Consider the following 56,479-nt stretch of genomic DNA (forward strand, 5'->3'; position numbering starts at 1 on the left):
CAGGCGGCAGCGAACGCGGAYGCGTCCACGGATGCGTCTGCTGATGTGTCGTCGGCGGCGAACGCTGCCTCGAACGTGTCGGCTCAGGCTGCGGCGRATGCGGATAACTCGTCKRMYGCGCAGGCTKCGGCTTCGGCTGCGGCCACGGCTAATGCGAACGCTGCGGCCGCTATTGCAGCCAACGCCACGGCATCCGCTAATGCGTCCACAGACGCAAACGCGGCAGCGTCGGATCAGGCGTCGGCAGCATCGAATGGTTCGGCCAGTAACGCGAACGCCGAGGGTGCTACGGACGGAGCTAATGCGGCGACAGCGAGCAGTGGCACGGCCAACAGCGAAGGCAGCTCGACCGCACCGAACGACGGATCCCTGGCCCACACCGGCTCGGACCTCAGCGGATGGGCGTTTGGTGGAGCATTTGGTGTTCTCGCACTGGGGGCGCTCATGATGCTCCTGTTCGGACGGCGGAAGCGTCGCAGTGAAGATGAGGAGCACACTCAGCTGCACTAACCATCGTCGAAATACCCAAACAGCAGAGAACCGGTCCCCGCGCAGCAATGCACGGGGACCGGTTCCTGTCTGCGCCTCGCCACGACATCCGCCACTGGCGTGTGCATCCGCAGCCTGCAAGGAACTGTACTGAGTCCAATCTCGGCCTCCGTCCGCTTCGTTCCCGGCGCGGTGAGTTCGCGCATACCGAGGTTCGAGAGCCCCGGCGATGCGACCACACGACTTGCTGACGATGCCGCGACGTTGACCTGGTCGCCGTTGTCTTCGACGAATACGCGAACGCGATACCGGATGCGAGCGGGACCGAAGTCGGTCCCGGGAGCATCGTCGGTTCGTCTCCGGTGACCTCGAAGCAAGAACATCAGAGGTGCACGTGATCAGGGGGTCGTCCGACGGCGACCCTCACGTGCTGATCGCTATGGCGCATGGGGGGTCCTCCTGGACCAACCCGAGCGCGATGAGACGGAGCTGTCTAGGGCAGGCATAGCCGGCATTTGTGACGATCGATCCCGCGATGCGCGCAAAACGGGTAGGAAGACAAGCAATACTACGCATTCGCTCAAATTGCGCTTCTTCAAAGCTGAATGCATGCAAGATGTGGGCGGGAATGTCGCCGGACGGGTACCGGGCGCGGGCAGGCGTGATTCCCCCGGGGGACGAAAGGTGGTTCTCGGGGAACTCGCCGTTGCCAGCGATTCGGATCTGTTGCGGATGTTGCACGATGGGGATGATGCGGCGCTGGCGACCCTGTGGGAGCGGCACATCGGAGCGGCGCTGAGAGTCGCGAGAACAGCGAGCTCATCTTTCGAACCTGAGGATGTTGCTGCCGAGGCCTTCGCCAGGGCGCTGAGCGCGATTAGAAACGGTGGAGGTCCCCAGCATGCGTTCCGCGCATACCTCGTAACCACAGTACGGAGCGTCGTCGCCTCATGGGGGCGTCAGCGTGGGCATTTCCCCATGGCAGAACCTGAACATCTTGATCAATTTCAAGCTAGCGAACTTATGGATACTGTCGACAAGCTCACGGTTCGTAAGGCCTTCGCCACGCTGCCGGATCGCTGGCGCACCGTCCTCTGGTATAGCGAGGTTGAGGGAATGGGGGCGACGGAGATCGCCGGGAAGCTCGACATTACGCCCGCGGCGGCAGCGATGCTGACCTACCGTGCCAGGCAGGGGCTGCGGCGGGCTTGGCATGCCGCGGCGAGCGACTAGGTGTAGTTACGGAAGCGAGGGATCGGGGGCATGCCGAAGACGCCACGGAGTCACACCTTCTCTGTTTGGCGTTCAGGAGCTCGGATCGGTTGGGTGATGACGCAGGTTTCGCGAGTCTCGACAGGTTGGTCCGCGCGTGACGGAGCATTTGGAGGTTGAGCCGATTGAGCGCCGTCGCCGGAATTCGCAGCGTGCCGTGCGGTGTGCAATATCCACCCAGCCGCGAAGAGCGCCAGGGTCGCCGTCAGCAACACCTCCAACACGAGCACGTGGAGGGCTGCAACCACGGAATGGATCTCCTGCAAGGTGCGCTCCATTCTGCAAAAAGCATCGCTGGGATATGTGCCAAAAGGTACCGACACAGAAAGTCAGAATTGATCACGCGAACCCCTTAACGCTGGAAGACGACCAGCGTCTGACGCAGACGCTCGCCGGCCCAGAAGACGCCCGTGCATGTGGCAAGGCTCGAACTCCATCGACGAAAACACGGCATGAACGCGACCAGGGGAATGGCCGAAACATGGAGAAGGGCCAGGTGCCCCGGCGACTCGGCTCCTGAACCGGAACCACTCAAAAGGTTGCCTGGAAAGTCTTGTCCTCAAGACCCGAGGCAGTAGTAATCTGCGATTGCTCCGCGATATCGCTGGGCAAGCAATCTGGAGGCACGATGCTGGAACAAGCGCCGGCGCCGGGAGCCGGTGCGCTCCCGGCGGAAGTCACGAGCCTCATCGGCCGGAGGGGCGACGTAGCCGAATCGCGCAGACGACTTTCAAGCGGCGGTCTGCTCACTTTGGTCGGACCAGCAGGGGTGGGGAAGACCCGCATCGCCATCCGCCTCGCGCGCCGGGTAGAGCGCAGCTTCAGCGACGGTGTCGTATTCGTCGATCTGCTAGGAGCAAGAACGGGCAGACAGCTGTTGGACACGGTGACGAGCGCAGTCGGAGTGCACGTTGTCTCTGCGGACACCGATCAGGCGCTCCTGGAGTACCTCCGTGATCGAGAAATGCTCATCGTTCTTGACAATTGCGAACACCTTGTAGAGGTCGCAGCAGAACTCGCTACGTCCATACTCCACGCTTGCCCGACGATCTCGCTGCTGGCAACCAGCCGGGAGGCCCTTCGCGTTCCAGGCGAGTCGCTTCAGCTTGTCGAGCCGCTGCCCACCTTCCTCGACGATGTGGACACGACGGAGCCGTCGAGTGCGGTGCAGCTGTTCATCGAACGAGCTGCACCGTTCATTGAAACGCAGGTTGCGTCGACCCAGCTTGCAATAATCGCGCAAATCTGTGAGCGACTCGAAGGCCTGCCCCTCGCGATAGAGCTGACCGCAGCGCGAGCCTCAATCCTCGCTGTTGATCAGATCCTCGAGGAACTGTCGCACTCTCTTCAGGTCGTGACTCGAGGTGGCCGGACCACACATGCGCGTCACAATACGCTGCGGGCAGCGATCCAATGGAGTTACGACCTTTGCGATAGGAGAGAGCAACTCGCCTGGCGGGTGTTGAGCGTATTCGGGGCACCCTGGGACCTGGGCGCAGGAAAGGCAGTCCTCTCAAACCTCGGAGACGAGAGCAGAACGGCGCTCGATATGCTGCAAATTCTCTTCGAGAAGTCGATAATCAGACGTGTCCGGCGAGGCGACACGGTCTGGTACACGATGCTCGCCGCAGTTCGGGAGTTTGGGCAAGAGCGTCTTACTTCCGAAGAAGGGCACCGCGCCCAGCTAGCGCATCGCGACTGGTACCTCAGCCGCCTTCGAGCCGCTGAGTTCGACTGGCTGGGTCCTCGCCAGTCGCAGTGGCTGGCATACTTCCGACACGAGCTTCCGAACATCCGGGTTGCCGCCGAATTCGGACTCACCGATAGAGCGAATCCTGAAAAGATGTTCGATTTGCTCTGCGTCGGATGGCGGATCGCGTGGCAAGCGGATGGACGAATCGACGAGCTCCGCGATTGGTTGGAGCGCGCCTTGATGGTCAACAGCGATCGAACGCCGAGCCGAACTATGGCACGTATTCTCCACTCGACCATCGTCGGCTTACACGGCGATCGCACATATGCGCTCGGTGAGCTGCAACGCATTCGAAAGGACGCGGAGGCGCTGGGGGAGCCTCTCCTTGCATCCTACGTCGACACCGCATGCGCCCTACTGACAGCGGACGCTACCGAGTCGGTCACATTACTTCAACGCGCTCTCAAAGTGCAGGACGGCGACCCTGTCGCCGTAGCGCGCGTGGGTACTTCGGTCTGGCTGGTGCAGGCGCTCGAGCGCCTTGGCCGCACCGATGAAGCCGAGACTCTCCGGGACGAATTTCTCCAGGCAGCTGAACGCTCAGGTGAGCAGTACGAGTCAAACGCGCTTCTGCTGCACGGTGGCGCAGCCGCCTGCCGGCGTGCCGAACCCGACCTCGCGCGCGATCTACTGACAAGGGCCCTGAAGGGCCAGCGACACCTTCGAAGCTCAGTTGCAATAGCTCACGCCATCCAGTCGCTTGCAGGGGTGGAACTCCTAGTCGGGAACCCGGATCGATGCGCGTTTTTGATGGGTGCGGCTCAGCCAGCGTGGCGTTTTTCTGGGGCTAAGCCGACATGGTCTCCGACGTACTTCCACGATTCACAGACCTACGAACAAGGGGCCATCCAATCCCTTGGTCGTGTGGGCTATGAGATGCAGTTCGCTGCGGGGGCACGCTTGACGCTTGACGAGGCTCTGAACAATGCCCTCGGTGAAGCGCCTCCGTCACGCACCGCGAGTTCCGCGAGAACGTCGATACTGACCGCACGCGAATCGGAAATTGTGGAGCTCCTCGTCGAGGGCCTCAGCGATCGGGAAATAGCGAGATCCCTCTCGATCTCGATACGAACCGTCCAAGGGCACGTCCAGCGGATCCTCGTCAAGCTCAGCTTGCACTCACGGACACAGATCGCCACCTGGAAGCTCCTTGGAGAAGACCAGGTGAGCTGAGCGGGCGCAGCGTCCGTTTCGGATGCGATTGTCGCCGAACGCGCGGACCACCCCTACTCGGCTCCGTGGGGTCCCGTCACGTCGCGAGCGAGTCGCTGGCCGATGAAAGAAGGTGCCTGGCCGGGCACTGGAGTGACTACCCGAAGTCAACAGCCCGACCAGGCGAGGGGCGCCGCCAAACCCGAAGTCGACGCGTCCTCTAAAAGAAAGAGCCGGAGGAAGCGGAGTTGTAACGCGTCACCCCGTTCCTTTCCATAGATTCGGCAGGCGCACCAAATCCTTGACGTGCACAAAGAAGCAGCACAGCTGTTAGCCCACCGGGTTCGGACCACGCGACCCCGCCGCGCGTCCGATTTCGACAAGGCCGGGGTCGCTGAGCAGCCAGAGACCGCTCTGTTCGATGGATTGCGTCTGCGCGACGGAAGAGTGGATGGCCCTCGGGGCCCGGCTGAGAATGCGAGCTGTGCCCGCAGCGCCCGCGTCTATTTCCTGAGAACTTCGTTATCGACCTGTCCAGGCCGACTCTTTCTAATCGACGTGTCTCTGATCCGGGCGGCTCCCCGCCCGATCCCTAACGTATTGAAGGAAGCAGCCATGCACCATCGTTCCCGCTCCGCGCGAAGCGGTCGCCACAGCAAACCGTTCGCGTTTGCGACCGCCGCACTGATAGGCCTGGCGACCGCCGTCAGCGTATCCCCGGCCGCTCAGGCGGTAGGGGAAACCGTCGAAGCCGGCGCTATCGAGACGCCCGGAAGCCCGATCTACCGAGTGTCGCTCACCGACCGGGGCACGTTTCAGATCTACTCGACGGAGTTCGGTCAGACGTTCTGGGGCCTTGAGTCGGAACGTGGTGCTTACGCAACGCTCACCGCGACGAACCCAGCCGAGAGTGTCTTTCCTGACGTCGCGACCGGGACACAAACATTCGGCGGTTCGGGGTCGGCAGTGGATCCATTCTGGATTCAAACGGTCGATACGTCCGGAAGTATGCCATTGACAACTCGCCTCAGCTACGTCACCGGGTCGAACTATGTCCGTACCGATATTTCAACGACGAACGTCGGCGCCCAGGCGCGGACAGTTGAACTCGCTGGCTATGGCGACTGCTACCTCGCCGGAGACGATCTCGGATACAGCAACGTTGTCCCCGGAAGGGCCGTTGAGTGTCACACCCAGCAGGCGGGTGGCGATGTGATCACACTCCTTGCGGCGACCCCTGGCGCGGTTGCCGTTGCGGGACTCATCCAGCCGATCGCTGCGGCCGTCAGAGGCACAACATTCATCACAGACTCGGCAATGGCCAACACGTGCGTCCCAGGTGCGTGCATGACTGAGCGGGTTGACAACGGTGGCGCATTGGCGTGGAAGCGAGATGTCGCTCCCGGTGAGACGTTCTCTGTCAGCTATCTCAACGCTTACACGGACGCAGTGAATCCCCCGTTCTCGGATTTGGCAGTCGATGCGTCAGCCTCTACGACACAAGCAGCGCTTGGAGACCAGGTCAGCTACACCGTGAGTGTGCGTAACGACGGTCCTGCTGACACCAGCAACGTCGACCTTTCGTTCCCGATCCCCGCCGGGATGACCTTCCTCGATGCCGACCAGGCCGGATATGACGCAAGCACGGGCAGTTGGGCGGTTGGAGATCTCCCGTCGGGGAGCACCAAGACAATCGTTCTGCGCGCGCAGGCGGATCGAGTCGGCACTGTCACGGCGCAGGTTCTGTCCGCGACGTCCATCAACATCGACGCCACCCCGTGCGTCACTGGCTCGGCGGCCAATTGTGGCCCGGCACTGTCGTTGAACGTGGTTGCGGTTCCGGCGGCTGCGACGTCGACGATTGGTGTTTCGCCGTCGTCGATTCCGGCGGATGGTTCGACGGCGTCGACGGTGACGGTGACGGTTCGTGATCTGAATGGTGATCCGGTCGGTGTTGGTGGTGACACGGTCACGATGGGCACGAGCCTGGGTGAGTTGGGTGCGGTGACGGATAACGGYGACGGCACGTATAGTGCAYCGTTGTCGGGGGTTGCTGCGGGTGTTGCGACGGTGACGTTCACGGTGAATGGTGTTGCGGGAACGAACACGGCTGACGTGTCGTTGGTTGCGGTTCCGGCGGCTGCGACGTCGCCTGCGCCTGCGCCCGCGCCCGCGCCGGCGGAGGCCAGCCTCGCGACGACCGGACTCGACGTTGGAGCAACTCTTGGCGGCGTCGGAATGCTGCTTGGCGCGGGCGTCATTCTCGCGCTTGCCAAGCGGAAGCGCCGCCCAGCGGAGCGCTAAGGCATCCGAACTAGCCAAGTTCGCCTAGCTATGCCACTTCGGCACCCCGGCGGACAACTTCCGCCCCGGAGAGAAGTCTCTTCGGGGCGGAAGGGGAGTTCCGATGCCGTACGCCGAAATGCCTAACCCTGGCTCGGGCCGCGACTCCCGAATACTCCAACCAAAAAACGCCCCGGTCTCGCGCACGCGAGGTCGGGGCGATTTCGTCGTTGTGGGTGGCACGCGTTGCGTGGACACCCGCGTTCTGGCAGATCCCCTCCAACCTGCCGGATTCCCGGGTCAGCGAATTGCGGCGCTGGCCGGGTTCGTCTCTCGCGACGCGTACTCGGTGTCGCGGGGTCAGAAACACGAAACCCCTACATCCTTGTCAGGAGTAGGGGAGTGGTGTGGTGGCTCCGACCGGCATCGATCCGGTGACCTTTCGATTTTCAGTCGAACGCTCTACCAACTGAGCTACAGAGCCTCTCGAGGTGACATTCGCCGCCTCTAGACGGAAGCCCTTCCGATGTGGAAGGGCTTCTCGTCGTGGCGACCCTGACGGGACTTGAACCCGCGACCTCCGCCGTGACAGGGCGGCACGCTAACCAACTGCGCTACAGGGCCTCAAAGTGAAGCTATTCAATTATATAGGACGCCGTTACCTTCAACGGACAGTGACCCCAACGGGATTCGAACCCGTGCTGCCGCCGTGAAAGGGCGGTGTCCTAGGCCGCTAAACGATGGGGCCGGAATGTCTCGGATCGCTTTCACTTTCCGATGACCACCGACGAACAAGCATACGGAAACCCCGTGGCAAAAGCGAATCCTGGGTGCATCCCGGGCGGGTCCCACGATTCGGGATGCACGAGCACGGTTTTACGCCCGCGAAAACGACACAAATGCTCAACTCTCGACGGGCCAGCGAATGGTCACGATTTGCTCTCGATCGCGGGTTACATTCGCTGTCGACGGCCGCCCGGGCTGTCCGTGCAGTCGCGCGCCGCCCCCGTCGTCACCGCAGCTTCACTACCTCTCCGGCCCACCGACCCTGGGCTCCGAGCGGCCATGTTGCTAAAGTTGCACACGTTGACAACGGGACCCGTGTGACTCATGTGACTCAAGCGAGCACGAGCGAACGGGTTCGAGGAAACGATGAAGCGTACTGAACCGGTCTCCCCCACCTCCCGACGAGCCCCCGCCGCCGGGCGTGCAGGCGTGCTCAAGCTCAGGATGCGTGCACTCGTCGCCGTGGTCGGGGTCGCCACCGTCTTCGCGGTCGGAGCGGTCGCCGCTCCCGCGTACGCGGATCAGTATCCGAGCTGGCAGGACGTGCAGAACGCCAAGGCGAACGCCGGCGCCGCCGCGGCTCAGGTCGACAAGATCAACGGGCTCATCAGCCAGCTCAAGGGCGAGGTCGCTGCGACCCAGGCCGAGGCCGTCAAGCGCGGCGAGGAGCTGCAGGCAGCGGAGGCCGCGTTCGACAAGGCCAACATCGAAGCCGAGCTGATCCAGAAGCAGGCGGACGAGAGCCAGAAGAAGGCAGACGACGCCAGCGTGCAGGCGGGCAAGCTCGCTGCTCAGCTCTATCGCACGGGAGGGCGCAACCTCACGGCCAACCTCTTCCTGAGCGGCAATGGCGCATCCAGCACCAGCCCGGACAAGCTGCTCTCCGACCTCGGCAGCATGTCCAAGCTGGTCGAGCAGTCGAACCAGGTGTACACCGACGCCAAGACGGCTCAGAACACGGCCAAGGCGCTCGCAGCGCAGGCCGTGGTCGCGAAGGCCGAGCGCGAGAAGCTGCGGATCGCGGCGGAGGCGGCGCTCAAGGCGGCGGCCGAGGCGGCGAAGGCGGCGCAGGACAAGCTCGCAGAGCAGCAGAAGCAGATCGTCGTGATGCAGGCCCAGCTCGCTGCACTGCGCGACACGGTCACCAAGACGGTCAGCGGCTACGAGGCCGGTGTCGCCGCGGCGGCTGCGGCGGCGGCAGCCCAGGGCTCCGGCGGGCTGCCAGGCGGCTACGTCGGCCCGCAGGGCTGGGCTGTCCCCGCGGCGGGCCCGATCACTGACGGCTTCGGCTCGCGTCCGTCGCCGGGCGGCGTCGGCAGCACATATCACCAGGGCATCGACATCGGGGCGGGGTGCAACTCGCCGATCTACGCCGCATACCCTGGCGTCGTCGAGTACGCGGGCCCCAACGGCTCGTACGGGAACTTCGTCCTGATCAACCACGGAAGCGGTGTGCAGACCGGTTATGCGCACATCCGCAACGGAGGGATCCTCGTCGGCATCGGCCAGTCGGTCAGCGCCGGCCAGCCGATCGCGCGCGTCGGAACGACCGGCGCATCCACCGGATGCCACCTGCACTATGAGGTGCGCATCAACGGTGTGAAGATCGACGGGATCCCGTTCATGAGGGAAAGGCAGGCACCACTTGGCTAGCCAGAACGAAAGGCCACGGGTTCGCCCCGGCGTCATGATCGGCGCGGGCGTGATGGGTGTGGTGACAGCATCCATCGGCGTCATCACGCCCCCGGCGTTCGCCGACGACTACCCGTCGTGGAACGACGTGCAGCAGGCGAAGGCGAACGTCCAGAACCAGCAGGCGATGATCGACAACATCACCCAGCTGATCTCCGGCCTGCAGTCCACCGTGGATGCGGCCCGCGTCGCCTCGGAGAAGGCGGCGGAAGCGTACTTCCAGGCGAAGGACGCGCTGGACACCGCCACCAAGAAGGAAGCCGACCTGCAGAAGCAGGCGTCGGCGGCAGCGGAGAAGGCCAAGACGTCGCAGATGCGCGCGGGCCTCCTCGCCTCGCACCTTGCGAAGTCGGGAGGAGGCGGAGATCTCTCCGTCGACCTGATGCTGAAGGGCGGTGGCTCCGGCTCTGCGGCCGACAAGCTGCTGTACCAGCTCGGCACGATGAGCAAGCTCACCGCCCAGTCGAAGGACGTCTACGACCAGGCGACGAAGGACAAGAACAACGCCGAGTCGCTGACAGCGCAGGCGAAGGTCGCCAAGACCGAGCGCCAGTCGCTCGCGAGCAAGGCGGACGACGCCCTGAAGGCGGCTCAGGATGCGCAGAGCCAGGCCCAGGCCGCCCTCGCCACCCAGCAGAGCAAGTCCACCGAGCTGGTCGCCCAGCTCGCGACGCTGAAGAACACGTCGACCCAGACCGAGGCGGCGTACCTCCAGGGCGAGCAGGTCCGCGCGGCGCAGGCGGCAGCGGCTGCCGCTGCTGCCGCGGCCGAGGCCGAGCGTCGCCGCCAGGAGGAGGCCGCGCAGAACGCAGGCGGCAGCGGCAGCTCCGGTGGTGGCGGAGGCACGGCGCCGAGCGGTGGCGGAGGAGGCGGCGGCCCTGTCGCCCCGCCGAACGGCAACGTGGTCGACACCGCGATCGCGTACGCGCGCGCCCAGCTCGGCAAGCCGTACATCTTCGGCGGAGAGGGCCCCGTCGGCTACGACTGCTCCGGTCTGACCATGAAGGCCTACGGCTACGCCGGCGTCTACATCGGCAGCCACTCGGTCAACAACCAGTACTACACGGCGGCCAACCGCGGTCAGCTCGTCTCATACAACCAGAAGCAGGCGGGCGACCTCATCTTCTGGGGCGACGCTCCAGGCGACTTCTACCACGTCGGCATCTACATCGGCGGCGGCATGATGATCGCGGCACCCACCGAGGGCGACGTGGTCAAAGTCCAGTCCGTCTGGGGTTCCCCGTGGTACCAGGTGGCCCGCCCCAGCGCCTGACCCGTTCTTAAACAGTCGAGTCCGGACTTGTTCACGCGAATCGCCGAAGCGAAGCGTGAACAAGTCCGGACTCGATCGCGTGGAGGCTAGTGGCCCTCTTCGGCGAGTTTCTTGAAGCCGGCCTCGATGATCTCGTTGGCCTCTGCGGCGTCGCCCCAGGCCTCGACCTTGACCCACTTGCCGGGCTCCAGGTCCTTGTAGTGCTCGAAGAAGTGCTGGATCTCCTTGCGGGTGGCCTCCGGGATGTCGTTCACGTCCTGGATGTGCGCCCAGCGCGGGTCCTTGTGCGGCACCGCGATCACCTTGGCGTCGCTGCCGGCCTCGTCGCTCATGTTGAGCACGCCGACGGGACGAACCTTCACGCCGACCCCGGGGAACACCGGGTACTCGAGCAGCACCAGCACGTCGACGGGGTCGCCGTCGAGGCCGAGCGTGTTCTCGAAGAACCCGTAGTCGGTCGGGTAGACGAAGCCCGTGAACAGCACGCGGTCGAGGTACACCCGCCCGGTCTTGTGGTCCACCTCGTACTTGTTGCGGCTCCCCTTGGGGATCTCGATGACGGCATCGTATTCGGCCATAGTGTTCTCTCCTTGTGTCGAAAAGTCTGCAATAACGTTACTGGATGCACCTCAACGGTTCTCCAGACGCCGAACGCCGCCCCCGCCTCACCCCTCCGATCGCGGATGCGCGCCGTGCCGTGCGCACCGCCATCGCTGCGGCGGCCGCTCTGGAGGCCCCGGATGCGCACGACGACCACGGGCCGGCTCGACCGCATCCACTGGCACAGGATGCGCTGCTGCTCGTCGGCCTGAGCGGCGGAGCGGACTCGCTGGCGCTCGCAGCGGCGACCGCGTTCGAGGCTCCGCGCGCCGGCTTCCGTGCCGGAGCGGTGATCGTCGACCACGGGCTGCAGGATGGCTCGGCCGCCGTCGCCGCCCGCGCCGCCGGGCAGGCGACGGCGCTCGGCCTCGACCCGGTCATCGTCGAGAGGGTGACAGTGGATGCCGGGAGTTCCGGCCCGGAGGCCGCGGCCCGCCAGGCCCGCCACGCCGCCTTCGATCGCGTCCGTGCAGCGACGGGAGCCCAGCGCATCCTGCTGGCGCACACCCTGGACGACCAGGCGGAGACGGTCCTGCTCGGGCTGGCGAGGGGCTCGGGCCCGACCAGTCTGCAGGGCATGGCGGAGGACACCGGCACTCTGATGCGCCCGTTCCTCGGGCTGCGCAGGAAGACGACGCACGCCTTCTGCGCCGACAGCGGCATCACGCCGTGGGACGACCCGCACAACGACGACCCCGCATACGCGCGGGTGCGCGTGCGCACGGCCGTACTGCCGGTGCTGGAGCGCGAGCTCGGCCCCGGCATCGCGGAGGCGCTGGCCCGCACCGCAGAGCAGCTGCGCGAGGACGACGAGGCGCTCGACGGCCTCGCCCTCGACTGGGCGCTGGAACTCGTCACCCAGACAGACGACGGCGCCGTCGCGCTCGACGTCCGCGGACTCGCCGCCGACCCTGCCGCGCTTCGCCAGAGGATCATCCGCCTGGTCGTCTCCGCCGAGTTCGGGATGTCGCTCAGCCGCGCGCACACGCTGGCCGTCGCCGAGCTGATCACCGACTGGCACGGCCAGGGTCCGCTCAGCCTGCCAGGCGTTAGAGTTGTCAGGCAGAACGGGCTGCTCATGTTTTCCCCCAACTCTTAAGGACAGCACCTCCCTCATGGAACTCACGGACGTTCACGACGACCTGACCGAGATTCTCATCACCGAGGAGCAGATCCGCTCCCGCATCGCGGAGCTCTGCCGCGAGATCGAGCGCGACTACGCAGGCAAGGACGTCCTCCTGATCGGCGTGCTGAAGGGCGCGGTCATGGTCATGGCCGACCTGGCCCGCGAGCTGAAGATCCCGGTCACGATGGACTGGATGGCCGTGAGCTCGTACGGAAGCGGAACGGCGTCGAGCGGCGTCGTGCGCATCCTGAAAGACCTGGACACCGACCTGGACGGCAAGACCGTGCTGATCGTCGAGGACATCATCGACTCCGGCCTCACGCTGTCCTGGCTGCTGGCCAACCTGCGCTCGCGCGGCCCTGAGTCCATCGAGATCTGCACCCTGCTGCGCAAGCCGGAGGCCGCGCGGGTCGAGATCGACGTGAAGTACGTCGGTTTCGAGATCCCGAACCAGTTCGTCGTCGGCTACGGCCTCGACTACGCGGAGAAGTACCGCAATCTGCGGGGCGTCGGCATTCTCGCTCCCTCCGTCTACAGCTGATCCAGAACTTCGGATCACGGGCGTGATGAACGCCCGGCGCGCCCAGAGCGAACACGCAGGCGGCGCACAGTCCCGTGGCGGTACTCTGGCTGCACCATGAACGTCAAGAAGATCTTCCGCGGGCCGATTCTCTACATCGTGCTAGCCATCGTCGCAGTGTGGATCGGCTCGAGCCTGATCACCATGTCGGGATTCAAGGCCGTGTCGACGCAGAAGGGCCTCGAGCTCCTGCAAGACGACAAGGTCTCGAGCGCGAAGATCGTGGACGGTGAGAACCGCGTCGACCTGACGCTCACCACCGCCGACAAGACGCTCGGCAACCAGGTGCAGTTCTACTACGTCACCCCGCGCGGCCCGGATGTGGTCAAGGCGGTCGACGACGCCAACCTGCCCAAGGGATACGACGACGAGGTTCCGCAGCCCAACTGGCTGCTCTCCGCGCTCGGCTTCCTCATCCCCGTCCTGCTGATCGGCGTGTTCTTCTGGATCATGCTGTCCGGGATGCAGGGCGGCGGAAACAAGGTCATGCAGTTCGGCAAGTCGCGGGCCAAGCTGGTCACGAAGGAGAGCCCCAAGGTCACCTTCGACGACGTCGCAGGCTCCGACGAGGCCATCGAGGAGCTCGAGGAGATCAAGGACTTCCTCAAGGAGCCGGCCAAGTTCCAGGCGGTCGGCGCCCGCATCCCGAAGGGCGTGCTGCTGTATGGCCCTCCAGGAACGGGTAAGACGCTGCTGGCCCGCGCTGTCGCGGGTGAGGCGGGTGTCCCGTTCTACTCGATCTCCGGTTCCGACTTCGTCGAGATGTTCGTCGGCGTCGGCGCGAGCCGCGTCCGCGACCTGTTCCAGCAGGCCAAGGAGAACGCGCCCGCCATCATCTTCGTGGACGAGATCGACGCTGTCGGCCGTCACCGTGGCGCCGGCCTCGGCGGTGGGCACGACGAGCGCGAGCAGACTCTCAACCAGCTCCTGGTGGAGATGGACGGCTTCGACCCGAAGACCAACGTCATCCTGATCGCCGCGACGAACCGTCCGGACATCCTGGACCCCGCGCTGCTGCGCCCCGGCCGCTTCGACCGCCAGATCGGCGTGGATGCTCCCGACATGGTGGGACGCAAGAAGATCCTCGAGGTGCACGGCCGAGGCAAGCCCCTCGCCGCATCCGTCGACCTCGAAGTGCTGGCACGCAAGACGCCCGGCTTCACCGGCGCCGACCTGGCCAACGTCCTCAACGAGGCCGCGCTGCTCACCGCCCGCTCCAACGCGCAGCTCATCGACAACCGCGCACTGGATGAGGCCGTCGACCGCGTCATCGCCGGCCCGCAGAAGCGCACCCGCGTGATGAAGGACCAGGAGAAGCTGATCACGGCGTACCACGAGGGCGGCCACGCTCTCGCCGCCGCCGCGATGCGTCACACCGACCCCGTGACCAAGATCACGATCCTCCCGCGCGGCCGGGCCCTCGGTTACACGATGGTCATGCCGCTGGAGGACAAGTACTCCGTCACGCGCAACGAACTGCTCGACCAGCTCGCGTACGCCATGGGCGGCCGCGTCGCGGAGGAGATCGTCTTCCACGACCCGACCACGGGTGCGTCCAACGACATCGAGAAGGCCACCTCGATCGCCCGCAAGATGGTCACCGAGTACGGCATGAGCGCCGACATCGGCTCGGTCAAGCTCGGCCAGGCCAACGGCGAGATGTTCCTCGGCCGCGACATGGGTCACCAGCGCGACTACTCGGAGCGCATCGCGGAGCAGGTCGACGCCGAGGTCCGCGCCCTCATCGAGAAGGCGCACGACGAGGCGTGGGAGGTCATCAACGAGAACCGCGCCGTGCTCGACCGTCTGGCCGCCGCGCTGCTCGAGCAGGAGACGCTCGACCACAACCAGATCGCCGAGATCTTCGAAGACGTCGTGAAGCTGCCGGAGCGTCCGCAGTGGCTGTCCAGCGACAAGCGGCCCATCTCCGACCTGCCTCCCATCGACTACCCGAAGGCCAAGGCGCCGATCGACTCGGGCGCCGTCGACGGAGGAGTCGATTCCGAGCCGCCGTCGAAGCCGAAGCGCGCACCCGTTCGCAAGCCGCGTCCGGCCACCGCATAGAGCCGGGGCGCGCATGACCGGTTTCGATCGTCCGCGCATCGAGGCAGCCGTCGCCGAAATCCTCGCCGCCATCGGCGAGGATTCCGCGCGTCCAGGGCTGGCCGCGACGCCGTCGCGTGTCGCGGACGCGTACGCCGAGTTCTTCGCAGGGCTCGGTAAGGATGCGGCGGCAGAGCTGGGCGATGCCGTCCCGCTTGAGACCGAGAAGGCGGAGACCATCCTGGTGCGCGACATCGCGTTCCGGTCGGTCTGCGAGCACCACCTGCTGCCGTTCCTCGGCGTCGCGCACGTCGCGTACCTGCCGGGCGAGAAGGTGGTGGGGCTCGGGCGCATCCCGAGGGTGGTCGAGACCCTGGCGGCTCGTCCGCAGCTCCAGGAGCGGCTCACCGAGCAGATCGCGGACACGATCGAGTCCGGCACGCAGGCGCGCGGCGTCTTCGTCGTCCTCGATGCTGCACACACCTGCGTGACGACGCGCGGCCCACGGCAGACGGAGAGCACCACCGTCACGATGGCCGCGCGCGGCGCGTTCACCGAGCCGGCCTCCCGCACCGAGCTGGTCGCCCTGATCGGGCGTGGAATCGCGTGACGCTCATCATGGGTGTCCTCAACGTGACGCCGGACTCGTTCAGCGACGGCGGCCTCTGGCTGGAGCCGGGCGCCGCCATCGAGCACGCCCTCGACCTCGTGGAGCAGGGCGCCGACATCATCGACGTCGGCGGCGAGTCCACCAGGCCGGGCGCGCTCCGCGTCGACCCGGCGGAGGAACAGGCAAGGGTCGTGCCCGTCGTGCGCGAGCTCGCCCGGCGCGGCATCACCGTGAGCGTCGACACGATGAACGCAGGCACGGCCAGGGAGACGGCGGCCGTCGGCGCTGCGATCATCAACGACGTCTCCGGTGGCCTCGCAGACCCCGGCATGCCGCAGGCGCTGCTCGACACCGGCCTGCAGTACGTGGTGATGCACTGGCGCGGCCAGAGCGACTCGATGGACTCGCTCGCCAGATACACCGACACGGTCGGCGAGGTGCGCGCCGAGCTCTCCGCCCGTGTCACCTCCCTGCTCGAGGTCGGCATCGACCCGAGCAGGCTCATCCTCGACCCTGGGCTCGGCTTCTCCAAGACGGGAGAGCACAACTGGCAGGTGCTCGCCGGGCTGCCGGAACTGGAGACGCTCGGCTACCCGATCCTGATCGGCGCGTCCCGCAAACGCTTCCTCGGCGCCCTGCTCGACGACGACGCACCGGCGACCGACCGGGATGCGCCTACCGCCGTGATCAGCGCCCTTGCAGCGCGCGAAGGTGCGTGGGCCGTGCGGGTGCACGATGTCGCATCCACCAGGATCGCCCTCGATGTCGTGCGGGCGTGGCAAGCTGGAAGAGATGACTAGGCCAGCTGCGACCCGACCGTCCGACGCGATCGTCCTCACCGGCCTCCGCGTGCGCGCCAATCACGGTGTCTACGACTTCGAACGGGAGAACGGACAGGACTTCGTGGTCGACGTGACCGCGTGGCTCGACCTGGCCGCGCCCGCCGCCTCCGACGACGTGGCGCACACGGTCCACTACGGCGACCTCGCCGAGGAGATCGCCGACGCGGTGCGCCGCGATCCCGTCGACCTGATCGAGACCGTGGCGGAGCGGGTCGCTGGCGTGGTGCTCGCGCACCCACCGGTCGACGCCGTCGAGGTGACCGTGCACAAGCCGGACGCCCCGATCAGCGTGCCGTTCGGCGACGTCGCCGTGCGCATCCTGCGGGAGCGGTCATGACGCCGGGAGGGGTGACGCCCAAGCAGCAGCGCCTGCGCGTCGGCCACCCGGCCGTGCTGGCGTTCGGCGGCAACCTCGGCGACCGGGAGGCGACCATCCGCGCGGCGTTCACCGCGCTCGAAGCCACGCCGGGCATCCACCTGGATGCGGTGTCCCCGCTCTACGAGACGCCCGCCCTGAAGCTCGACGGCATCGACCACGACGCACCCGCTTACCTCAACGCGGTCGCCGTCATCGACACGATCCTCGACCCGCTCGCGCTGCTCGAGGCGGTGAACGCGGTCGAAGACGCCCTCGGCCGGGTGCGCGAAGAACGCTGGGGCGACCGCACCATCGACATCGACATCGTCGACTACGACGGCATCGTCTCCGACGACGAGCGCGTCACCCTTCCGCATCCCCGCGCGGCCGAGCGAGCGTTCGTGCTCGTCCCGTGGCTCGACATCGCACCGGACGCGCAGCTCACCGGCCACGGACGCGTCGCCGACCTCGCCGCCCGTGCCACCGATCCCGTGCACCGCTACGAGGGGAGCGCATCGTGAAGCGCACGAGTCCCGTCTCGCTGATCGTGCTCGGCGTCGTCGCGGCGGTCGCCGGCTTCCTGATCGAGCTGGCGCTGTCCGGCGCCGGGCTCGCGGTGTTCATCCCTCCGCTGACCCTGCCGATCACCCTCGTGGCCGTGTCGATCATCGTCGTCGCGTTCGCCGTGCCGATCCGGCGGGCCGTTCGCGGCCGCAGTTCGCGCGCCATCGACCCGTTCCAGGCGATGCGCATCGTGGTGCTGGCGAAGGCGTGCAGCCTGTCCGGAGCGCTGCTCACCGGCCTCGGCGCCGGATTCGTCGCCTACCTCCTGAGCCGCGCCGTGATCCCGACGGGGAGCGCGGTCTGGCTGACGGTCGCATCGACGATCGGCGCCGTCGTGCTGCTGATCGCCGGGCTCGTCGCCGAGTTCCTCTGCACCATCCCACCCGACGACAAGAACGGCGATCCGGAGAATGTCCATGTCGAATCGTCTTGATCTGAGCGTCGGGGAGTGGCAGCGCGTCTCCCCGAAGTACGTGGTCGTGGTCATCGTCGGCGCGATCGTCAGCGGCGTCGTGCTGGCGGCGGCGGCAACGTTCCTGTGGCTGGTCGCGCAGTGGAGCTGGGGCTGGGTGCTGCTGGCCGTCGTGGTGATCGGCACGATCGTCGGCCTGATCATCGCGCCGCGCCGCGCCCGCTCGATCGGCTACCGGATGCGCGACGACGACCTGCTGTTCCGTCGCGGCATCATGTACCAGCGCTTCGTGTCCGTTCCGTACGGCAGGATGCAGCTCATCGACATCAACCGGGGACCCGTCGGCCGCATCCTCGGCCTGGCCGACCTCAAGTTCGTGACGGCTGCGGCGTCGACCAGCGTGGTCATCCCCGGCCTCCCAGAGCCGGTCGCTGCCGAACTGCGGGACCGCCTCGTCGAGCTGGCTGAGAGCAGGCGGGCGGGGCTGTGAGCGCGCCGCTCAGCGCAGCGGAGCGCGCCGCCGAACGGTACACGGACGGCGAATGGCATCGCCTGCATCCCGCGACCCCTCTGCTGCGCGGTGGCATCGTCTTCGTCGCCATCCTCGGCTTCGTGCTGTCGAACCTGCGCGAGCGGATCGTCGGGTTCTTCGTCGGAACGCCGGACTTCGGCGGCGACCCGATCGACCAGATCTACGATCACGGCTGGGAGGGCTGGGCGCTCCTGGCCATCGCGGTGGTGCTGCTGCTCTGCCTCGGCGCGTTCTACCTGTCCTGGCGGATGCACAGCTTCCGGATCACGGACGACGCGGTCGAGGTGCGCAGCGGCATCCTGTTCCGCACCCAGCGGAAGGCTCGGCTGGACCGCATCCAGGGCATCAACGTGGTGCGCCCCGTGCTGGCCAGAATCTTCGGGGCGGCCAAGCTCGACATCAGCGTGGCAGGGCACGACGCGAACGTGCAGCTGGCGTACCTTGGCTCGTCGCTGGCGGACGGGCTGCGCGGGGATGTGCTGCGGATGGCGTCTGGGGTGCGGGCGAGCGAGGCGGTCGCCGGCTCTGCGGCCGGTGGCGCGGTTGCGGCTGGCACAGTCGCGGATGGCACGGTCGCGGATGGCACGGTCGCGGATGGCCCGGTGACAGCCGGCCCGGTAGCGGACGGTGCCGTGGCACCTGGCGCGCCGGACGGGCGTGTTGGCGCTGTCTCCGACCTGGTGACCCGTCGGGTGAACGAGTTCATCGCCCCCGAGCTCGACCCGAACGCCGCGCCTCCGGAGTCGGTCGTGAAGATCCCGCCGCTCCGGCTCCTGGGGTCGTTGGTGCTCAGCGGCTTCACCATCTTCCTGCTGGTGGTCATCGCGCTGCTGGTGATCGGCGCATCCACGGGTCGGGTGTGGCTGCTGCTCATCGTGCTGCCCGGTCTGCTCGGGTCGGCGAGCTTCTACATCAACCGCTTCACCAAGTCGCTTCGCTATTCGATCGCCGGCACACCGGACGGGGTGCGGGTCGGCTTCGGTCTGCTGACCCTGAGCAACGAGACGCTACCGCCGGGGCGCATCCACGCGGTCGAGGTGCTGCAGCCGCTGCTCTGGCGTCCGTTCGGCTGGTGGCAGATCCGCATCGACACCGCTGGGCACTCCAAGGAGAAGGGCGCGGCGGGCCAGCCGAACACGACGATGCTGCCGGTCGGCGACGCGGTGGACGTCTCCCGGGTGCTCGGCCTCGTGCTTCCGAACTTCGCGACGGACGAGCACCGCGACCTGATCGCCTCAGGCATGACGTCGAAGGGCAGGGATGCCTTCACCGGCAGCCCGCGCCGCGCCGCCTGGGTGCGGCCGTTCTCGTGGCAGCGCAACGGCTACCGGATCGTCGACGGCGTGATCCTGCTGCGCCGCGGCATCGTGTGGCGCAGCCTGGCGATGGTCCCGCTCGCCCGTCTGCAGAGCGTCGAGATCGAGCAGGGCCCGATCGACAGGCTGCTCGGTCTTGCAGGTGCCCGCCTCCACACGGTGTCCGGTCCTGTGCGCCCGCGCCTGGCAGCGCTCGACGCGCCGCAGAGCGTGACCCTCTTCGACGACGTGGCCTCCGGCGCGATCGCCTCCGCGCAGTCCGACCGCAGCCACCGCTGGGCGGAGCTCCCGTTCGAGCAGGCCGCGCCGCTCGCTGCGCCGCCGACGGTTCCGGCCTCCTCCACGCCGCCGACGGCCGCTCCCGACACGTCCGCCCACCGCGAGGAGAACCACTGATGCAGCGCTCAGGACGACTCGGCCTCGGCATCATCGGGGCCGGGAGGGTCGGCCCGGTGATCGGCGCGGCACTGGCCGGGGCCGGGCACGCCATCGTCGGCGTCTCCGCCGTCTCGGAGGCGAGCAGGGAGCGGGCTGGTGCGATGCTGCCGAACGCCCCCATCCTCGATGTTCCGACGCTGGTCGAGCGCAGCGAGCTCGTGGTCATCGCCGTTCCGGACGCCGAGCTGCCTGCCCTGGTCGCCGGGCTCGCCGCCACGGGGAGCTGGCAGCCGGGTCAGATCGTGATGCACACCGCGCCGGGGTTCGGCGTGTCCGTGCTGCAGCCTGCGGCGGCAGCAGGGGCGATCCCGATCGCCGTGCACCCGGCCGTCGAGTTCACCGGGACCAGCCTCGATCTCGCCAGACTCGCCGAGAGCTACTTCGCCGTGACCGCGCCCGCCCCCGTGCTGCCGATCGCCCAGGCGCTGGTGGTGGAGATGGGCGGCGAACCGGTCGTCATCGCCGAGCAGGACCGGGAGGCGTATGCGGAGGCCGTGGCGACGGCGACGGCGTTCTCCCGCGCGATCGTGGAGCAGTCCACCGGCATCCTGCGCGACATCGGCGTGGAGAACCCCGGCCCGTTCCTCAGCTCCCTGCTGCGGTCGGCGGTCGACAACGCGATCACCACGGCGTCCGCGCCGACGGCGATCGACCTGTCCGAGGTGTTCGACGAGCCGCAGAGCGACGACCGCGGCTGGTTCCTCCGCGGCGAGTAGCCTGGATGACTGGCCGTTCTTCTCCGCGCCGCCAGGCGCACCGGCCGTTAGGGGAGCAGATGCCTGACGTCGTGACCACCATCCAGGAACTCCGCGCACGGATCGCCTCAGCGCGCAGGGACGCAGCGCTGGAGGGGAGCGCGGACGCACCGTCCGGCCGCGTCGTGCTCGTGCCGACGATGGGCGCGCTCCACGACGGGCACCTCCAGCTCGTCTCGCACGCCAGGGACCTGGGTGGCATCGTGGTCGTGTCGATCTTCGTTAACCCCTTGCAGTTCGGCCCTGGCGAGGACCTCGACCGCTACCCGCGCACGCTCGACGCGGACGTGGCCAGGCTGACCGGGCTCGCCGACGTGGTCTTCGCTCCCACGCCGGCCGAGATGTACCCGAACGGGGCGTCGGAGACCAGGGTCAGTGCCGGCGCGGTCGGATCGCTCTACGAGGGCGCCTCCCGGCCCGGCCACTTCGATGGGATGCTCACCGTCGTGGCCAAGCTGTTCAACATCGTCGCCCCCGACGTCGCGGTGTTCGGCCAGAAGGACGCCCAGCAGGTGCACCTGGTCGGACGCATGGTCGACGAGCTGAACATCGCCATCTCGATCGCCGTGGTCGACACGGTGCGCGAGCAGGACGGTCTCGCCCTCTCCAGCCGCAACGCCTACCTCGACCCGGCGGGCCGCGCCGCGGCCGTCGTCCTCTCCCAAGCACTCGCCGCCGCCGCCGAGGCTGCGACCGCCACGCCGGGAGGCGTGGATGCGGTGCTCGCCGCCGCGCGCGAGCGAATCGACAGCGAACCAGCCGTTAAGCTTGACTATCTCGTGGTCGTCGACCCGGACTCGTTCCTCGCCGTCGCCGAAGACCACCACGGCCCAGCCGTGGTGCTCGTGGCAGCCCGCGTCGGAACGACCAGGCTCATCGACAACGAGCGCATCAGCATCCACTGATCGGCCTCCACCAGCACGGCACCACCCCAAAGCCGCATCCCGCTCGAACGAAAGACACTCATGACCGACGCGCAGACCACCGAGCCTGAACTCTCCGCTGACGAGATCAGCGAGCAGAAGGCCGTCCGTCTCGCCAAGCGCGAGCGGCTGATCGCCGAGGCGAAGACCGCCGCAGGCGGCGCGTACCCGGTGTCCGTGCCGATCACCACCACCATCCCCGCCGTGCGCGAGAAGTGGGGCCACCTGCAGGCCGACGAGGTCTCCGGCGAAAAGGTCGGCGTCGCCGGTCGCGTCGTGCACCTCAGGAACACCGGCAAGCTCTGCTTCGCCGTGCTCCAGTCGGGCGACGGTACGCGCATCCAGGTCATGGTGTCGCTCGCGGCCGTCGGCGAGGAGTCGCTGGCCGAGTGGAAGGAACTCGTCGACCTCGGCGACCACCTCTTCGTCTCCGGCGAAGTGATCTCGAGCCGCCGCGGCGAGCTGTCGATCATGGTCGAGAGCTGGACCATCGCCTCCAAGGCGCTGCTTCCCCTGCCGAACCTGCACAACGAGCTCAACGAGGAGACGCGCGTCCGCAGCCGCTACCTCGACCTCATCGCTCGCGAGCAGGCCCGCAGGAACGTGGTCGACCGTGCCAAGACGGTCGCCAGCCTGCGAAAGACCTTCGCGGAGCGCGACTTCATCGAGGTGGAGACCCCGATGCTGCAGGTGATGCACGGCGGAGCGTCCGCCCGCCCGTTCGTGACCCACTCGAACGCGTTCGACACCGACCTCTACCTGCGCATCGCGCCGGAGCTTTACCTCAAGCGCGCTGTCGTCGGCGGCATCGACCACGTGTTCGAGATCAACCGCAACTTCCGCAACGAGGGCGCGGACTCCACGCACTCGCCCGAGTTCGCGATGCTGGAAGCGTACGAGGCGTACGGAGACTACAACTCCATCGCGGACCTCACTCAGACCCTCATCCAGAACGCCGCGCAGGCGATCTCCGGTTCGCACGTCGTGACCTGGGCCGATGGCACCGAGTACGACCTCGGCGGGGAGTGGGATCGAATTCGCATGTACGACAGCCTGTCCGAGGCGGTCGGCGAAGAGATCACCCCGGCGACATCTGTGGAGAGACTGCGCGAGATCGCGGCTGTGGAGGGGATCGAGATCGAACATCCCCTGCCCGGCAAGTACGTCGAGGAGCTGTGGGAGCACTTCGTCAAGGACACGCTGGTGCGGCCGACGTTCGTCATGGACTTCCCCGTGGACACCAGCCCGCTCGTGCGCGCACACCGGTCGCGCGACGGCGTCGTTGAGAAGTGGGACCTGTACACGCGCGGCTTCGAGCTCGCCACCGGATACTCCGAGCTGGTCGACCCTGTGGTGCAGCGCGACCGCTTCGTCGAGCAGGCCAAGCTGGCGGCGCAGGGCGATGTCGAAGCGATGCGCCTCGACGAGGAGTTCCTGCGTGCGCTCGAGTTCGGCATGCCGCCGTCCGGTGGCATGGGCATGGGTATCGACCGCCTCCTGATGGCGCTCACCGGCCTCGGCATCCGCGAGACGATCCTCTTCCCGCTCGTCAAGTAGCGCGGCGCAGCAGCGCCACGCGGCCCACCGCTCGTGCGAAAGCCGCGGTCGCCGCGCCCGGCACCGCACGTTTCGCACGAGGCGTGCGGCGCAGCGTGCGGCGCTACGGCCGCTGGCGCAGGTGGGCCTGGGTCAGCGCGTCGAGTTCGGCGTCCGACAGGTCGTCGTAGCGGGTGGCCTCGCGGCGGTCCAGGCGCATCCACCGGACGAACAGGATGATGAGCACGGGCACGTCCGCGATTTCTGCGATGAACCACAGGAAGTCGCCGGACAGATGCTGGTCGTGGAGCGCGTTCGGGAACCAGAACGGCAGATGGCCGAGCACGGCGGGCGCGTGATCCAGGATGCCGTCGTTCAGCCGCAGGAGCAGGCCGGGGACCGCATCCAGCAGCATCTCCACGAACGCCAGCAGGAACTCCACGGTCACGAAGAAGCTGGTGCGGATGATCGAGTGCGCCGCGATCGGGAGCACCATGAGCATCCCGGCCAGTGGGGTGAGGATGGTGATCGTCCACTCCGACCACGGGTTGTCGCGCAGAACGGCCGCGACCGGTGTGAGGAACACCAGGAACACCGCGCAGGCGAACAGCGGAGCGAACATCGCGTTGCCGAACATCCGGATCGCGCGAGACCGCAGCGTCGCCTCCAGCCTGCTCGCCCTGCGTCCCTCCAGCGCCAGCCTGGCCAGCGCGACCGGTCTGCCCAAGCTGATCAAGGCAGGCACGGCGAACAGCAGCAGCGCGATCCGCGTGGTGAACGCCCACCGCAGCTCTGAGCTGTACGCGCCGAGGAAACCGAACGACACCCACGCGTACGAGCCGAGGCCGAGAGCGAAGAACCAGACCGTCGGCGCTGTCGGCCAGCGGTGGCCCCTGCGACGCAGCGCCAGGATGCCCGCGAGATAGAGGCCGGCAGCGGCCACGAGCGCGACAGCGGCGACCGGGTCGAACTGCCAGGTGGTGAGGAAGACGGTGAAGGGTGGCGTGATGGATTCCGTTCTCAGGTCCAGGAGCTACCATTATCAGGTTATGAATGACGTCGTAGCTGGGATTGTCTGGTCGCTCGCACCGACCGTCCTCGTCGGTCTGCTCTTCTGGCTGATCATGCGCCTCATCATCCGTGCCGACCGCACGGAGCGGAAGGTGTACTCGCGGATGGAATCCGAGGAGCGCGCTCGCCGCGGCCTCGCGCCCAAGGCGTAGCAGCCCCTATCCAGCTCGCCGGCATCCGACGCGCGCGGCGCACGTCGCCACGCACTCCGGCCGCGTCGCAGGTACCCTCCGGCCCGCCGCTTCGATACGGTATGCGATAGGGCGCGCACGTCAGCGCGTCCACACACAAGCGGTGAAGGGGATGCGCGCCGATGGACGCAGGGTTCCTCACCACCGCCATCGTGGTGCTGCTGCTGCTGATCGACTTCGTCATCCGCGTCATCGCGATCATCGTCGTTCCGCGCAACCGCAAGCCATCGTCGGCCACCGCGTGGCTGCTCGCGATCTTCTTCATCCCGTACATCGGCGTGCTCTTCTTCCTGCTGATCGGGTCGTACAAACTGCCGAAGCGCCGCCGCGACAAGCAGGCGGAGATCAACCGCTTCATCATCGAGTCCACGGACGGCATGGAGCGGGTGAGCCGCGATCACCCCTGGCCACCGTGGCTGGAGTCGGTGGTGGCGCTCAACCGCAACCTCGGCGCGATGCCGCTGGTCGGCGGCAACACGGCGAGCCTCAACGGCGACTACCAGGCGTCACTGGATGCGATGACAGCGGAGATCGCGAAGGCGCGCAAGTATGTGCACGTCGAGTTCTACATCCTGAGCTGCGACCAGACGACCAGGCCGTTCTTCGACGCACTCGAGGATGCGGTGAAGCGCGGCGTCTCCGTGCGCGTGCTGCTCGACCACGTCGCGTCGTTCCGCACCAGGGACTACAAGCAGACCACCAAGCGGCTCACCGCGATGGGCGCATCCTGGCACCTGATGCTCCCTGTGCAGCCGTTCAAGGGCAAGTACCAGCGGCCCGACCTCCGCAACCACCGCAAGCTGCTCATCGTCGACGGCAAGGTCGGCTTCATGGGTTCTCAGAATGTGATCGACCGCAGCTACAACAAGAAGTCGAACATCAAGCGCGGCCTGAAGTGGAAAGAGCTGATCGTCCGGCTGGAGGGGCCGATCGTCGCCGGTCTCAACGCCATCTTCATCACCGACTGGTATTCGGAGACGGACGAGCTGCTGCGCCGCGAGACGGAGCCGATCACAGACGACCTCACCACCAGCGCGCTCGACGCCCAGGTGGTGCCGTCCGGTCCGGGATTCCCCGGCGAGAACAACCTGCGCCTGTTCCTGGCGCTGCTGTACTACGCGCAGGAGCGCATCGTCATCACCTCGCCGTACTTCGTGCCGGACGAGTCGATGCTGATGGCCATCACCACGGCGACGCAGCGCGGCATCGCCGTCGACCTGTTCGTCTCCGAGATCGGCGACCAGGCGCTCGTCTACCACGCCCAGCGGTCGTACTACGAGGCGCTGCTACGGGCCGGCGTGCGTATCTGGATGTACAAGAAGCCGTACATCCTGCACGCCAAGCACTTCACGATCGACGACGACGTCGCGGTGATCGGGTCGAGCAACATGGACATGCGCTCCTTCCAGCTCAACATGGAGGTTTCGCTGATGGTGCGCGGCCGCTCGTTCGTTGACGAGATGCGCGCGGTGGAGGACGGCTACCGCAAGGACAGCCGCGAGCTCACGCTCGACGAGTGGATGAAGCAGCCGCTGCGCTCGACGGTGCTCGACAACCTCGCGCGGCTGACCTCGGCGCTGCAGTAGCCGCCGCTCGGCGTGGGAGCGCCGCTATCCTCGGGGCTTGAGACGCACGGTCGGCAGTTCCGGCGCGGGCAGGGGGCGCCCGTCGTAGCCGGCGACGACGCCGAACCGGCCGTGCTCGTCCTCGTCGTCGATCACGTCGCGCATCCACTCGGAGCGGTACTGCACAACGTCATCGTGGCTGCGGCCGATGAAGTTCCACCACATCACGATCTGCTCGCCGAGCGGCTCGCCGCCCAGCAGCACGAGCCGTGCGCCTCCGTCCCCCGCGGTGATCGTCACCGTGTCGCAGCCGGGCGGGAGGTACGCCAGGTGGGCGCGAGGCACGTCTGCGCCCGCGACCGTCACGTCGCCTGCATCCACCAGGACTCCGTGCTCGAACGACGGATCGAGAGGCACGACGACCTCGCCTGCCGTGCGCAGCAGCAGCTCGGCGCCGACCAGCGGGCTGAACACGGTCGCGTCCGTTCCACTGCCGGCGAGCCGCCCGACGAACGTGCGCACCTCGGCGTCGCCGAGCCTGCCGGAGACGGGGACGAGGTGCTCGAAGAACGGCTCCGTCGCGCGCGACGCGTCCGGGAGCGCCACCCAGAGCTGCACGCCGTGCAGCCGCGTGGTCCCCGGCGTCGAGACCTCCGAGTGGCTGATCCCGCGGCCCGCCGTCATCAGGTTGAGCTCGCCCGGCCGCACCATCGCGTGACTGCCGACGCTGTCCCTGTGCTCGATCTCGCCCTCGAACAGCCAGCTCACCGTCTGCAGCCCGGTGTGCGGATGCGGCGGGACGCGCATCCCGCCCGTCGCAGACACGTCGTCCGGGCCGTAGTGGTCGATGAAGCACCAGCCGCCGATCAGCGAGCGGCGGCGCTGGGGGAGGGTGCGGCGCACGTTCATGGCGCGCGGGCCGCCGAGCGGCACCTCCCTCGGCTCCAGGATCTCGACAGGGGTGTCGAGCACCACGGGGTCGTCACCGACCAGCACCTCGGCCGGGTCGCGTTCCAGGTTGCTCACACGTGCATCCTAGAACGCGCTCAGGGAGGAACGACCCCGGACTTCCTAGAATGAATGCGTGCATCGAACTCACGCGGCGACCCGCGCATCCGTGGCTGCTGTCGGCCTCCTCCTGGCCGGTCTCGCGCTGACCGGATGCACGTCGGCGTCCTCCAAGCCGGTGGACGACTACGCCGGGGAGCCGAAGGGCGTCGATGCGCCGGCGAGCAGCGCGGGCGGGGCGGCCTGGGCCGTGTGGATGAAGAGCGGCGACCAGTTCGCGATGGTGCTCTACGGCAGCTCGAGCTGCCCCCCGAAGGTCGCGTCGGTCTCCGTCACCGCGAGCAACCAGCTCAAGGCCACCCTCGCACCTGCCCCAGGCGGCATCTGCACCCGCGACTACGTGCCGCACACCACGATCTTCGACACGCCGTCCGGAGTGACGACGAGCTCCGACGTGAGCATCACCCTGCCGGACACGACGCTCACGTTGCCCGGTCTGCGCGGCTGAGGCCGCGCATCCGGAACAGTCCGCGGAATCGCCGTCACGCCCACGGCGAACAGGGGCTATGCGGGGCCCTCCCGGTGGTTACTCTCTTTGTATCGACGCCAACCCTGCAACGGCGTCTGAGGAGTAGACATGTTCGAGAGATTTACCGACAGAGCCCGCCGCGTCGTCGTCTTGGCCCAAGAAGAGGCCAAGATGCTCAACCACAACTACATCGGGACGGAGCACATCCTGCTCGGCCTGATCCACGAGGGTGAGGGTGTCGCCGCCAAGGCGCTCGAGTCGCTCGGCATCTCTCTTGATGCCGTTCGCGAGCAGGTCCAGGACATCATCGGCCAGGGCCAGCAGCAGCCGACAGGGCACATCCCGTTCACGCCCCGTGCCAAGAAGGTGCTCGAGCTGTCCCTGCGCGAGGCGCTGCAGCTCGGCCACAACTACATCGGCACCGAGCACATCCTGCTCGGCCTCATCCGCGAGGGCGAGGGTGTCGCAGCCCAGGTGCTCGTGAAGCTCGGCGCCGACCTCAACCGCGTGCGCCAGCAGGTCATCCAGCTGCTCAGCGGCTACCAGGGCAAGGAGCAGGTCCAGGTCGGGGGCAACGATCAGGCGACCGCGCAGGCCGGAAGCCAGATCCTCGATCAGTTCGGCCGCAACCTCACCCAGGCGGCGCGCGACAACAAGCTTGACCCGGTGATCGGACGCGAGAAGGAGATCGAGCGCGTCATGCAGATCCTGTCGCGCCGCTCCAAGAACAACCCCGTGCTGATCGGTGAGCCGGGCGTCGGAAAGACGGCCGTCGTCGAGGGACTCGCCCAGGCGATCGTCCGTGGCGACGTTCCTGAGACGCTGAAGGACAAGCAGCTGTACACGCTCGACCTCGGCTCGCTCATCGCAGGCTCCCGCTACCGCGGTGACTTCGAGGAGCGCCTCAAGAAGGTCACCAAGGAGATCCGCACCCGCGGCGACATCATCACGTTCATCGACGAGATCCACACCCTGGTGGGTGCCGGAGCAGCAGAGGGCGCCATCGACGCCGCGTCGATCCTGAAGCCGCTGCTCGCCCGCGGCGAGCTGCAGACCATCGGCGCCACCACGCTCGACGAGTACCGCAAGCACTTCGAGAAGGATGCGGCCCTCGAGCGCCGCTTCCAGCCCATCCAGGTGAACGAGCCGTCGCTGCCGCACACGATCAACATCCTCAAGGGGCTGCGCGACCGCTACGAGGCGCACCACAAGGTGTCGATCACCGACGGCGCGATCGTCTCCGCTGCGAACCTCGCGGACCGGTACATCCAGGACCGCTTCCTGCCAGACAAGGCCATCGACCTGATCGACGAGGCCGGCGCCCGCCTGCGCCTGTCGATCCTGTCCGCCCCGCCGGAGCTGCGCGAGTTCGACGACAAGATCGCCGCGGTCCGCTCCCAGAAGGAAGCAGCGATCGAGGACCAGGACTTCGAGAAGGCCGCCTCCCTGCGCGACGAGGAGAAGAACCTCCTCGGCGAGCGTCTGCGGCTCGAGAAGCAGTGGCGCTCCGGCGACGTGAAGACCACGGCCGAGGTGGATGAGGGACTCATCGCCGAGGTCCTGGCTCAGGCCACGGGCATCCCGGTGTTCAAGCTCACCGAGGAGGAGTCGGCTCGACTCGTCTTCATGGAGAAGGCGCTGCACCAGCGGGTCATCGGTCAGGAGGAGGCCATCGCGGCGCTCTCCAAGACCATCCGCCGCACCCGAGCAGGCCTCAAGGACCCGAAACGTCCGTCCGGCTCGTTCATCTTCGCCGGCCCCACCGGCGTCGGAAAGACCGAGCTGGCCAAGGCGCTCGCCGAGTTCCTGTTCGACGACGAGTCGGCGATGATCTCCCTCGACATGTCGGAGTACGGCGAGAAGCACACGGTCTCCAGGCTGTTCGGTGCTCCTCCCGGATTCGTCGGCTTCGAAGAGGGCGGCCAGCTCACCGAGAAGGTCCGCCGCAAGCCGTTCAGCGTCGTGCTGTTCGACGAGATCGAGAAGGCGCACCCGGACATCTTCAACTCGCTGCTCCAGATTCTGGAGGAGGGACGTCTGACGGATGGCCAGGGCCGCGTCGTCGACTTCAAGAACACGGTCATCATCATGACGACCAACCTCGGCACGAAGGACATCTCCGGCGGCCCCGTCGGCTTCCAGATCGAGGGCGACCCGACCACCGGCTACGACCGGATGCGCGGCAAGGTCTACGAGGAGCTGAAGAAGAACTTCAAGCCGGAGTTCCTGAACCGCGTGGACGAGATCATCGTGTTCCCGCAGCTGTCCAAGCCGGAACTGCTGCAGATCGTCGACCTGTTCATCAAGCGTCTCTCCGACAGGCTGCTCGACCGCGACATGACGATCACGCTGGAGCAGGCCGCCAAGGAGCGCCTGATCGAGGTCGGCTTCGACCCCACCCTCGGAGCCCGTCCGCTGCGCCGCGCCGTGCAGCACGAGATCGAGGACAGGCTCAGCGAGCGCATCCTCCACGGCGAGCTCAACGCGGGCGACCACGTGCACGTCGACTTCAAGGACGGCGAGTTCGTGTTCACCACGGAGTCCCGCAAGGAGCCGATCGGGGCGGGCGTCAACGCCGCGGCCGCGATCGGCACCGGCCCGGCGACGCCGGACCTGGCAGCGTCGTCCGACTGACGCCGTCGTCCACCCCTGAGGGGGACTGAGTATCCCGGAAGCGGGGCCGCCACTGTGGCGGCCCCGCTTTCGTGTGTGCGGGGGCGTTGCGGCCGGGTGCTGTGCGGGGAGCCGGGGGATGCGCATCCGCCTGGTCGATGATCGCTAGGCTTGGGCGGGTGAGTGGTTCAGACAGCGCCGGGTTCGTCATCCGCCGGGCGCGCACCAGTGACGTGGTGCGCATCCAGGAGCTCGTGGAGCCGCTGGTACAGCGACGAATCCTGCTCGGCAAGGACGCGGTGGTGTTCTACGAGTCGCTGCAGGAGTTCCGCGTCGCCGAGACGCCGGAAGGCGAGCTGATCGGCTGCGGGGCGCTGCACGTGATGTGGCGGGACCTGGCCGAGGTGCGCACGCTGGCGGTCTCCGACGCGTGGCTGGGCAAAGGCATCGGCCGCGCGCTGCTCGGCCGGCTGGAGGACGACGCCCGCGAGCTGGGGCTGAGCCGGTTGTTCTGCCTGACGTTCGAGGTCGCCTTCTTCGAGCGCAACGGTTTCGAGGACATGGGCACGGAGACGGTGGACCCCGAGGTGTACGCGGAACTGGTCCGCTCGCACGACGAAGGTGTCGCCGAGTTCCTCGATCTGGCGCGGGTGAAGCCGAACACCTTGGGAAATACTCGTATGTTGAAGCAGCTCTAGCGCGTTGCCGCGGCATTCGCCGCAGCCGCCGCTATTCTGCAGGCATGTCGACGTTCAAGCACCCTGTCGGCCCCCAGCCGAGCAACGTCTATTGGCGACGCCGGCTCCTCCTCGCCCTCGGCGTCATCGCCGTGATCGTGGTCATCGTGTTGATCGTCGTGCGGCCGGGATCGTCGGAGGGCGCGCCCGCCCCGGCGGCCACCACGTCGAAGCCCGCCACGTCGGGCAACGGCGCCACGAGCATCCCGACTGAGAGCACGACGGCCAGCGGCCAGGCCTGCAAGCCGGCGAACGTGAAGGTGGCGGCGAACACCGACGCTGACACGTACGCAGCAGGTCAGCTTCCGAAGCTGACGGTCTCGATCACGAATACCGGGACGGTCGCCTGCAAGATCGACGCCGGCACGGCCCAGCAGGTGTTCACGATCACGAGCGGCTCGGAGACGTACTGGAAGTCCACGGACTGCCAGTCGGACAAGGTGGACGCGGAAGTCTTGCTGCAACCGGGCAAGACGGTGTCGTCGCAGACGCCCATCGAGTGGGACCGCACCCGCTCCGATCCCTCCACCTGCCAGCAGACGCGCGATCAGGTGCCGGCCGGGGGAGCGTCGTACCACCTGACCACCTCCGTGTCCGGCATCGAGTCGGCCGAGTCGAAGCAGTTCATCCTGAACTGAACGGCCGGCGGTGCCCGCTCGGTCGGTCGCTCTGTCGGTGGGTCGCTCGGTCGGTCGCTCGCTCGCTCGCTCGCGAGATGCCAGTAACTGTGGGGCATCCCGGGCGTTTCGCGACAGTTGCTGGTATCTCGTGTTGTGTGGGGACCGGGGCTGTGGATGCCGCTGTGCATGGGGTGCGGTGGCGGGTGGTGATGGTGGGTGGTGGGTGGCTTGCGGCACCACGACGGCTAGCGAGGCAACGCTGCCGTTGACGGGTGGTGACGTCGGCGCGGCGTGGCGGCCGAGCCGGCTCGCGGCGCCAAGCCAGGCCCGGTTGAAGCGGCGGTGTGCCCACCTCGCTCGCGAGATGCCAGTAACTGCGGGACATCCCGGGTATTTCGCGACAGTTACTGGTGTCTCGTGTTCTGCGGGAACCAGGGCTGTGGATGGTGCTGTGCGTGAGGAAGGGTTGGCGTGTTGGGTCGGGCGGCGTGTTGGGTCGGGCGGCTCGCTGGGTCGGGCGACGTGTTGGGTCGGGCGGCTCGCTGGGTCGGGCGGCGTGTTGGGTCGGCCGGCGTGCTGGTCGGTCGCTGGGCCGCGTCGGGGCGTCGCGCGGCTTCGGACGCTGTGCCGCCTCGGGGCGACGCGGCGCGCTGGTCAGAACGCGGCGTCGAGTTCCCGCTCACGGTCGGAGACCGCCGCCGTGAAGGCGACACGGAGGGCTTCGCGGATGCTCTCGCTTCGCGCATCCACGCGGGTGACAAAGCCGAGGCGGGTGGCTTCCGCCGCGCGCTGCTTGCCGCTGGCGACCGGGCGGATCTCGCCCGCCAGGCTGATCTCTCCGAACGCCGCGAGCGTATGCGGGATGGCCTTCTCGTTGGCGGCGGACGCGATGGCCAGGGCGATGGCGAGGTCGGCTCCCGGTTCGGTGAGGCGCACCCCGCCGACCGTTGAGACGTAGACGTCCTTGTCGCCGAGCCGGATGCCGGCGCGGCGTTCGAGCACCGCGAGCAGCATCGCGACCCTGGACGAGTCGACGCCGTTCGTGACCCTGCGCGGGTTGGGGGCCGTCGAGGCGACGACGAGCGCCTGAACCTCGACCGGGAGCGGGCGGCGCCCCTCCATCGCGACCGTGACGCAGGTTCCGGACACGGGCGTGGTCGTGCGGCTGAGGAACAGCCCGCTCGGGTCGGCCACCTCGACGATGCCGTCGCCGGACATCTCGAAGCAGCCCACCTCGTCCGTGGGGCCGAAGCGGTTCTTGAGCGCGCGGACGAAGCGGAGCGCGGTCTGGCGGTCGCCCTCGAACTGGCAGACCACATCCACCAGGTGTTCGAGGAGGCGGGGACCGGCGATCGAGCCGTCTTTGGTGACGTGACCGACGAGCAGGACCGGCAGGTTGCGGTCTTTGGCGACGCGGATGAGGGTGCTCGCCACCTCGCGCACCTGGCTCGGGCCGCCGGCCAGGCCCTCTCCGTTGCTGCTGGACACGGTCTGCACCGAGTCGACGATGACCAGCTGCGGGTCGACCGCGTCGATCTGGCCGACGATGGTGGCGAGGTCGGTCTCCGAGGCGAGGAAGAGGTGGTCGTGCATGGCGCCGGTGCGTTCCGCGCGCATCCTGACCTGGCTGACCGACTCCTCCGCGCTCACGTAGAGCACTCTGGACTTGGCGCGCGCGGCTCGCGATGCCACCTCCAGCAGCAGGGTGGACTTGCCGACACCCGGCTCACCGCTCAGCAGGATGGCCGCCCCAGGCACGATGCCGCCGCCCAGCACGCGGTCGAACTCCGCGATGCCGCTCGGCCAGTGGCTGACGGAGGCCGTCTCGATGTCGGTGATGGACCTGGCCGCACGGTCGGCGCCGATCGACACCGGCTTGAGCGCCCGGAGGATGCCCGTCGGCGCGGCAGCCTCCGTGACCGTTCCCCACTCCTGGCACTCGCCGCAACGCCCGGCCCACTTGGCCGTCGTCCAGCCGCACTCCGTGCAGCGGTAGTTGAGCTGTGCCTTCGCCACGCGACCTCCTCGATCCGGGTTTCACACTACGGGGGACCACCGTCATCCGCGGGAGGATCGCGCGGACTGTGCACAACTCCTGGCTCGTGTCGGTTGTGAGGGGTTCAATGGGCGACATGGCGAATCTGACCTTCACACTCGCGTCCGGCCGCAAGCTCGGCGTGACCGGCTTCGGCGACTCAGCAGCGGAGAGGGTCGTGGTGTTCTGTCACGCGGCCCCCGGCTCATCGGTGTTCGACCCCGACCCAGACGCATCCAGCAACAGGAACGTGCACATCCTCGCGTTCGACCGCCCGGGATACGGTTCGAGTGACCCGCTCCCGGCCGGCACCTGGCCGAGCATCACGCAGGCCGCCGACGACATCGCGGAGTACCTGCGGTCGATGAACCGCGACGAGGCGAGCGCAGGGATCAACCGCCCGGACTCGATCGGCATCGCGGGCTGGTCGGCGGGAGGACGCATCGCACTCGCTTTCGCCGCGCGCCACCCCGAGCTCGCCGACCGCGTCGCGATCATCGGGACGCCCGCGCCGAACGAGGCCGTCCCGTGGATCGACCCGCAGCTGCAGGCGATGTCCGACCACCTGGCGACCCTGGCTCCGGATGCGGCGCTCGCCCAGCTCAGCGAGATGCTGCAACCGCAGGCCGACGCCGTCAACAGCGCAGACGAGGTGGGGGACGTGCCGCTCGACCTCCTCGGCGCTTCTGCGGTCGACGACGCGGTGCTCGCACTTCCTGGCGCGCACGACAGGCTCGGCCGGATGCTGAAAGACGCGTTCCGGCAGGGGCCTGTGGGGGTGGCCGCGGACATCCTCAGCTACACGGCGCGACCGTGGGGCTTCGACGTGGCCGACGTCGCGGCGAAGACGCTCATCGTCAACGGGCAGGCGGATGCGCTCTCTGGCAACGCCCACGCGAACTGGTACCAGAAGGCGATCCCGGATGCGCGGGTCGAGATGATGCCTGGTGTCGGTCACCTCGCGGTGATCCCCGCGTGGGACAGGGTGCTTTCGCACCTGGCGCCGGGTACGACGCGACGCTGACGCGCGCCGGCCCGCGCGGCCGCGCGCCGCGGCTCGTGCGAAACGTGCGGTGGATGCGTCCCGGACCGCACATTCCGCACGACTCGTGCATCCGGAGGGCGTGAGGGCTCGTGCGAAACGTGGGGTGCGCGGGTGTCGGACCGCACGTTCGGCACGAGACGTGCGGGAGGCGACGCGCGCATCCGAAGTCAGGCGCCAGGCGTCAGGCGCCGGGCGTCAGGCGTGGAGCAGCACGAGGGCGTGGTAGACGACGTATGCGGGCCACACGATGGCCTGCAGCAGGCCGAGGATGACGCCCCAGAACGAGCCGTCGGACGCGGAGACGAAGTAGATCGCGGCGCCGACGTACGCGACGAGGAACACGAATCCCCACGGGCCTGCGCGCTCGATCACCCTGGTGCGCCCTCTGTCGCTCATCAGCTCGCCTGCGCATCCGGGTGCTGCTGCGCCGCGCCGTCCGTGGTGACGGCGACAGGGCGGCGGGGGAACCTCCGCACAACGTGCGCGGTGACCGCGGGGAGGAACGCGGACGCCCACACCCGGTAGCCGCGGTCGTTGGGGTGGAAGAGGTCCTCGGCGAACTGCGTGACGATGCCGCGAAGGCCCTGCCGCTTCATGGTGTCGTGCAACGGGACGACGGTGAGCCCGCGTTCGGCGGCGACCCGGCGAAGGATGGCGTTGCCGACGGCGACCTTCTTCTCGTTCCACGGGAGGTAGAAGCAGGGGAGATCGGCGACGATGGCGTCGTCGGGGATCGCCGAGAAGACCGTGCGGATGCCCTCCTCGAAGCGGGCGGGATCGAAGTCGGCGATGTCGTTGGCGCCGATCGCGACCGTGACGACGTCCGGCTGCAGATCGGCGAACCGCGGCAGCTGGTCGGCGACCGCGAGCGCGACGGTGGCGCCGGAGACGCTCAGGTTGACCATCCGGACCGACCGCCCCGTCGCAGCCGTGATGTGGTCGGCGATCACGCCGACATAGCTGTTGCGCGGTGCGGAGGCGCCGATGCCCTGCGCTGCACTGTCGCCGATCGCGACGTACAGCAACTCGCCCTCGGTCTTCGCCGCATCCCGCCACCATTTGGAGTGCACGGGCAGCGTCTCGTTCAGCCGGATGCGGTTCGCCTCGAGCGCGTTCTGCGCCTTGCGGACCCGCGCCCACGCGAGAAGACCGACCGCGACCGTGGAGATCCCGGCACCGATAGCGACACGACTCTTCGTCCCCATTCCCAGCACAATACTCGCGCGCATCCCAGGCGAGCTGGTTACTGCCCGCTGATGGGCTGGGCGCTCCCTGTCGATTGGCGGTCGGCGGGGGGTTTCGCGTACGATAGTCCGCGGTACCGTGTCCGAGCGGCCGAAGGTGCAACTCTCGAAAAGTTGTGTGGGTGAAAGCCCACCGTGGGTTCAAATCCCACCGGTACCGCCATGTGAGACCCCCGTGATCCCTGTACTTTGCAGGGGATGCGGGGGTTTTCGCTTTTCCGATATCGAGCGTTCGACTACCGTTCGATGCCTTCCGCGAGGAGGGCCTCCGTGTGCTCGACCACTTCACGGGGGCCGTCATGCTGGCGGAGGGCCTCGCCGATGCGTTGGGCGGCCGTCCGGTAGGCGGGGCTGCCGGAGACCCTCCGCCATGCGCGCAGGACGACGCGGGCTGCGACTTCCGGCTTGTCCAGGTCTCCGCCCGCGATCACCAGGGGCACGCCGTGGTGCAGCGCAGCCAGCACGCCGCCCCACCCGCCGTTGGTCACCATCACGTCAATGCGGGGCAGCAGCCGATCGTACGGAAGCAGGTCTGCCACGCGCGCGTTCGGAGGCGCAGGGAACGGCAACTCGCTGTTCCCGCGCACTCCCGTCGCGACGGCGAGCTGCACCCGTTGACGTCCGAGGGCTGCGAACGTCGGCCGGATGAGGTCGGCAGGATCCACATTCTGGGTGCCTTGGGTCACATGCGCCACCGGACGCGGGTCCGCGAGCGATTCCGGCCACCACGCGGGCTCCTGGATGCCGCTGCCGGCATGGTCCGTGAGTTCGCCGACCCAGACGATCCGCCCCGGCCACTGAGGGCGGGGGTACTCCAGTTGCTCGACGCCGCTGGCGCACACCAGATCGCGTGAGTACAGCGCCTCCTGGAAGGTGAGTGCGGTCGGCGGAAGGCCGGCGATGGCGCGTTGCTCGTGGTACGCGCGCTGAATCGGGCGGGATACGGCCGAGAGCGCCGCCCAGAGTGCGCGGTCCCGCAGGCGGCCGAGCACCGACGTCGCCGGTTGCAGGCCCAGGCCGGGCGGCGGGGCACCAGGAGACGGCGTCGCGAGGGGGACGACCGAGACCGTGACCCTCGGAGTGCCGGTCCGTTCGGCGGCCAGATGTGCGCCGAGGGAAAGACCGTCGGCGACGAGGACATCCCAGGGCCGCGCGTCGAAGGCGGCAGTCAGGTCTGCGCACTGCGCTGACCCCGTCCGGACGAACAGGTCCTCGACGTTCACCATCATCTGGCGGGGGCCCTTCCGGCCGCGCAGCCGCGGGAAGGTCGCGGGCAGATCGTTCTCATCGAAGTCCGGCGCCCTCTCCCACAGCACGGGTTCCGCCCCGTCGGCGCGGAACGCGTCGGCATGGACTGACCCTGTGTACACGCGCACCCGGTGCCCTGCCGCAGCGAAGGCGCGCGCAACCGCACGCATGGGCGCGACGTGGCCGGCGAACGGCATGACCGCAAGCATCACCTCTGCCATGTCAGACATTGTGAGGTAATCCGGCCGGACAGCGCTAGAGCGGTGTCCGCGGCTCAGCGCTGATCGGTGCGAACACGGGAAGGGGTCAGCGAACGACGCCCTGCCGCGAGCGGACGCCGCCGTTGACAGCGCCGCCCTCGGGCTCAATAATTAGGTATGTGCCTAAGTATTACGACGAGCTCGACGCCGTGCTCCGCGCCATCGCGGACCCCACGCGCCGGGCCATCGTGGAACGGTTGGTGACGTCGCCTGCCGTCGTCTCGGAACTGGCCGAGCCGTTTCCGATGGCGCTGCCGTCGTTCATGCAGCACCTGGGCGTTCTGGAGAGCGCTGGGCTGGTCACCTCGGTGAAGCACGGACGGGTGCGGACCGTGAGCCTGCGACCTGGCGCGCTCGACATCGTGCACGTGTGGCTCGCCGAGCAACGGACGCCGGCAGAGCACCAAGCCGACCGGCTCGGCATCCATTTGGCCCGCACCACCTCGAAGGAGATCTGAAATGACCCGCGTTCGCGTCGACCTGTTCGTCTCGCTGGATGGCTACACCACAGCAGACCCGACCCCCGATGCTCCGATGGGCCCCGATTGGGGCCGCCTGACGGCGGCGTACTCGGCGACCCGCACGTTCCGTGTGAAGGTCTTCGGCGACACGTCCGGGGAAGGGACCAGCGGCGTCGACGATCGATACGCCTCCGCGTTCTTCGAGGGCATCGGCGCCGAGATCATGGGCGCGGGGATGTTCGGCCTGCACACGTTCCCCGACGACCAGGACTGGAAGGGATGGTGGGGGGACCGGCCTCCGTTCGGCACGCCCGTCTACGTGCTCACCCACACGGCGCCCCGCCCGGCGATCCCGATGGAGGGAGGAACGACCTTCCACTTCCGTGACGCCGCGATCGAGGATGTCCTCGCGGAGGCGACCGCCGCATCCGGTGGGCGGGATGTGCGGGTGGGCGGAGGAATCGGCACGGCGCGCGAGTTCCTGCGCGCGGGACTGGTCGACGACCTGCACCTGATGGTCGCACCGATCGTGCTCGGCAGGGGGACGCGATTCTGGGATGGCCTGCCAGAGCTCGACCGTACCCACACCGTGACGACGGAAGTGGCGGAGAGCGGCACCATCCACGTCCGCTTCACGCGATAGGAGAAGAGCATGACGATCGAACGGCGCCTAGCCAGAGCCGAATTCACCCTGACCCGCGACTACCCGGCATCCGTCGAGCGGGTCTGGGACGCCTTCGCCGACGAATCCCAGAAGCTCAGCTGGTGGGGCGGAGGCGACAGCATGGAGCCCCGCGAGTGGGCATACGACTTCCGCGTCGGCGGCCGCGACATCGCAGAGGGCCAGTTCCACGACGGCCCGCTGTCGCGGTATGAGGCGACATACACCGACATCGTCGAGCACGTGCGCATCGTCACGACATACGACATGTGGCTCGACGGGATCCACATGTCGACGTCCGTCGCGTCACTGGAGTTCGAGCCGATCACGGACGGCACGCGCTTCACCCACGCCGAGCACGGGGTCTTCTTCGACCAGTTCTGGGCGGATGGAGTGGGCCGCGAGACCGGCACGCGGGGTCTTCTGGATGCGCTGGGTCGCTACCTCTCGTGACGCATCCTGACCGGTCCGGCCGTGCGAGCGGCCGGAGCCCGGGGGAGGGGGCGTGCTCGACGGCCGTTGGTGGGAGTCTGTTCGTATGGCGACGACGACGCGGGTGCTCAGCGTGACAGTGACGGTTCCAGACCAAGACCAGGCTCTGGCGTTCTACCGAGACGTGCTCGGCTGCGAGGTGCGCTACGACGGCGAGCCGTGGCCTGGCGCACGGATGATCGAGGTGGTGCCACCCGGCTCCTCGGTGGGCATCGTGCTCCTTCCGGCCGACAGCGAGATCCCCGTCGCGCTGCGCCTCGGGACTGCCGACGCTGCGGCGGCGTTCGAGCGTGTCAAGAAGGAGGGCGTGACCCTTCACAACGACGCGCCGATCACCCTGGGTGGCGGCACTCCGATGTTCTTCTTCGACGATCCGTTCGGCAACGGACTGGTCTTCATCCAGGACGCAGCAAGCGACCAAGCGGGCTGAGCGAGTCGCTCCCTCAGGCCCTCCGCCAGTCGTCGCTGGTGAGGTGCGAGCCTGCCTGCGGCCCCATCTGCAGCATCCCGCCGTCGACCGTCCAGGAAGCGCCGGTGACGTACGAGGCGTGCGCGGAGGCGAGGAACGCGATCACCGCGGCCACTTCGCGCGCGTCGCCTGGGCGGCCGAGCGGGATGCCGGGACGGTGCACGTCGTGCGGGTCCTCGTCCGTCGCGTCGTTCATCGGGGTGGAGATCTCCCCGGGCGCCACCGAATTGCAGGTGATGCCGTACTCGCCGAGTTCGAGGGCGAGCGTCTTGATCAGACCGCCGAGGCCGTGCTTGGCCGCGTCGTACGCTGCGGAGCCGACGCGCGGCTGGTGCTCGTGCACGCTCGTGACGGCGATGATCCGCCCGCCTCTGCCCGCAGCGACCATGCGACGGGCCACCCGCTGGATGCACACGAACGGGCCGTCCAGGTCGGCCGCCACGGTCGTGCGCCAGGTGTCCCAGTCCGTGTCGAAGAAGGCCGGTCCCCCGTTGACGCCCGCGTTGTTCACGAAGACGTCGCAGCCTCCGAGGTCGTCGGCCAGGCGGTCGATCACGTCGCCGCACGCCGGCGCGTCCGTGGTGTCGAGCCTGGTGACGACCGCGCGGCGGTCGCGCTGCCTGACCAGCCTGGCGGTCTCCTCCGCGCCGTCCTCGTCCGAGTGCCAGGTGATTCCGACGTCGAGGCCCGCCTCGGCGAGGGCGACGGCCGTCGCTCGTCCGATGCCGGAGTCGGAGCCCGTGACGATCGCGGTGCTTGGGCGGAATTCGTGGTCTGTCATGCCGCGGAGTCTCCGCCGGAATTCCCCGGACGGCAAGGGGGCGTGAACGACAGGGGCGCCGTCCGTCCGTGACGCCGTCGAGCCGTCAGCGCGCTTCTAGTCGTCCCATGGGTCCAGGTAGCTGAGCGGTCCGTGCTCGTCGTGCCGGAAGGGCAGCGCGCGGATGACGCCGATGAGCGCCGCCTGAGCGTTGAGCTCCACGAGTGTCGGCTGGTCGGTGAGCTCGGTGGCCGCGAACGGCACCGTGCGCGCCGATATCTCGGTCGTCGCACCGAGAAGGATGGCCGCTCGTTCGATGTTCCCTTCGGCGGTGACGACCGGGATCTCGACGGCGGCCGTGCGACGGTTCCTGCACAGCAGAAGCGCGTTCTGCATCACCGCATCGGCGATCTCGCTGCCGGTCAGGAACGTGCCGGTCCTGGTGGTGATCAGTTTCATGGCTCCCCGATTGGTGATGCACCGGGGTCCGGGGTGACCTGAGCATCATACGTCTCGTCGGCGGCGAGCCACGATCGCGCGTCGGCCGCGCCATCGTGGCGCCGGCCGTCAGGACGCGATCAGGACGAAGAACAGGAACGCCAGGAACCGTCCGCTCGCGCGGTTCTCGAACTCGGCGGGAAACCGCTCGTACGCGGCAGCGGAGGGCGCAGGCTCGCTGATCGTCTCGATGCGGAAACCGGCGGAGGCGAAGGCGTCGACCATCGCGTGCAGCGGCCGATCCCAGAAGGTGAGCTGAGCGCTCCCGCCGCCCATCGTCCATTCCTCCGTGCGCGCCCGCGTGCCGAAATAATCGGAGGCGCCGCCCGAGAGACGGTCGCTGAGGAAGACGGCAGCCGGGTGCTCCTCCGAGATCAGGAGACGGCCGCCCGGCCTGAGCACCCGGTGGAACTCCGCCAGCGTCGGCCCCCAGTCCTCGAGGTAGTGCAGTGCCTGCGAGACGACGACATCGTCGAACGCGTCGTCAGCGAACGGAAGCGGATGGGCCAGGTCTGCCACCAGCAGATCGGCGTCAGCGCCGAGCCGTCGCCTGGCCTGCTCCAGCATCCCTGCACTCGAGTCGAACCCTGTGACGACGGCGCCCCTGTCGCGCAGGTCGGAGAGGATCGGCCCAGAGCCGCACCCGGCGTCGAGGATCCTTCTGCCCGTGACATCGCCTGCCAGCTCGATCAGGGCCGGCCGGTTGTAGTACTCGTTCAGAAGACTGGTCTCGTTGAGCTCCGCGTATCCTTCGGCGATCGAGTCGTACGCGGTTGCGCCACTGGTCTGGGTCATGGGGCTCATGGTGCCACATCCGGTCTAGCGTTCACTCGCCGTCGGTCACGACACGGCGTTGCGGGGTGCCGCGCCGGGGGAGCCAGGGACGCGCTAGCCGCCCAGCCCCACCTGCAGCGTGAACCGCGTGGACACCTCGGCGTCTGCAGCCACGATCAGCGGGCCGAGCGCATCCCCTGCCGGCCAGTACTCGCGCGTCGCCGGTTCGATGGCGAAGCCGGAGACGGTGCCCCACCACGGGTAGTGCTCCGTGCCGTGCTCCTGCCAGATGTGCGCGAACGGGAAGAGGTCGCTGTCCCAGTCGAGGATGGCGAACGCGCCCGTCTCCGGGTTGCGGACCACGGCCGAGCCGGTCGAGCCTGACGGCTCCGTGCGGAAGCCCGCTCCGGTCGAGCCGTCGTCCGGGAACACGAGGTCGAGGCGGCGGCCGTCGAGATCGACGGTGGTCGCTGAGGAGACGAAGATCTCGCCGAGCACCGGATGCTCCGTCCAGGTGATGCCCACCGGCGACCGGGAGACGTTGGTCACCGTCTGCTGCACCGTCAGCGTGCCGCCGTCGAGCGCGAACGTGCGCGTCACGGAGAGCGGGACAGTGCGCAGCAGGACGCCGAGCGTGCACGAGCTCTCGTCGACGGCCTCGACGCGCCAGCGCCGCCAGGCGGCTTCGCCGTGGAACGGGTGCGAGACGCCGCCGACCGCTCTGTCCTCACCGGCGTGCGGGAGGAGCGTGTGCCAGCCGCCAGGGTATCGCCGGTGCCAGGTCTCTGACGTGGACGGCGATGGATGGTCGTCCGACCAGTCCTCGTCCGCCCACGGCGTGCGCAGCAGATACTCGGTCTCCGTCGCCGCGTCCGTCAGGGAGCGCACTGCCGCGCCGGCGACGCCGATCTCGGCGCGCGTGCTGGAGGAGCGGATGGTGAGGCGGCCGTCCGCGACAGGAAGCGCACGCGGCGCGGCCTGACGGGTCCGGAAGGTCTCGCCGGTCACCATGGCCGCGGCCCGGTCATCGAGCGCACGGACGGGGCGAACGAGCCGTGGAAGATCGACGACGCCGCACCGATCGCCCCCGCCACCTCTTCGAGCACCGAGAGCTCGACGGCGACGTGGCGGGCGCTTCGCGCGGTCGGGATGCTGTTGACCGCCGCATCCAGCGTCGTCAGCACGATCTCGCGGAGCTCTGGCTCGAACGCCGGGCCGCCGACCACCATCATCGGCAGGTCGAGGAGGTCGATCAGGCCGACGGCGCCGCGGGCGATGACGTCCGCCACCCTGTGTGCGGCGGCCACCGCCTCCGGAACGCCGCGGCCGACCTCGCGGCACATCTCCGCGTATGTCCTGGCAGGCCCGGAGTATCCAAGCTCCAGGGCGATCTCGGGGAGCGCTGTCGTCGGGTTGCATTCACGCACCAGCGTCGGCCGGCCGAGGTCGTCGAGCTGGCCGATCTGGATGGCGGCGAGCTGGCCGAACTCGCCAGCGTTCGAACTGGTGCCGCGATAGACGTCGCCGTTCAGCACGAGGCCGGAGCCGATGCCGGTGCCGAAGTAGAGGTACACGAAGTCGCCTGCCCGGCTGTTCTGGCCGATCCAGCGCTCGCCGATGGCCGCGGCCTCCCCGTCCTTCTGGACGATCACGCCGCAGTGCAGCCGCTCGGCCAGCATCCGGCGCAGCGGCACGTTGCGCCAGGCACGGGAGAGCGGAAGCTCGAGGAGGTCTCCTCCGTTGGTGATCGGGCCTGGGGTAGCGACGCCGAGACCGAGGAACGTGCTCCTGTCGATGCCGGATGCGGTGAGCATGTCCTCGACGTGCCCTCCGATGATCTCGACCAGCGCCTCCGGCGCCACCTGACCGTCGAAGTCCTCCGAGCGCCGCTCGACCACAGTGCCGTCGAGCTCGGCGAGCACGCAGGTCAGCCGCTCGGGGTCCACCAGCACGCCGGCGGCGTGGGCGGCCTCCGGGCGCAGCCGCACCGGAGTGCGCGGCTTGCCCACTTTCTCGCTGCGCAACTGCTCGCCCTCGGCCAGCAGCCCGCGCTCGATGAGGGTGCGCAGGATGCGCGACACCGACTGCTGTGTGAGGCCGGTGCGCTCGGAGATCTCCGTGCGGCTGATCGAACCGGCCTGGCGGATGGTCTCGATGATCGTGGCCTCGTTGAACGTTCCGAGGTCGTACTGGTTGGCGCCGGGACGCGGCCCGGCCCCCGCGTGCTGGATGCGGGTGCGTTGCGGAGGTCGACCAGCCGCCGCCTGACTGTCGAGGAGGTCGGTCACGGGGCCTCCAGGGCGCCGTCCGGGCGGCGGACGCCCGCTGCCCACGCGTCGTGGCCGGACAGTTCGGCCGGGTAGCGCGCCGCAGCGACCTCGTCGAGGTCGATGCCCCATCCCGGAGCGTCGTTGGGAGTGAGCCATCCGTCCACGATTCGAAGCGTACCGGGGAACACGTCGTGCGTGGCCTCGTTGTAGACGTGGCCCTCCTGGATTCCGAACGCCGGAGAGACGACGTCGAGCGTCACGTTGGCGGCAGCGCCGATCGGCGAGGTGTCGCCGGGGCCGTGCCAGGCCGTCCGCACGCCGAACACCTCGGCCAGGTCGGCGAGCTTCTTCGCCGGGGTGAGGCCGCCGACGTCCGAGACGTGGCTCCGGATGAGGTCCACCCCTCCTCCGCTGATCAGCCGGGCAGCGTCCGTGAACGACGTCGTCAGCTCGCCGACAGCGATCGGAAGCGGGGAGGCGGCGCGCACCTCGGGCAGGCGGTCCCAGTGCTCGGGAGGGAGCACGTCCTCGAGGAAGAACAGGCGGTACGGCTCGAGGGCGCGCGCCAGCCAGATCGCATCCTTCGGGGTCAGCCGCGAGTGCACGTCGTGCAGTAGCTCGATGTTGGCAGGAAGCCGGTCGCGTGCCGCCTCGAACAGCGCAGGGGTGCGGCGCAGGTAGTCGCGGGCGCTCCAGCCGTCGCGGTACGGCGCATCCGGGTACTCGGTGGGCACGCGGGGCGCGCCGTAGCCGCCGCCGCCCGGCGTCGACTGCTGCAGCCGCACGAACCGCTGGCCCTCCTCGATCAGGCGCTCCGCGTCGCCCAGGGTCTCGTCGATCGTGCGGCCGGACGCGTGCAGGTAGGTGTCCGCCGCGGCCCGCACCTTGCCGCCGAGCAGCTCGTAGACCGGCATTCCCGCCCGCTTGCCCGCGATGTCCCAGAGCGCCTGGTCGATGCCGGAGATGGCGTTGTTGGTTACCGGCCCACCGCGCCAGTACCCGGTGAACGCGATCAGCCGGGTGAGGTCGCCGATGTCGCCGGGGTAGCGGCCGATCAGCAGGTGCGCGACGTGCTCGTTGACGAACGTCTCCACCGCCTTCCAGCGCTGCGTGAAGGTCGCACAGCCGAGGCCGTAGAGCCCTGGCACATTGGTCTCCACCTTCACGACGACCAGGGCCGTGCCCTCCGGGGCAGTCGTGATGGCGCGGACCGAGGTGATGCGGATGTCCTCGCGCGGTGTCCAGGGGTTGGCGAATGTGTCGGTCACAGTGGCTCCAGGGGATGGTGGGGATCGGTGGTCAGGCGGGGTCGTGGTCAGGCACGGGCGAGAGGGGGCAGGTCGATGGTGGGCAGATCGAGCTCGTGGGCGGCGCGGAAGCCGATCGTGCGCTCCGCCGCCGTGAGGTCGATCGGGACCTCCCGCCCGGCGAACGCCCGCGTGCGCAGCACCCCAGGGGCGTAGCGGTCGAGCAGCTCGTCGGTGCGGTACGGCACGATCGTGGTCGGCGCGGCCAGGTAGAAGGCGTGCGCGCCGCTGACCCTCGCGGTCAGTCCACGCTCGATCGCGACCGCCGCGTCCCGCACATCCAGATACGACCAGCCCTCCGTGAGGTTCGGCCGCGGGTCTGCGGTCAGCTCCGCCGACAGCCTCTCCAGCACGTCCACGGTGTTGGTGTGCGGGAGACGCAGCGTGACCACGTCCATTCCCCAGCGGCGCCACACCATGCGGGAGGTGTTCTCGTCGTTCAGCTTCGACAGGGAGTACCAGTCGGAGACGTCGGTGGGGATGTCGGTGTCCAGCGGGAGGTAGGCGGGCAGCGCAGCACTGTCGATGCCCTGCGGCAGGCCGTACCGGTTGATGCTGCCGGCGACCACCGCCCTGCGGATGCCGCGCTCCGCCGCCTGCGTGAGCACGGCGAAGGTCGAGACGACATTGGTGCTGTACACGTCGTATGCCGGGGCGATGTCTCTGTGCGCCAGCGCGGCCAGGTGGACCACCGCATCCACGCCGTCGAGGGCGACGGCGGCGTCCTCCGGCGAGCGGGCGTCCCCGGCGACGACGCGGGATGCGCCGTCCACCGCGTCGCCGTCGAGGGACATCGCCGTCACCGCGGCGCCGAGGCCGGCCAGGTGCGCCGTGGCGACTCGGCCGATCCTCCCCGCCGCACCGGTGATCAGGATGCGGCGCCCGTCCAGCGCGCTCATCCCTTGAGCCCGGAGGCGGAGCTGACCCCGCGCAGGAACTGCTTCTGGAAGATCACGAACAGGATGACGGGGATGATGATGGTCAGGAACACGGCCGCCATCTGCACCGAGAACGGCATGGCGCCGTTCGGCATGTTCGCGAGCGTCACCGACACCGGTTGCAGGTTGGGGGACGACAGCACGAGCATCGGCCACAGGTAGTCCTTCCACGACGCCACGATCGTCAGCAGTGCGACGACGCCGATGATCGGGCGGGAGAGCGGAAGGATCAGGGTCGTGAACACGCGGACTGCGCCTGCCCCGTCGATCCGTGCAGCCTCGATCAGCTCGCGCGGGATGGAGTCGAAGAACCGTTTGAGCACGATCACGTTGAAGGCGCTCGCACCGGCGGGGAGCCAGACGCCCCAGAACGTGTTCTGCAGGTTCACCCCGATGACCGGCATCTTGAGGATGGTCAGATACAGCGGGACGAGCGAGATCACGCCGGGGAGGAACAGCGTGGCGAGCACGGCCCCGGAGAGGATCGGTCCCCATTTCGGCCGAAGTGCGCTCAGCAGGTACGCGCCCGTCGTGCTGACGAACAGCGTCGCCACCGTGCTGCCCAGCGCGACGATGACCGTGTTGCCGAGCGACGAGCCGATCTGCGCGCCGTCCCACGCCTGGCCGATGTTGCCCCACTGGAAGGGCTTCAGCCAGATGCTCATCGGGTCGCGCAGGATGTCCTGACTGGTGGAGACGGACGCGCGCGCCGACCAGGCGAGCGGCCCGAGCCCCGCGAAGAGCAGGCCGACCAGCATGACGATCTGGAGCACCCACATCCAGGCCTTGACGACAGGGCGTTTGCGGTCGGTCGCCGAGATCGCGCCGCGCTCCCGTTCCTCTCGCACCTTGGTGCGGCCGCGGCGCCGTTGCCGGGCTGCCGGCTGCTGATCGTCAATGGGGTCGACGATGACCCCTGTTCCGATGACGCTCATGATGGGCTCCACCTCCTGGTGACGTAGTAGTAGACGACGGAGAGCAGGCAGAGGAAGAGCGCGAGGATCACGCTCAACGCGGTCGCCGATCCGTAGTCGCCGTTCACGAAGGCGTACTTGTAGATCTTCAGCATCACGGTCTGCGTCGCGTTGTTCGGGCCGCCTCCCGTGAACAGGAACGGTTCCGTGAAGAGCTGGAACGTGCCGATCAGCTGGAGCAGCATCATGATGAAGATGATGTTGCGCAGCTGCGGGAGCGTGACGTGCCAGAGCCGCGACCAGATGCCTGAGCCGTCGATCTCCGCTGCCTCGTACAGCTCGGTGTTGATCCCGCCGATGGCCGCCAGGTAGATGATGGCCGTCGCCCCGGCACCCGCCCAGGTCGTGTAGAGCACGAGCGACGGCATCGCCATCGCCTCCGAGTTGAGCCACGGGAAGGGCCCGAGTCCGACCCAGCTCAGGATGGAGTTGAAGATGCCGTCGGAGGATGGATCGTAGAAGAACTTCCAGAGCAGGATGCCGGCGACGGGCGGCACGACGGCCGGCAGGTACGCCAGCAGGTTGTACGCCCAGCTTCCCCGGCGGAGCTCGTTGATGAACACCGCAAGGATGATCGGCACGGGGAAGCCGAGGATCAGGCCGAGCGCCGCGTAGTAGACGGTGTTGAGCGCGGCCTGCGGGAGCTCGGGGTCGGTGAGCACGAACGCGAAGTTGTTCAGGCCGACCCAGACCGGCGCTGCCACGAGGTTCGTGCGCTGGAAGCTCATCACCAGGCCGCTGACGACGGGCCCCCAGCTGAAGTAGAGGAAGGTCAGCACGATCGGGACGGCGAAGAGCACGGCCACGAAACCGCCGGAGCGGAACCAGCCGGTGAAGGTGAGCCGGCGCTTGCGCCGAGGAGGGCGCCCTGGACGGGAGATGCCCGTCGAGGGTCGTTCGAGAGTCTGTGTCATGGTGTCGCTCGCTTTCGTTGGGGCGGCGGGGCGGAGTGTTCGTCCGCCCCGCCGCCGGCCTGGCTCAGCGCTGCTGGGCCAGGTTCCTGTCGATCGCGGTCGACGCCTGGGTCACGAGCTGCTTGATGTCGGCGTTCTGGTCGGTGAGGACCTTCTGCACCAGCGGGTCGAGCGTCGCGTAGGTGTTCTGGGCGTCCGCCGGCTCCGGGATGAGCTTCAGCTTGGAGTCGATGTACCCCGTGAACTGCTCGCGCGGCACGTTGATCTCGTCCTTGATCCAGCCGAGGTACGTGTCGTAGACCGACTGGCTGACGGGCGGGAGCCCAGGCGTGCCCACCGCGGTGTTGGATGCGGCGTCCGCCTTCGCGGAGGCGACGGCGAAGTCCTGGTCGAAATACTTCTGGAAGTTCATGAACTCGACCCAGCGGGATGCGGCGAGCAGCTCGTTCGGCGACGCCTTCGCGTTGAACATGGCGATCGTGCCACCGGTGAGGGTGCCGTGCTCGCCGTCCGCCTGCGGGAGTGCGCCCTGGCCGTAGTCGGCCGGCTTCATCCCGTAGTTGTGGACGGCCTGGTCGTACGCGTCCGGGGCCTGCAGCACCATGCCGATCTTGCCTGCGGCGAACGCCTTGCGGATGTCGTCCTGGTTGTACAGGAACTGGCTGCCCATCGAGTTGTCCTTCCAGCGCATGTCCTGCAGAAGCTGCAGCGCCTTCTCGGTGGGAGCGCCCATCGTGGTCTTCTTGCCAGAGCTGTCCGTGACGGTGCCGCCCATGCTGTACGTCATGGTGGTGAGCATCCAGCCGCCGGTGTTGTTGGTGGTGAGCTGCGCGTACCCAGCGACGTTCGGCACCTTCTGGGCGATGGTCTTGGCGTACTGCTGCACCTCGTCCCAGGTGGTCGGCGGCTTGTCGGGGTCGAGGCCGGCCTGCTGGAAGATCGCCCTGTTGTATGCGATGCCGACGGAGAACAGGCCGTACGGAACGGTGTACACGTCGCCCTTGTCGTCCTTCACGTTGTCGAGGGCGAGCGGGTTGAGCTTGTCGAGCAGGCCGATCTGCTTGAGGTACGGCGTCATGTTCGGGAGCTGCTTGTTGGCGATGAGCTGCTTGCTGTACGTCAGCGAGACGTTCATCGTGGTGGGGAGGGTGCCTCCGGCGAGCTTGGCCTGGAAGGTCTGCGCCTGCCAGTACTCGGTGGACGGCTTGACGGTGATGTTGGGGTAGAGCTTCTGGAAGTCGTCGACCTTCTTGAGGAAGTTCTCCCTGTCGGCCTTCTTGTCCGCCGTCGGCTCGTCGCCGACCGTGATGGTGACTTTGGCCTTCGGGTCCGCGGTGGCGGACGCCCCTTCCGTGCCGCCGCCGGAGCAGCCTGCGAGTGCGATCAGAGCGGCGGCCGCCGTCACGGCGAGCCCGGCCCTCAGTACATGTTTCTTCATTGAAACCCCTTGTCGTGTGCTGTGCCGCCCAGGTCGACGGCTCGGTCAGGCCGCCACGTGCTGTCTCATCTGTGCGACCACGATCCCGCCGTAACGGCGGGTGTTGTAAATATAAAACTCAGAGAGTTATTAATCAATGACGAAAGTTTTCCCGTTCTTGACTTCAAGCGCTTGAGGTCTGTTCTGATGGTCTTCATGACCACGATGACCATCCAGGAGGTGTCGAGGCAGAGCGGGCTCAGCGAGCCGACTCTGCGCTACTACGAGGACGTCGGCCTCCTCGGCCCGATCGCCAGGGACGGCCGCAGTGGCCACCGGCGCTACGGCGACGGCGACCTCGACGCCGCCCAGGTGCTCGCCTGCCTGCGCGCGATGGGCGTCGGCATCGAAGACATGCGCACGTACCAGGCGAACAGGCTGATCGGTCGCGCCGCGGCCGGCGAGCAGCGCGACATCCTGCTCAGGCACGCCGCGCGCGTCGACGGGCAGATCGCGACGCTGCGCGTGCACCTCGACTACCTGCGGGTGAAAGCCGCGCTCTGGGACGCCCGCGATCGCGGCGACGCCCTCGCAGAGGCGGACGCGCGTGCCGAGCTCGAATCCATCCTTCCCCGACTTGAGGAGACCTTCCGATGACCACCGAATCCATCCCGTCCACGCCCTCCACACTGGTCACCGGAGGCACCGGCTACCTCGCGACCCGCCTCATCGCCGACCTCCTCGCATCCGGTGTCGCTGTCCGCACCACGGTCCGCGCGCTCGATCGAGCCGACGAGGTGCGCGAGGCCGTCCGCCGGGCGGGAGTGGACGACGCCGGACTGTCGTTCGCCGTCGCCACCCTCACCGCCGACGAGGGCTGGCCGGAGGCGCTGGCCGGGATCGCGGACGTCTACCATGTCGCGTCGCCGATGATCCAGTCGACCGACCAGGATGAGGTCGTCGTTCCCGCCCGCGACGGATCGCTGCGCGTGCTCAGGGCGGCCAGGGACGCCGGCGCTCGCCGCGTCGTGCTCACGTCGTCGTTCGCGGCGGTCGGGTACACGCCGAAGCCGGTGCGCGAGTACGACGAGACAGACTGGACAGACCCTGCGACTCCCGGGCTCCCCGCATACCCGCTGTCCAAGGCGGTCGCCGAGCGCGCGGCGTGGGACTTCGTCGAGCAGGAGGGCGGCGGCTTGGAGCTCGTCGTGATCAACCCGACCTGGATCGCCGGTCCCACTCTGACCGCATCCGCCCGGTCGTCGCTGCAGTTCTTCACCGGAATGCTCGACGGCACCATTCCGGCAGTGCCGCGGCAGCGCTTCGGGATCGCGGACGTTCGCGATGTCGCTGCGGCCCACATCGCCGCGATGACGACTCGGGACGCCGCTGGGAAGCGCTACCTGGTGCTCGCGGACGGCCCCACCATGACGTTCCTCGACGTGGCGAACACGCTGCGCGCCGAACTCGGCGCACTCGCCTCCCGGGTGCCGGCCGAGGAGCTTCCCGGCGACGAGCCGACACCGCTCACCATCCACAACGAGCGCGCGAAGCGCGAGCTCGGCTGGCGGCCGCGTCCCGCCGTGGAGACGATCGTGCAGACCGCGGAGAGCCTGCGAGACCTGGGGCTGCTCGCGGCCGGCGCCTGACCGGCGCTTGCGCGCCTGCCACTCTTGGACCTTTCTGGGGAGCCGCCGTTTTGACTGGACGGGACCGCTGTCCGGCAGGGACGGCGGCGCACCAGAAAGGACTCCATGATCGTGCATTCCGGTCTCCTCGACCCGCAGGGGATCATCGACGCAGCAGGACCGTGGGCGCTGCTCGGGGTCTGCGCGATCGTGTTCGCGGAGACGGGGCTGCTGGTCGGCTTCTTCCTGCCGGGGGACACCCTGTTGTTCTTCACCGGCGTCCTGACCCTCACCGGCCACATCGGCGAACCGCTCTGGCTGGTCGTGGTCGCCGTGATCGTCGCCGCGTTCCTCGGTGACCAGCTCGGCTACGCGATCGGTCGCAGGGGCGGCCCGCGCGTGTTCGAGCGCAAGGAGTCCGGCTTCTTCAGCCGGGCGAGCGTGGAGAGGACGCAGCGCTTCTTCGACCGTTTCGGCGGCGCGGCGGTCACCATCGCCCGCTTCGTGCCCGTCGTCCGCACGTTCGCCCCTGTCGCGGCCGGTGTCGGCCGGATGCGCTGGGGACTGTTCACCGTGTTCAACATCGTCGGCGCCGCCGTCTGGGCGACGGCGGTCATCCTGCTCGGCTACGGGCTCGGGCACATCCCCGGCGTCGCCGACTTCGTGTCGACCTACCTGGACGTGATCCTGATCGGCATCGTCGTGGTCTCTGTGGTGCCGATCCTGGTCCGCGCTGTCGCGCTGCGCAGACGGTCCCGCGTCGATTCGTAGCCCGTATGCTCCTCTCATGGCCCGCCGACCGTCTCCGTCGCCCGCCCCTGGCGGCTCCGGCTCGTGGAGGCGCGAGCCGAGCACCGAGGTGCGCAGGACGGGGAGGATGCCGGTGGTCGGGGACGGGTCCCCGGTGGTCCTTGCCGAGTCGGAGGGGGTGACGGCCCCGCTCGAGTGGGAGCCGCACGCGCACGAGTATCACGAGCTGGTCTGGATCACGGGCGGGACACTGACCACGCGCGTCGGCGACCGCGTCTTCACGGTCTCCGAGGGGGCCGCGCTGTGGCTTCCGGCCGGGCAGGTGCACTCGGGCAGGCTCACGGCCGGCTCCGAGTTCTTCGACGCGTTCTTCGAGCCGGAGCGCACGCCTGTCCGGTTCGACGAGCCGACCGCGATCGTCCTGAGCCCTGTGCTCGCATCCCTGCTGGAGTACCTGCAGCGCACCGACCTGGATGCGGGTGCTCGCGCTCGCGCCGAAGCCGTCGTCTTCGACGTGCTGGAGACGTCGGAGCGCCCGCTGGTGCTGCGGGTTCCCGGTGATCCCCGGATCGACCCGATCGCCGAGGCGCTGCTCGCCGACCCGGCGGACGGGCGCGGACTGGAGGAGTGGTCGCGCGCGCTCGGGGTGAGCGAGCGCACCATCACCCGTGCCTTCCGGAGTACTACCGGGCTGTCGTTCGTGCAGTGGAAGCAGTCGCTCCGGGTGCACCTGGCGCTCTCGCTGCTGGCCGAGGGACACGACGTGCAGACAACGTCGGAGCTGCTCGGTTATGCGCAGTCGAGCACCTTCATCGAGGCGTTCCGGCGGGTGATGGGCACGACGCCCGGTGCGTACCCGCACGCCGCATCCTGATGCCTGCTGTCCGAAAAGCCGTATCCGGTGTCGTTCGCGCCGGATTGCAGACAGGCGACGCCGGACCTATTGTGAGTTAGGTAACCCTTACCTAACTCGAAACCCCCTCTATGCCCACGCCCTTCTTCCCCCGCGCCGCGACCGCCCTTCGCGGGGAGGACCTCACCCTGCGGTTCGGTGCGACGACCGTCGTCCACGGCGTGACGCTGTCGCTCGAGCCGGGCCGCGTCACCGGGCTGGTGGGTCCGAACGGCAGCGGGAAGTCGACCCTGCTGCGCTCCCTGGCCAGGCTGCACCCGATCGGCGATGGGCGCGTGACCCTGGGCGAACCGGAGCGTCAGCGCGCCGTCTCCCTGCTCAGCTCGCGCGAGTTCGCGCAGGAGGTCACGCTGTTCAGCCAGTCCAGGCCGGCGCCGCAGGGGATGTCCGTGCGCGAGGTCGTCGCCTTCGGGCGGCACCCGTACCGTCGCCGCTTCTCCGGTCACTCGGATGAAGACCGCCGCGCGATCGCGCACGCGATGGAGCTCACGGGCGTGCAGGCGATGTCCACCAGGGCGGCGGGGGAGCTCTCCGGCGGCGAGATGCAGCGCGTCTGGCTCGCCGCCTGCCTCGCCCAGGACACCGGAGTCGTGCTCCTGGACGAACCGACGAACCACCTCGACCTGCGCTACCAGACCGAGATCCTCGACCTGGTGCGCGACCTCGCAGACGACCACGGCGTCACCGTCGGCATCGTGCTGCACGACCTCGATCACGCCGCCCGTATCGCCGACACCGTGCTGCTCCTGGCCGCCGGCCGCATCCACTCGGCGGGCGACCCCGTCTCGGTGCTGACCGCGGAGAACATCGGCGAGGTGTACGACCTGCCGGTGGACGTGCACGTCGACGAGCGCACCGGTCGCCTCCGGATCGACCCGCTCGGGCGGCACTCGGGGCGGCGGCTGACCGCGTCCACCGTCGGCGCCGCACTCATGGGCGGCGCCGTGTCCACGACAGCCCCCGCATCCACCACCAGAGAGGACCACCTATGATCCGCGCCCATCGCATCGCGACCGTCACCGCGACGCTCGCCGTCGCAGCGCTCACGCTCACCGCCTGCGGCACCACGAGCATCCAGGAGGCGGAGGGCACGGCGCCCGCTGCGAGCTCGGAGAGCTGCGCCGCCGATACGACGAAGACGGCGACCGGGCCGGTCTCGCTGACCGACGGCGTGGGCAGGAAGGTCACCCTCGCCAAGCCGGCGTCCCGCGTCGCCGTGCTCGAATGGCAGCAGATCGAGGATGCGCTCACGCTGTGCGTTGCTCCCGTCGCCGTCTCGGACAGCGCGGGATACAGCACGTACGTCAGCGCCGAGAAGCTGCCGAAGGGCGTGACCGACATCGGCGAGCGGGGAGAGCCGGACCTCGACACGCTGTACGCGGCGAAGCCGGACCTCATCATCGTGGAGGCGTTCAGCGCGGACGACGACCTGATCGCGCAGCTGGAGAAGCGCGACGTGCCCGTGCTCGCCACGCTCGGCGCGAACGCGGCCGACCCGATCGGGAACATGAAGAGCGTGTTCTCGATGATCGCGGAGGCGACCGGCCGCACCGAGCGCGCGGACGCGGTGCTGACGCAGTTCGACGAGCACCTGGCCGATGCCAAGAAGAAGGTCGCCGGCGCCGACCTGGCGACCAAGAAGTTCCTGTTCTTCGACGGGTGGATCGAGGGAGGGAACGTCGCCATCCGGCCGTACGGGAAGGGCGCGCTCTTCACGGCCCTCGGCGAGCAGCTGGGGATGACCGCCGCCTGGACGGACGAGATCGACAAGACGTACGGCAACGGCGGTGTCGACCCGGCGTACGGACTGGCCCAGACCGACATCGAGGGGCTGACCGCCGTCGGCGACGCCAACCTGTTCTACTCGAACGACGACACGGCGGACAGCTACGTGAAGGAGCTCGACAAGAGCGCGATCTGGACCTCGCTCCCCGCCGTGAAGGAGGGCAGGGCGCACGCGTTCCCGTCCGGCGTCTGGGGCGCTGGCGGACCGCTCTCGAACGAGCAGGCCATCGACGCGTACGTCGACGCCATCGCGGGGTGAGCGAGGCGGCACAGGCCGAGGCGCCCCGGCGCGAGGCCGCACCGGATGCGGCCGGGGAGCGACCCCTCCCCGGCCGCGGCCTCCGCGGCGCATCCGGAGCGGTCGTGCTCGTCGTCCTGCTGCTCGTCGTCGTGCTCGTGGGGATGTGGCACCTGACGCAGGGGACGTCCGGCATCGGCGTCTGGGATCTGCTCCGCTACGCCACCGGCGCCCGCGAGACGGTCGGCGGCGTCGCGGTCGGCGACGTGCTGACCGGATCGCGGCTGCCCAGGCTGTTCGCCGGGGTGGCCGTCGGCTTCGCGCTCGGCGTGGCCGGTGCGCTGCTGCAGTCCGTCACCCGCAACGTGCTCGCCTCGCCGGACACACTCGCCGTCACGGCCGGTTCGTACTTCGCGCTGTCGCTCGTGGCGGCGTTCGGGCTCGCGGTTCCGCTGTGGGCGTCCGGCGGGGTCGCGTTCGTCGGAGGGCTGGTCGCCGCCGCGGTGGTCCTCGGGCTCGCCGGGCGCGCATCCGGAACGTCGACCACGCGGCTCATCCTGGCCGGTTCCGCGATCGCGATGGCTCTGGATGCGGCGACCGCCATGCTGCTCATCCTCTTCAAGGAGAACACCACCGGCCTGTTCGCCTGGGGCAGCGGCTCGCTCGCCCAGCTGAACCTGGACGCCTCGGTGCGCGCTGCGCCGCTGATCGTGGTGGTGCTGGCCGCCGCGCTGCTGCTCTCCCGCAGGCTGGATGCGCTCCGGCTCGGAGACGACACCGCCGCCTCCCTCGGCGTCCCTGTCCGCTCGACGAGGATCGGCGCCGTCCTGTTCGCCGTCCTGCTGACGAGCGTGTCCGTGACCCTCGCCGGTCCCATCGCGTTCGTCGGTCTCGGGGCGCCGGTGCTCGCTCGACTGATCGCCGGTCGCGTGCACGCCGTGAACCGTCACGCCATCCTGCTGCCGGTCTCCGGGCTGGTCGGCGCGCTGCTCATCCTCCTCGCCGACGCCGGGCTGCGCGCGCTGCTGGGCGCGGAGGGCGCCGCGGCCATCCCCACCGGTGTGCCGACCGCGGTGCTGGGCGCCGTGCTGATCGTCGTGCTCGCGCTGCGGCTCCGCGACTCCGGCTCGGTGCGCCAGCCGCAGCACGCTCACGTCGCGCTGCGCACCCGCCGCCGGTTCGTTCTCGTGCTGACCATCGGCGCTGTGCTGGTTGTCGTGGCGGCCGTCGTCGGCCTGCTCGCCGGGAGCCTGTGGCTGCGCACCGGTGACGTTGTCCAGTGGATGCAGGGGGTCGCGCCCGACCTCATCGGCCGGGCGTTCGACGAGCGCCTGCCGCGGGTGCTCTCCGCCGTGCTCGCGGGAGCGGCGCTGGCGCTTGCCGGATGCGTGGTGCAGGGAACCGTCCGCAACCCGCTGGCCGAACCGGGCATCCTGGGCATCACAGCTGGCGCGGGGCTGGGCGCGGTCATCGTGGTGACGTCCGGCATCTCCGGCGGGCGCCCGCTGCTGATCGCGCTGGCCGTCGCGCTGGGGCTCGGTACGTTCGCGCTGGTCGCCGGCCTGGCCTGGCGCGGCGGGCTCCTGCCCGACCGGTTCGTGCTGGTCGGCATCGGCTGCGGTTACGGGCTGAGCGCGATCACCACCTTCCTGCTGCTGCGCTCCGACCCCTGGGAGACGCCGCGCATCCTCACCTGGCTCTCCGGGACGACGTACGGCCGCACGCTACC

53 protein-coding genes and 4 tRNA genes (1 of these 57 cut by a window edge) are annotated in these 56,479 nt (G+C 68.4%); 37 read left to right on the forward strand and 20 right to left on the reverse strand.

The window, feature by feature from the left end; all coding sequences use genetic code 11:
- The first annotated feature begins 1,221 nt into the window (after window positions 1-1,221).
- The 3 genes from ASE16_RS19540 to ASE16_RS18915 all read left to right on the forward strand — a co-directional run bounded on the left by ASE16_RS19540 (window position 1,222) and on the right by ASE16_RS18915 (window position 6,970).
- A complete protein-coding gene (locus ASE16_RS19540; protein WP_235500672.1) occupies window positions 1,222-1,722 on the forward strand; it encodes an RNA polymerase sigma factor in 501 nt (166 codons plus the stop codon).
- A gap of 667 nt (window positions 1,723-2,389) precedes the next feature.
- Window positions 2,390-4,687, forward strand: coding sequence for an ATP-binding protein (locus ASE16_RS18910; protein ID WP_082581611.1), 2,298 nt, complete (start codon window positions 2,390-2,392; stop codon window positions 4,685-4,687).
- 579 nt (window positions 4,688-5,266) lie between these two features.
- A complete protein-coding gene (locus ASE16_RS18915) occupies window positions 5,267-6,970 on the forward strand; it encodes an invasin domain 3-containing protein (protein ID WP_157480493.1) in 1,704 nt (567 codons plus the stop codon).
- A 387-nt stretch (window positions 6,971-7,357) separates the two neighbouring features.
- Here ASE16_RS18915 and ASE16_RS18920 read toward each other — a convergent pair.
- The 3 genes from ASE16_RS18920 to ASE16_RS18930 all read right to left on the reverse strand — a co-directional run bounded on the left by ASE16_RS18920 (window position 7,358) and on the right by ASE16_RS18930 (window position 7,697).
- Window positions 7,358-7,433, reverse strand: a tRNA-Phe gene (locus ASE16_RS18920).
- A 63-nt stretch (window positions 7,434-7,496) separates the two neighbouring features.
- Window positions 7,497-7,573 (reverse strand) — tRNA-Asp (locus tag ASE16_RS18925).
- Between the two features lie 51 nt (window positions 7,574-7,624).
- Window positions 7,625-7,697, reverse strand: a tRNA-Glu gene (locus ASE16_RS18930).
- Between the two features lie 404 nt (window positions 7,698-8,101).
- Between ASE16_RS18930 and ASE16_RS18935 the strand changes: the two genes are divergently transcribed.
- On the forward strand, window positions 8,102-9,388 hold the full coding sequence (locus tag ASE16_RS18935; RefSeq protein WP_055899129.1) for a M23 family metallopeptidase: 1,287 nt from the start codon (window positions 8,102-8,104) through the stop codon (window positions 9,386-9,388).
- A 34-nt stretch (window positions 9,389-9,422) separates the two neighbouring features.
- Complete coding sequence (locus ASE16_RS18940) at window positions 9,423-10,700, forward strand: NlpC/P60 family protein (protein ID WP_414843043.1); 1,278 nt, start codon at window positions 9,423-9,425, stop codon at window positions 10,698-10,700.
- Between the two features lie 86 nt (window positions 10,701-10,786).
- On the opposite strand, the gene ppa is transcribed toward ASE16_RS18940, so the two are convergent.
- On the reverse strand, window positions 10,787-11,311 hold the full coding sequence (gene ppa / locus ASE16_RS18945; protein WP_268765836.1) for an inorganic diphosphatase: 525 nt from the start codon (window positions 11,309-11,311) through the stop codon (window positions 10,787-10,789).
- An 11-nt stretch (window positions 11,312-11,322) separates the two neighbouring features.
- On the opposite strand from ppa, the gene tilS reads away from it, so the two are divergent.
- From tilS to lysS, 13 genes are all read left to right on the forward strand, one after another.
- Complete coding sequence (gene tilS / locus ASE16_RS18950) at window positions 11,323-12,399, forward strand: tRNA lysidine(34) synthetase TilS (RefSeq protein WP_055899137.1); 1,077 nt, start codon at window positions 11,323-11,325, stop codon at window positions 12,397-12,399.
- 16 nt (window positions 12,400-12,415) lie between these two features.
- Window positions 12,416-12,967 (forward strand): hypoxanthine phosphoribosyltransferase, encoded by a 552-nt coding sequence (gene hpt, locus ASE16_RS18955; RefSeq protein ID WP_055899140.1) that lies wholly within the window; start codon window positions 12,416-12,418, stop codon window positions 12,965-12,967.
- A gap of 96 nt (window positions 12,968-13,063) precedes the next feature.
- Window positions 13,064-15,070 carry an ATP-dependent zinc metalloprotease FtsH gene (ftsH, locus tag ASE16_RS18960; RefSeq protein ID WP_055899143.1) on the forward strand — a complete coding sequence of 669 codons (2,007 nt, stop codon included), beginning with the start codon at window positions 13,064-13,066 and terminating at the stop codon, window positions 15,068-15,070.
- Window positions 15,071-15,083: 13 nt separating this feature from the next.
- Entirely contained in the window at window positions 15,084-15,659 is a 576-nt protein-coding gene (gene folE, locus ASE16_RS18965; RefSeq protein ID WP_055899148.1) for a GTP cyclohydrolase I FolE, read from the forward strand.
- On the forward strand, window positions 15,656-16,459 hold the full coding sequence (folP, locus tag ASE16_RS18970) for a dihydropteroate synthase (RefSeq protein WP_055899151.1): 804 nt from the start codon (window positions 15,656-15,658) through the stop codon (window positions 16,457-16,459). The genes folE and folP overlap by 4 nt, the downstream gene beginning before the upstream one ends.
- Window positions 16,452-16,838 (forward strand): dihydroneopterin aldolase, encoded by a 387-nt coding sequence (folB, locus tag ASE16_RS18975; protein WP_055899154.1) that lies wholly within the window; start codon window positions 16,452-16,454, stop codon window positions 16,836-16,838. Before folP ends, folB begins: the two co-directional genes overlap by 8 nt.
- Window positions 16,835-17,380: a 2-amino-4-hydroxy-6-hydroxymethyldihydropteridine diphosphokinase gene (gene folK, locus ASE16_RS18980; RefSeq protein WP_055899157.1), complete on the forward strand. Its 546-nt coding sequence runs from the start codon at window positions 16,835-16,837 to the stop codon at window positions 17,378-17,380. Before folB ends, folK begins: the two co-directional genes overlap by 4 nt.
- Window positions 17,377-17,856, forward strand: a complete 480-nt coding sequence (locus ASE16_RS18985; protein WP_055899160.1) for a DUF3180 domain-containing protein — start codon at window positions 17,377-17,379, stop codon at window positions 17,854-17,856. Before folK ends, ASE16_RS18985 begins: the two co-directional genes overlap by 4 nt.
- Window positions 17,840-18,325 carry a PH domain-containing protein gene (locus tag ASE16_RS18990; protein WP_055899163.1) on the forward strand — a complete coding sequence of 162 codons (486 nt, stop codon included), beginning with the start codon at window positions 17,840-17,842 and terminating at the stop codon, window positions 18,323-18,325. Before ASE16_RS18985 ends, ASE16_RS18990 begins: the two co-directional genes overlap by 17 nt.
- Window positions 18,322-20,079, forward strand: coding sequence for a PH domain-containing protein (locus ASE16_RS18995; RefSeq protein WP_082581612.1), 1,758 nt, complete (start codon window positions 18,322-18,324; stop codon window positions 20,077-20,079). Before ASE16_RS18990 ends, ASE16_RS18995 begins: the two co-directional genes overlap by 4 nt.
- Complete coding sequence (locus ASE16_RS19000; protein ID WP_055899166.1) at window positions 20,079-20,837, forward strand: Rossmann-like and DUF2520 domain-containing protein; 759 nt, start codon at window positions 20,079-20,081, stop codon at window positions 20,835-20,837. The genes ASE16_RS18995 and ASE16_RS19000 overlap by 1 nt, the downstream gene beginning before the upstream one ends.
- 59 nt (window positions 20,838-20,896) lie before the next feature.
- A complete protein-coding gene (gene panC / locus ASE16_RS19005) occupies window positions 20,897-21,781 on the forward strand; it encodes a pantoate--beta-alanine ligase (RefSeq protein WP_055899170.1) in 885 nt (294 codons plus the stop codon).
- A 60-nt stretch (window positions 21,782-21,841) separates the two neighbouring features.
- The gene (gene lysS / locus ASE16_RS19010; RefSeq protein ID WP_055899173.1) at window positions 21,842-23,356 is read left to right on the forward strand and encodes a lysine--tRNA ligase; all 1,515 of its coding nucleotides are present in this window, start codon (window positions 21,842-21,844) and stop codon (window positions 23,354-23,356) included.
- Window positions 23,357-23,459: 103 nt separating this feature from the next.
- Here lysS and ASE16_RS19015 read toward each other — a convergent pair whose 3' ends face one another.
- Window positions 23,460-24,278 (reverse strand): cytochrome c oxidase assembly protein, encoded by an 819-nt coding sequence (locus ASE16_RS19015; protein ID WP_055899176.1) that lies wholly within the window; start codon window positions 24,276-24,278, stop codon window positions 23,460-23,462.
- A 106-nt stretch (window positions 24,279-24,384) separates the two neighbouring features.
- On the opposite strand from ASE16_RS19015, the gene ASE16_RS20035 reads away from it, so the two are divergent.
- Both ASE16_RS20035 and cls read left to right on the forward strand, forming a co-directional pair.
- Window positions 24,385-24,558 carry a hypothetical protein gene (locus tag ASE16_RS20035; RefSeq protein WP_200949708.1) on the forward strand — a complete coding sequence of 58 codons (174 nt, stop codon included), beginning with the start codon at window positions 24,385-24,387 and terminating at the stop codon, window positions 24,556-24,558.
- A gap of 161 nt (window positions 24,559-24,719) precedes the next feature.
- Entirely contained in the window at window positions 24,720-26,183 is a 1,464-nt protein-coding gene (gene cls / locus ASE16_RS19025; protein ID WP_055899181.1) for a cardiolipin synthase, read from the forward strand.
- A 24-nt stretch (window positions 26,184-26,207) separates the two neighbouring features.
- Here the strand turns inward: cls and ASE16_RS19030 are convergent, their stop codons facing one another.
- Complete coding sequence (locus ASE16_RS19030; RefSeq protein ID WP_055899185.1) at window positions 26,208-27,188, reverse strand: pirin family protein; 981 nt, start codon at window positions 27,186-27,188, stop codon at window positions 26,208-26,210.
- Window positions 27,189-27,246: 58 nt separating this feature from the next.
- Here ASE16_RS19030 and ASE16_RS19035 point away from each other — a divergent pair, with 58 nt between their 5' ends.
- From ASE16_RS19035 to ASE16_RS19050, 4 genes are all read left to right on the forward strand, one after another.
- Complete coding sequence (locus ASE16_RS19035; RefSeq protein WP_055899187.1) at window positions 27,247-27,678, forward strand: hypothetical protein; 432 nt, start codon at window positions 27,247-27,249, stop codon at window positions 27,676-27,678.
- 129 nt (window positions 27,679-27,807) lie between these two features.
- Complete coding sequence (locus ASE16_RS19040) at window positions 27,808-30,333, forward strand: ATP-dependent Clp protease ATP-binding subunit (RefSeq protein WP_055899190.1); 2,526 nt, start codon at window positions 27,808-27,810, stop codon at window positions 30,331-30,333.
- A 137-nt stretch (window positions 30,334-30,470) separates the two neighbouring features.
- Complete coding sequence (locus ASE16_RS19045; protein WP_055899193.1) at window positions 30,471-31,010, forward strand: amino-acid N-acetyltransferase; 540 nt, start codon at window positions 30,471-30,473, stop codon at window positions 31,008-31,010.
- 44 nt (window positions 31,011-31,054) lie between these two features.
- Window positions 31,055-31,687, forward strand: a complete 633-nt coding sequence (locus ASE16_RS19050; protein ID WP_055899197.1) for a hypothetical protein — start codon at window positions 31,055-31,057, stop codon at window positions 31,685-31,687.
- 636 nt (window positions 31,688-32,323) lie between these two features.
- Here ASE16_RS19050 and radA read toward each other — a convergent pair.
- Window positions 32,324-33,685, reverse strand: coding sequence for a DNA repair protein RadA (radA, locus tag ASE16_RS19055; protein ID WP_055899200.1), 1,362 nt, complete (start codon window positions 33,683-33,685; stop codon window positions 32,324-32,326).
- A gap of 116 nt (window positions 33,686-33,801) precedes the next feature.
- On the opposite strand from radA, the gene ASE16_RS19060 reads away from it, so the two are divergent.
- Entirely contained in the window at window positions 33,802-34,728 is a 927-nt protein-coding gene (locus ASE16_RS19060; protein WP_055899261.1) for an alpha/beta fold hydrolase, read from the forward strand.
- 216 nt (window positions 34,729-34,944) lie between these two features.
- Here the strand turns inward: ASE16_RS19060 and ASE16_RS19065 are convergent, their stop codons facing one another.
- Window positions 34,945-35,145 carry a hypothetical protein gene (locus ASE16_RS19065; RefSeq protein WP_055899202.1) on the reverse strand — a complete coding sequence of 67 codons (201 nt, stop codon included), beginning with the start codon at window positions 35,143-35,145 and terminating at the stop codon, window positions 34,945-34,947.
- Window positions 35,145-35,954, reverse strand: a complete 810-nt coding sequence (locus ASE16_RS19070) for an SGNH/GDSL hydrolase family protein (RefSeq protein WP_082581614.1) — start codon at window positions 35,952-35,954, stop codon at window positions 35,145-35,147. Before ASE16_RS19070 ends, ASE16_RS19065 begins: the two co-directional genes overlap by 1 nt.
- Window positions 35,955-36,066: 112 nt before the next feature.
- Here ASE16_RS19070 and ASE16_RS19075 point away from each other — a divergent pair.
- Window positions 36,067-36,156, forward strand: a tRNA-Ser gene (locus ASE16_RS19075).
- A gap of 73 nt (window positions 36,157-36,229) precedes the next feature.
- Here ASE16_RS19075 and ASE16_RS19080 read toward each other — a convergent pair.
- Window positions 36,230-37,462 (reverse strand): glycosyltransferase, encoded by a 1,233-nt coding sequence (locus tag ASE16_RS19080; RefSeq protein ID WP_157480496.1) that lies wholly within the window; start codon window positions 37,460-37,462, stop codon window positions 36,230-36,232.
- A gap of 158 nt (window positions 37,463-37,620) precedes the next feature.
- Here ASE16_RS19080 and ASE16_RS19085 point away from each other — a divergent pair, with 158 nt between their 5' ends.
- From ASE16_RS19085 to ASE16_RS19100, 4 genes are all read left to right on the forward strand, one after another.
- A complete protein-coding gene (locus ASE16_RS19085) occupies window positions 37,621-37,959 on the forward strand; it encodes an ArsR/SmtB family transcription factor (protein WP_055899207.1) in 339 nt (112 codons plus the stop codon).
- A 1-nt stretch (window position 37,960) separates the two neighbouring features.
- Entirely contained in the window at window positions 37,961-38,605 is a 645-nt protein-coding gene (locus ASE16_RS19090; RefSeq protein WP_055899210.1) for a dihydrofolate reductase family protein, read from the forward strand.
- Window positions 38,606-38,614: 9 nt separating this feature from the next.
- Complete coding sequence (locus tag ASE16_RS19095) at window positions 38,615-39,076, forward strand: SRPBCC domain-containing protein (protein ID WP_055899213.1); 462 nt, start codon at window positions 38,615-38,617, stop codon at window positions 39,074-39,076.
- 85 nt (window positions 39,077-39,161) lie between these two features.
- Window positions 39,162-39,545, forward strand: a complete 384-nt coding sequence (locus ASE16_RS19100; RefSeq protein WP_055899217.1) for a VOC family protein — start codon at window positions 39,162-39,164, stop codon at window positions 39,543-39,545.
- Between the two features lie 13 nt (window positions 39,546-39,558).
- Here ASE16_RS19100 and ASE16_RS19105 read toward each other — a convergent pair whose 3' ends face one another.
- The 10 genes from ASE16_RS19105 to ASE16_RS19150 form a co-directional block, all read right to left on the reverse strand.
- On the reverse strand, window positions 39,559-40,365 hold the full coding sequence (locus ASE16_RS19105) for an SDR family oxidoreductase (RefSeq protein ID WP_055899220.1): 807 nt from the start codon (window positions 40,363-40,365) through the stop codon (window positions 39,559-39,561).
- A 96-nt stretch (window positions 40,366-40,461) separates the two neighbouring features.
- Entirely contained in the window at window positions 40,462-40,803 is a 342-nt protein-coding gene (locus ASE16_RS19110; protein WP_055899224.1) for a hypothetical protein, read from the reverse strand.
- 108 nt (window positions 40,804-40,911) lie between these two features.
- The gene (locus tag ASE16_RS19115; RefSeq protein ID WP_200949709.1) at window positions 40,912-41,637 is read right to left on the reverse strand and encodes a class I SAM-dependent methyltransferase; all 726 of its coding nucleotides are present in this window, start codon (window positions 41,635-41,637) and stop codon (window positions 40,912-40,914) included.
- A 93-nt stretch (window positions 41,638-41,730) separates the two neighbouring features.
- Window positions 41,731-42,627 carry a hypothetical protein gene (locus ASE16_RS19120; protein ID WP_055899230.1) on the reverse strand — a complete coding sequence of 299 codons (897 nt, stop codon included), beginning with the start codon at window positions 42,625-42,627 and terminating at the stop codon, window positions 41,731-41,733.
- The gene (locus tag ASE16_RS19125; RefSeq protein ID WP_235500670.1) at window positions 42,621-43,904 is read right to left on the reverse strand and encodes an ROK family transcriptional regulator; all 1,284 of its coding nucleotides are present in this window, start codon (window positions 43,902-43,904) and stop codon (window positions 42,621-42,623) included. Before ASE16_RS19125 ends, ASE16_RS19120 begins: the two co-directional genes overlap by 7 nt.
- On the reverse strand, window positions 43,901-45,154 hold the full coding sequence (locus ASE16_RS19130; protein WP_055899233.1) for an enolase C-terminal domain-like protein: 1,254 nt from the start codon (window positions 45,152-45,154) through the stop codon (window positions 43,901-43,903). The genes ASE16_RS19125 and ASE16_RS19130 overlap by 4 nt, the downstream gene beginning before the upstream one ends.
- 47 nt (window positions 45,155-45,201) lie before the next feature.
- Entirely contained in the window at window positions 45,202-46,092 is an 891-nt protein-coding gene (locus ASE16_RS19135; protein WP_055899236.1) for an NAD-dependent epimerase/dehydratase family protein, read from the reverse strand.
- Window positions 46,089-47,066 (reverse strand): carbohydrate ABC transporter permease, encoded by a 978-nt coding sequence (locus tag ASE16_RS19140; protein WP_082581616.1) that lies wholly within the window; start codon window positions 47,064-47,066, stop codon window positions 46,089-46,091. The genes ASE16_RS19135 and ASE16_RS19140 overlap by 4 nt, the downstream gene beginning before the upstream one ends.
- The gene (locus ASE16_RS19145) at window positions 47,063-48,019 is read right to left on the reverse strand and encodes a carbohydrate ABC transporter permease (RefSeq protein ID WP_055899239.1); all 957 of its coding nucleotides are present in this window, start codon (window positions 48,017-48,019) and stop codon (window positions 47,063-47,065) included. The genes ASE16_RS19140 and ASE16_RS19145 overlap by 4 nt, the downstream gene beginning before the upstream one ends.
- 64 nt (window positions 48,020-48,083) lie before the next feature.
- Window positions 48,084-49,457 carry an extracellular solute-binding protein gene (locus ASE16_RS19150; RefSeq protein WP_055899242.1) on the reverse strand — a complete coding sequence of 458 codons (1,374 nt, stop codon included), beginning with the start codon at window positions 49,455-49,457 and terminating at the stop codon, window positions 48,084-48,086.
- 195 nt (window positions 49,458-49,652) lie between these two features.
- Between ASE16_RS19150 and ASE16_RS19155 the strand changes: the two genes are divergently transcribed.
- From ASE16_RS19155 to ASE16_RS19185, 7 genes are all read left to right on the forward strand, one after another.
- A complete protein-coding gene (locus tag ASE16_RS19155; RefSeq protein ID WP_055899273.1) occupies window positions 49,653-50,093 on the forward strand; it encodes a MerR family transcriptional regulator in 441 nt (146 codons plus the stop codon).
- Window positions 50,090-51,085 carry an NAD-dependent epimerase/dehydratase family protein gene (locus tag ASE16_RS19160; protein ID WP_055899247.1) on the forward strand — a complete coding sequence of 332 codons (996 nt, stop codon included), beginning with the start codon at window positions 50,090-50,092 and terminating at the stop codon, window positions 51,083-51,085. Before ASE16_RS19155 ends, ASE16_RS19160 begins: the two co-directional genes overlap by 4 nt.
- Window positions 51,086-51,190: 105 nt before the next feature.
- Window positions 51,191-51,835, forward strand: a complete 645-nt coding sequence (locus ASE16_RS19165) for a DedA family protein (protein WP_082581617.1) — start codon at window positions 51,191-51,193, stop codon at window positions 51,833-51,835.
- 16 nt (window positions 51,836-51,851) lie between these two features.
- Window positions 51,852-52,688 (forward strand): helix-turn-helix transcriptional regulator, encoded by an 837-nt coding sequence (locus tag ASE16_RS19170; protein WP_055899275.1) that lies wholly within the window; start codon window positions 51,852-51,854, stop codon window positions 52,686-52,688.
- Window positions 52,689-52,798: 110 nt separating this feature from the next.
- Window positions 52,799-53,719: an ABC transporter ATP-binding protein gene (locus tag ASE16_RS19175; RefSeq protein ID WP_082581618.1), complete on the forward strand. Its 921-nt coding sequence runs from the start codon at window positions 52,799-52,801 to the stop codon at window positions 53,717-53,719.
- Window positions 53,716-54,771 (forward strand): iron-siderophore ABC transporter substrate-binding protein, encoded by a 1,056-nt coding sequence (locus tag ASE16_RS19180; RefSeq protein ID WP_055899250.1) that lies wholly within the window; start codon window positions 53,716-53,718, stop codon window positions 54,769-54,771. The genes ASE16_RS19175 and ASE16_RS19180 overlap by 4 nt, the downstream gene beginning before the upstream one ends.
- Window positions 54,768-56,479: the 5' portion of an iron ABC transporter permease gene (locus ASE16_RS19185; RefSeq protein WP_055899252.1), read on the forward strand. Its footprint extends 418 nt past the window's final position; only the first 1,712 of its 2,130 coding nucleotides appear in the window; its start codon is at window positions 54,768-54,770; its stop codon lies beyond the right edge, outside the window. Before ASE16_RS19180 ends, ASE16_RS19185 begins: the two co-directional genes overlap by 4 nt.

The organism is Leifsonia sp. Root227, from assembly GCF_001428745.1.
GTDB lineage: Bacteria > Actinomycetota > Actinomycetes > Actinomycetales > Microbacteriaceae > Leifsonia.

Bases quoted from the DNA above. Each gene is read 5' to 3' on its own strand.
- ASE16_RS19070 (WP_082581614.1), bottom strand. From the start codon at position 35,954: ATGGGGACGAAGAGTCGTGTCGCTATCGGTGCCGGGATCTCCACGGTC.
- ASE16_RS19045 (WP_055899193.1), top strand. From the start codon at position 30,471: ATGATCGCTAGGCTTGGGCGGGTGAGTGGTTCAGACAGCGCCGGGTTC.
- ASE16_RS19165 (WP_082581617.1), top strand. From the start codon at position 51,191: ATGATCGTGCATTCCGGTCTCCTCGACCCGCAGGGGATCATCGACGCA.
- cls (WP_055899181.1), top strand. From the start codon at position 24,720: ATGGACGCAGGGTTCCTCACCACCGCCATCGTGGTGCTGCTGCTGCTG.
- ASE16_RS19100 (WP_055899217.1), top strand. From the start codon at position 39,162: ATGGCGACGACGACGCGGGTGCTCAGCGTGACAGTGACGGTTCCAGAC.
- ASE16_RS18940 (WP_414843043.1), top strand. From the start codon at position 9,423: ATGATCGGCGCGGGCGTGATGGGTGTGGTGACAGCATCCATCGGCGTC.
- ASE16_RS19095 (WP_055899213.1), top strand. From the start codon at position 38,615: ATGACGATCGAACGGCGCCTAGCCAGAGCCGAATTCACCCTGACCCGC.
- ASE16_RS18910 (WP_082581611.1), top strand. From the start codon at position 2,390: ATGCTGGAACAAGCGCCGGCGCCGGGAGCCGGTGCGCTCCCGGCGGAA.
- folE (WP_055899148.1), top strand. From the start codon at position 15,084: ATGACCGGTTTCGATCGTCCGCGCATCGAGGCAGCCGTCGCCGAAATC.
- panC (WP_055899170.1), top strand. From the start codon at position 20,897: ATGCCTGACGTCGTGACCACCATCCAGGAACTCCGCGCACGGATCGCC.
- ASE16_RS18935 (WP_055899129.1), top strand. From the start codon at position 8,102: ATGAAGCGTACTGAACCGGTCTCCCCCACCTCCCGACGAGCCCCCGCC.
- ASE16_RS19060 (WP_055899261.1), top strand. From the start codon at position 33,802: ATGGCGAATCTGACCTTCACACTCGCGTCCGGCCGCAAGCTCGGCGTG.
- ASE16_RS19135 (WP_055899236.1), bottom strand. From the start codon at position 46,092: ATGAGCGCGCTGGACGGGCGCCGCATCCTGATCACCGGTGCGGCGGGG.
- folB (WP_055899154.1), top strand. From the start codon at position 16,452: ATGACTAGGCCAGCTGCGACCCGACCGTCCGACGCGATCGTCCTCACC.
- ASE16_RS19155 (WP_055899273.1), top strand. From the start codon at position 49,653: ATGACCACGATGACCATCCAGGAGGTGTCGAGGCAGAGCGGGCTCAGC.
- hpt (WP_055899140.1), top strand. From the start codon at position 12,416: ATGGAACTCACGGACGTTCACGACGACCTGACCGAGATTCTCATCACC.
- ASE16_RS19090 (WP_055899210.1), top strand. From the start codon at position 37,961: ATGACCCGCGTTCGCGTCGACCTGTTCGTCTCGCTGGATGGCTACACC.
- ASE16_RS19150 (WP_055899242.1), bottom strand. From the start codon at position 49,457: ATGAAGAAACATGTACTGAGGGCCGGGCTCGCCGTGACGGCGGCCGCC.
- ASE16_RS19180 (WP_055899250.1), top strand. From the start codon at position 53,716: ATGATCCGCGCCCATCGCATCGCGACCGTCACCGCGACGCTCGCCGTC.
- folK (WP_055899157.1), top strand. From the start codon at position 16,835: ATGACGCCGGGAGGGGTGACGCCCAAGCAGCAGCGCCTGCGCGTCGGC.
- ASE16_RS19160 (WP_055899247.1), top strand. From the start codon at position 50,090: ATGACCACCGAATCCATCCCGTCCACGCCCTCCACACTGGTCACCGGA.
- ftsH (WP_055899143.1), top strand. From the start codon at position 13,064: ATGAACGTCAAGAAGATCTTCCGCGGGCCGATTCTCTACATCGTGCTA.
- ASE16_RS19540 (WP_235500672.1), top strand. From the start codon at position 1,222: ATGTTGCACGATGGGGATGATGCGGCGCTGGCGACCCTGTGGGAGCGG.
- ASE16_RS19170 (WP_055899275.1), top strand. From the start codon at position 51,852: ATGGCCCGCCGACCGTCTCCGTCGCCCGCCCCTGGCGGCTCCGGCTCG.
- tilS (WP_055899137.1), top strand. From the start codon at position 11,323: ATGCACCTCAACGGTTCTCCAGACGCCGAACGCCGCCCCCGCCTCACC.
- ASE16_RS19080 (WP_157480496.1), bottom strand. From the start codon at position 37,462: ATGGCAGAGGTGATGCTTGCGGTCATGCCGTTCGCCGGCCACGTCGCG.
- ASE16_RS19000 (WP_055899166.1), top strand. From the start codon at position 20,079: ATGCAGCGCTCAGGACGACTCGGCCTCGGCATCATCGGGGCCGGGAGG.
- ASE16_RS19040 (WP_055899190.1), top strand. From the start codon at position 27,808: ATGTTCGAGAGATTTACCGACAGAGCCCGCCGCGTCGTCGTCTTGGCC.
- ASE16_RS19050 (WP_055899197.1), top strand. From the start codon at position 31,055: ATGTCGACGTTCAAGCACCCTGTCGGCCCCCAGCCGAGCAACGTCTAT.
- ASE16_RS18990 (WP_055899163.1), top strand. From the start codon at position 17,840: ATGTCGAATCGTCTTGATCTGAGCGTCGGGGAGTGGCAGCGCGTCTCC.
- ASE16_RS19105 (WP_055899220.1), bottom strand. From the start codon at position 40,365: ATGACAGACCACGAATTCCGCCCAAGCACCGCGATCGTCACGGGCTCC.
- ASE16_RS19140 (WP_082581616.1), bottom strand. From the start codon at position 47,066: ATGAGCGTCATCGGAACAGGGGTCATCGTCGACCCCATTGACGATCAG.
- lysS (WP_055899173.1), top strand. From the start codon at position 21,842: ATGACCGACGCGCAGACCACCGAGCCTGAACTCTCCGCTGACGAGATC.
- ASE16_RS19115 (WP_200949709.1), bottom strand. From the start codon at position 41,637: ATGACCCAGACCAGTGGCGCAACCGCGTACGACTCGATCGCCGAAGGA.
- ASE16_RS19065 (WP_055899202.1), bottom strand. From the start codon at position 35,145: ATGAGCGACAGAGGGCGCACCAGGGTGATCGAGCGCGCAGGCCCGTGG.
- ASE16_RS20035 (WP_200949708.1), top strand. From the start codon at position 24,385: ATGAATGACGTCGTAGCTGGGATTGTCTGGTCGCTCGCACCGACCGTC.
- ASE16_RS19110 (WP_055899224.1), bottom strand. From the start codon at position 40,803: ATGAAACTGATCACCACCAGGACCGGCACGTTCCTGACCGGCAGCGAG.
- ASE16_RS19120 (WP_055899230.1), bottom strand. From the start codon at position 42,627: ATGGTGACCGGCGAGACCTTCCGGACCCGTCAGGCCGCGCCGCGTGCG.
- ASE16_RS19175 (WP_082581618.1), top strand. From the start codon at position 52,799: ATGCCCACGCCCTTCTTCCCCCGCGCCGCGACCGCCCTTCGCGGGGAG.
- ASE16_RS19145 (WP_055899239.1), bottom strand. From the start codon at position 48,019: ATGACACAGACTCTCGAACGACCCTCGACGGGCATCTCCCGTCCAGGG.